At 40.2% G+C, this 57671-nt stretch carries 48 protein-coding genes (2 of these 48 running past the window's edge); 22 read left to right on the forward strand and 26 right to left on the reverse strand.

The window, feature by feature from the left end; genetic code table 11:
- Positions 1 to 671, forward strand: the 3' portion of a protein-coding gene (murA, locus tag QZL88_RS05535) for a UDP-N-acetylglucosamine 1-carboxyvinyltransferase (protein WP_296939037.1). The gene continues 634 nt to the left of window position 1, outside the view; the window shows 671 of its 1305 coding nt (coding positions 635-1305); its start codon lies off the left edge, out of view; the stop codon is at positions 669 to 671.
- Positions 672 to 707: 36 nt separating this feature from the next.
- Positions 708 to 1349, forward strand: coding sequence for a hypothetical protein (locus QZL88_RS05540; RefSeq protein WP_296939039.1), 642 nt, complete (start codon positions 708 to 710; stop codon positions 1347 to 1349).
- 88 nt (positions 1350 to 1437) lie between these two features.
- Here the strand turns inward: QZL88_RS05540 and QZL88_RS05545 are convergent, their stop codons facing one another.
- The 3 genes from QZL88_RS05545 to QZL88_RS05555 all read right to left on the reverse strand — a co-directional run bounded on the left by QZL88_RS05545 (position 1438) and on the right by QZL88_RS05555 (position 5792).
- On the reverse strand, positions 1438 to 3003 hold the full coding sequence (locus tag QZL88_RS05545; protein ID WP_296939040.1) for a sulfatase-like hydrolase/transferase: 1566 nt from the start codon (positions 3001 to 3003) through the stop codon (positions 1438 to 1440).
- A gap of 265 nt (positions 3004 to 3268) precedes the next feature.
- On the reverse strand, positions 3269 to 4432 hold the full coding sequence (pncB, locus tag QZL88_RS05550) for a nicotinate phosphoribosyltransferase (RefSeq protein ID WP_296939041.1): 1164 nt from the start codon (positions 4430 to 4432) through the stop codon (positions 3269 to 3271).
- Positions 4433 to 4547: 115 nt separating this feature from the next.
- Positions 4548 to 5792, reverse strand: coding sequence for a DUF1015 domain-containing protein (locus QZL88_RS05555; protein WP_296939042.1), 1245 nt, complete (start codon positions 5790 to 5792; stop codon positions 4548 to 4550).
- A gap of 380 nt (positions 5793 to 6172) precedes the next feature.
- Here QZL88_RS05555 and serC point away from each other — a divergent pair, with 380 nt between their 5' ends.
- Both serC and QZL88_RS05565 read left to right on the forward strand, forming a co-directional pair.
- Positions 6173 to 7246 (forward strand): 3-phosphoserine/phosphohydroxythreonine transaminase, encoded by a 1074-nt coding sequence (serC, locus tag QZL88_RS05560; protein ID WP_296939043.1) that lies wholly within the window; start codon positions 6173 to 6175, stop codon positions 7244 to 7246.
- 81 nt (positions 7247 to 7327) lie between these two features.
- Complete coding sequence (locus tag QZL88_RS05565; protein ID WP_296939044.1) at positions 7328 to 8251, forward strand: 3-phosphoglycerate dehydrogenase; 924 nt, start codon at positions 7328 to 7330, stop codon at positions 8249 to 8251.
- Positions 8252 to 8366: 115 nt separating this feature from the next.
- On the opposite strand, the gene QZL88_RS05570 is transcribed toward QZL88_RS05565, so the two are convergent.
- The 4 genes from QZL88_RS05570 to QZL88_RS05585 all read right to left on the reverse strand — a co-directional run bounded on the left by QZL88_RS05570 (position 8367) and on the right by QZL88_RS05585 (position 12911).
- Positions 8367 to 9974, reverse strand: coding sequence for an MFS transporter (locus QZL88_RS05570; RefSeq protein ID WP_296939045.1), 1608 nt, complete (start codon positions 9972 to 9974; stop codon positions 8367 to 8369).
- Between the two features lie 100 nt (positions 9975 to 10074).
- On the reverse strand, positions 10075 to 11172 hold the full coding sequence (locus tag QZL88_RS05575; RefSeq protein WP_296939046.1) for an HlyD family secretion protein: 1098 nt from the start codon (positions 11170 to 11172) through the stop codon (positions 10075 to 10077).
- Between the two features lie 2 nt (positions 11173 to 11174).
- Entirely contained in the window at positions 11175 to 12482 is a 1308-nt protein-coding gene (locus QZL88_RS05580; RefSeq protein WP_296939047.1) for a TolC family protein, read from the reverse strand.
- Positions 12483 to 12911: a MarR family transcriptional regulator gene (locus QZL88_RS05585; RefSeq protein WP_296939048.1), complete on the reverse strand. Its 429-nt coding sequence runs from the start codon at positions 12909 to 12911 to the stop codon at positions 12483 to 12485. It lies immediately after the preceding gene.
- 459 nt (positions 12912 to 13370) lie between these two features.
- Between QZL88_RS05585 and QZL88_RS05590 the strand changes: the two genes are divergently transcribed.
- The 4 genes from QZL88_RS05590 (at position 13371) to QZL88_RS05605 (ending at position 18131) form a co-directional block, all read left to right on the forward strand.
- Positions 13371 to 13850, forward strand: a complete 480-nt coding sequence (locus tag QZL88_RS05590; RefSeq protein WP_296939049.1) for a methylglyoxal synthase — start codon at positions 13371 to 13373, stop codon at positions 13848 to 13850.
- Positions 13851 to 13933: 83 nt separating this feature from the next.
- Complete coding sequence (locus QZL88_RS05595) at positions 13934 to 14272, forward strand: translation initiation factor (RefSeq protein ID WP_296939050.1); 339 nt, start codon at positions 13934 to 13936, stop codon at positions 14270 to 14272.
- A complete protein-coding gene (locus QZL88_RS05600; protein ID WP_296939051.1) occupies positions 14250 to 17489 on the forward strand; it encodes a UvrD-helicase domain-containing protein in 3240 nt (1079 codons plus the stop codon). Before QZL88_RS05595 ends, QZL88_RS05600 begins: the two co-directional genes overlap by 23 nt.
- Positions 17490 to 17516: 27 nt before the next feature.
- Entirely contained in the window at positions 17517 to 18131 is a 615-nt protein-coding gene (locus QZL88_RS05605; protein ID WP_296939052.1) for a hypothetical protein, read from the forward strand.
- An 8-nt stretch (positions 18132 to 18139) separates the two neighbouring features.
- On the opposite strand, the gene QZL88_RS05610 is transcribed toward QZL88_RS05605, so the two are convergent.
- From QZL88_RS05610 to gltB, 6 genes are all read right to left on the reverse strand, one after another.
- The gene (locus QZL88_RS05610) at positions 18140 to 18895 is read right to left on the reverse strand and encodes a creatininase family protein (RefSeq protein WP_296939053.1); all 756 of its coding nucleotides are present in this window, start codon (positions 18893 to 18895) and stop codon (positions 18140 to 18142) included.
- A gap of 461 nt (positions 18896 to 19356) precedes the next feature.
- Positions 19357 to 20109, reverse strand: coding sequence for an NlpC/P60 family protein (locus tag QZL88_RS05615; protein ID WP_296939054.1), 753 nt, complete (start codon positions 20107 to 20109; stop codon positions 19357 to 19359).
- A gap of 95 nt (positions 20110 to 20204) precedes the next feature.
- Entirely contained in the window at positions 20205 to 20750 is a 546-nt protein-coding gene (locus QZL88_RS05620) for an NlpC/P60 family protein (protein WP_296939056.1), read from the reverse strand.
- A 106-nt stretch (positions 20751 to 20856) separates the two neighbouring features.
- A complete protein-coding gene (locus tag QZL88_RS05625) occupies positions 20857 to 21576 on the reverse strand; it encodes a calycin-like domain-containing protein (protein ID WP_296939057.1) in 720 nt (239 codons plus the stop codon).
- Positions 21577 to 21722: 146 nt separating this feature from the next.
- Positions 21723 to 23147, reverse strand: a complete 1425-nt coding sequence (locus QZL88_RS05630) for a glutamate synthase subunit beta (protein WP_296939058.1) — start codon at positions 23145 to 23147, stop codon at positions 21723 to 21725.
- Between the two features lie 70 nt (positions 23148 to 23217).
- Positions 23218 to 27735 carry a glutamate synthase large subunit gene (gltB, locus tag QZL88_RS05635; RefSeq protein ID WP_296939059.1) on the reverse strand — a complete coding sequence of 1506 codons (4518 nt, stop codon included), beginning with the start codon at positions 27733 to 27735 and terminating at the stop codon, positions 23218 to 23220.
- Between the two features lie 262 nt (positions 27736 to 27997).
- On the opposite strand from gltB, the gene QZL88_RS05640 reads away from it, so the two are divergent.
- Positions 27998 to 28672 (forward strand): flavin reductase, encoded by a 675-nt coding sequence (locus QZL88_RS05640; RefSeq protein WP_296939060.1) that lies wholly within the window; start codon positions 27998 to 28000, stop codon positions 28670 to 28672.
- Positions 28673 to 28747: 75 nt separating this feature from the next.
- Here the strand turns inward: QZL88_RS05640 and QZL88_RS05645 are convergent, their stop codons facing one another.
- The 3 genes from QZL88_RS05645 to dapF all read right to left on the reverse strand — a co-directional run bounded on the left by QZL88_RS05645 (position 28748) and on the right by dapF (position 33138).
- Positions 28748 to 30925 (reverse strand): glutamine synthetase III, encoded by a 2178-nt coding sequence (locus QZL88_RS05645; protein ID WP_296939061.1) that lies wholly within the window; start codon positions 30923 to 30925, stop codon positions 28748 to 28750.
- A 35-nt stretch (positions 30926 to 30960) separates the two neighbouring features.
- Positions 30961 to 32193, reverse strand: coding sequence for an LL-diaminopimelate aminotransferase (locus tag QZL88_RS05650; RefSeq protein ID WP_296939062.1), 1233 nt, complete (start codon positions 32191 to 32193; stop codon positions 30961 to 30963).
- A gap of 102 nt (positions 32194 to 32295) precedes the next feature.
- Positions 32296 to 33138, reverse strand: a complete 843-nt coding sequence (gene dapF / locus QZL88_RS05655; protein ID WP_296939063.1) for a diaminopimelate epimerase — start codon at positions 33136 to 33138, stop codon at positions 32296 to 32298.
- A 490-nt stretch (positions 33139 to 33628) separates the two neighbouring features.
- Between dapF and QZL88_RS05660 the strand changes: the two genes are divergently transcribed.
- Complete coding sequence (locus tag QZL88_RS05660) at positions 33629 to 34552, forward strand: glycosyltransferase family 87 protein (RefSeq protein WP_296939064.1); 924 nt, start codon at positions 33629 to 33631, stop codon at positions 34550 to 34552.
- 2 nt (positions 34553 to 34554) lie between these two features.
- Positions 34555 to 34836: a hypothetical protein gene (locus tag QZL88_RS05665; RefSeq protein WP_296939065.1), complete on the forward strand. Its 282-nt coding sequence runs from the start codon at positions 34555 to 34557 to the stop codon at positions 34834 to 34836.
- Between the two features lie 57 nt (positions 34837 to 34893).
- On the opposite strand, the gene asnB is transcribed toward QZL88_RS05665, so the two are convergent.
- Entirely contained in the window at positions 34894 to 36561 is a 1668-nt protein-coding gene (asnB, locus tag QZL88_RS05670) for an asparagine synthase B (RefSeq protein ID WP_296939066.1), read from the reverse strand.
- Positions 36562 to 36820: 259 nt separating this feature from the next.
- On the opposite strand from asnB, the gene QZL88_RS05675 reads away from it, so the two are divergent.
- From QZL88_RS05675 to pdxH, 6 genes are all read left to right on the forward strand, one after another.
- Positions 36821 to 37345, forward strand: a complete 525-nt coding sequence (locus tag QZL88_RS05675; protein ID WP_296939067.1) for a hypothetical protein — start codon at positions 36821 to 36823, stop codon at positions 37343 to 37345.
- A 128-nt stretch (positions 37346 to 37473) separates the two neighbouring features.
- Positions 37474 to 37785 carry a 50S ribosomal protein L21 gene (gene rplU / locus QZL88_RS05680; RefSeq protein WP_006798514.1) on the forward strand — a complete coding sequence of 104 codons (312 nt, stop codon included), beginning with the start codon at positions 37474 to 37476 and terminating at the stop codon, positions 37783 to 37785.
- Between the two features lie 19 nt (positions 37786 to 37804).
- A complete protein-coding gene (gene rpmA / locus QZL88_RS05685; protein ID WP_006798515.1) occupies positions 37805 to 38068 on the forward strand; it encodes a 50S ribosomal protein L27 in 264 nt (87 codons plus the stop codon).
- Positions 38069 to 38271: 203 nt separating this feature from the next.
- Positions 38272 to 38772 carry a flavodoxin FldA gene (fldA, locus tag QZL88_RS05690; RefSeq protein ID WP_296939068.1) on the forward strand — a complete coding sequence of 167 codons (501 nt, stop codon included), beginning with the start codon at positions 38272 to 38274 and terminating at the stop codon, positions 38770 to 38772.
- Between the two features lie 15 nt (positions 38773 to 38787).
- Complete coding sequence (locus QZL88_RS05695; RefSeq protein ID WP_006798517.1) at positions 38788 to 39135, forward strand: DUF2023 family protein; 348 nt, start codon at positions 38788 to 38790, stop codon at positions 39133 to 39135.
- A 611-nt stretch (positions 39136 to 39746) separates the two neighbouring features.
- Complete coding sequence (gene pdxH, locus QZL88_RS05700) at positions 39747 to 40385, forward strand: pyridoxamine 5'-phosphate oxidase (RefSeq protein WP_296939069.1); 639 nt, start codon at positions 39747 to 39749, stop codon at positions 40383 to 40385.
- Between the two features lie 49 nt (positions 40386 to 40434).
- Here the strand turns inward: pdxH and QZL88_RS05705 are convergent, their stop codons facing one another.
- Positions 40435 to 41457 carry a DUF4349 domain-containing protein gene (locus QZL88_RS05705; RefSeq protein WP_296939070.1) on the reverse strand — a complete coding sequence of 341 codons (1023 nt, stop codon included), beginning with the start codon at positions 41455 to 41457 and terminating at the stop codon, positions 40435 to 40437.
- Between the two features lie 115 nt (positions 41458 to 41572).
- On the opposite strand from QZL88_RS05705, the gene ybaK reads away from it, so the two are divergent.
- From ybaK to QZL88_RS05730, 5 genes are all read left to right on the forward strand, one after another.
- On the forward strand, positions 41573 to 42061 hold the full coding sequence (gene ybaK / locus QZL88_RS05710; protein WP_296939071.1) for a Cys-tRNA(Pro) deacylase: 489 nt from the start codon (positions 41573 to 41575) through the stop codon (positions 42059 to 42061).
- 187 nt (positions 42062 to 42248) lie between these two features.
- Positions 42249 to 42479, forward strand: a complete 231-nt coding sequence (locus tag QZL88_RS05715) for a 4Fe-4S binding protein (protein ID WP_006798521.1) — start codon at positions 42249 to 42251, stop codon at positions 42477 to 42479.
- A 162-nt stretch (positions 42480 to 42641) separates the two neighbouring features.
- Positions 42642 to 43724 (forward strand): 3-methyl-2-oxobutanoate dehydrogenase subunit VorB, encoded by a 1083-nt coding sequence (locus tag QZL88_RS05720; protein ID WP_296939072.1) that lies wholly within the window; start codon positions 42642 to 42644, stop codon positions 43722 to 43724.
- A gap of 35 nt (positions 43725 to 43759) precedes the next feature.
- The gene (locus QZL88_RS05725) at positions 43760 to 44518 is read left to right on the forward strand and encodes a thiamine pyrophosphate-dependent enzyme (protein ID WP_006798523.1); all 759 of its coding nucleotides are present in this window, start codon (positions 43760 to 43762) and stop codon (positions 44516 to 44518) included.
- A 10-nt stretch (positions 44519 to 44528) separates the two neighbouring features.
- Complete coding sequence (locus QZL88_RS05730; protein WP_296939073.1) at positions 44529 to 45083, forward strand: 2-oxoacid:acceptor oxidoreductase family protein; 555 nt, start codon at positions 44529 to 44531, stop codon at positions 45081 to 45083.
- 128 nt (positions 45084 to 45211) lie between these two features.
- Here the strand turns inward: QZL88_RS05730 and QZL88_RS05735 are convergent, their stop codons facing one another.
- The 8 genes from QZL88_RS05735 to QZL88_RS05770 form a co-directional block, all read right to left on the reverse strand.
- Positions 45212 to 46072 carry a gliding motility protein GldN gene (locus QZL88_RS05735; RefSeq protein ID WP_296939074.1) on the reverse strand — a complete coding sequence of 287 codons (861 nt, stop codon included), beginning with the start codon at positions 46070 to 46072 and terminating at the stop codon, positions 45212 to 45214.
- A gap of 21 nt (positions 46073 to 46093) precedes the next feature.
- Complete coding sequence (gldM, locus tag QZL88_RS05740; protein ID WP_296939075.1) at positions 46094 to 47665, reverse strand: gliding motility protein GldM; 1572 nt, start codon at positions 47663 to 47665, stop codon at positions 46094 to 46096.
- Positions 47666 to 47712: 47 nt separating this feature from the next.
- Complete coding sequence (gene gldL, locus QZL88_RS05745; RefSeq protein ID WP_296939076.1) at positions 47713 to 48657, reverse strand: gliding motility protein GldL; 945 nt, start codon at positions 48655 to 48657, stop codon at positions 47713 to 47715.
- A gap of 55 nt (positions 48658 to 48712) precedes the next feature.
- The gene (locus QZL88_RS05750) at positions 48713 to 50890 is read right to left on the reverse strand and encodes an SUMF1/EgtB/PvdO family nonheme iron enzyme (RefSeq protein ID WP_296939077.1); all 2178 of its coding nucleotides are present in this window, start codon (positions 50888 to 50890) and stop codon (positions 48713 to 48715) included.
- A gap of 201 nt (positions 50891 to 51091) precedes the next feature.
- Complete coding sequence (nifJ, locus tag QZL88_RS05755) at positions 51092 to 54664, reverse strand: pyruvate:ferredoxin (flavodoxin) oxidoreductase (protein ID WP_296939078.1); 3573 nt, start codon at positions 54662 to 54664, stop codon at positions 51092 to 51094.
- Positions 54665 to 54849: 185 nt separating this feature from the next.
- Complete coding sequence (locus tag QZL88_RS05760; RefSeq protein WP_296939079.1) at positions 54850 to 56040, reverse strand: AAA family ATPase; 1191 nt, start codon at positions 56038 to 56040, stop codon at positions 54850 to 54852.
- 218 nt (positions 56041 to 56258) lie between these two features.
- A complete protein-coding gene (locus tag QZL88_RS05765) occupies positions 56259 to 57065 on the reverse strand; it encodes a transporter substrate-binding domain-containing protein (RefSeq protein WP_296939080.1) in 807 nt (268 codons plus the stop codon).
- Positions 57066 to 57072: 7 nt separating this feature from the next.
- On the reverse strand, positions 57073 to 57671 hold the 3' end of the coding sequence (locus QZL88_RS05770; protein WP_296939081.1) for a putative porin. 1489 nt of this gene lie beyond the right edge of the window; 599 of the gene's 2088 nt are visible here — the last part of the coding sequence; its start codon lies off the right edge, out of view; the stop codon is at positions 57073 to 57075.

Below are 57671 nucleotides of genomic sequence, written 5' to 3' on the forward strand. Positions count from 1 at the left end.
TTTCGGGTGTAGGTTCTAATCTGTTAAGAATAGAAGGTGTAGAATCTCTTGGAGGTGTAAAACACCGTATCCTACCCGATATGATCGAAATAGGCAGCTTTATAGGAATGGCTGCAATGACAGGCTCGGAAATTACTATAAAGAATGTAGCATATGACGATTTAGGAATTATCCCCGACACTTTCCGTAGATTGGGTATCCAACTGGAAAGGAAAGGTGATGATATACATATCCCTGTTCAGAAAGAATATGAAATAGATACATTTATCGACGGGTCTATACTCACTATTGCCGATGCACCGTGGCCGGGTCTGACACCCGACCTTATCAGTGTGCTGCTGGTAGTGGCTACACAGGCAAAAGGCAGTGTACTGATTCATCAGAAAATGTTTGAGAGCCGCTTGTTCTTTGTAGATAAACTGATAGATATGGGTGCGCAGATCATATTATGCGACCCTCACCGGGCAACGGTTATCGGTACAGGTAAACGTCCGATGCGCTCCACCACGATGACATCACCCGATATCCGTGCAGGTATCGCGCTACTTATCGCAGCAATGTGTGCCGACGGAAAAAGTACAATACACAATATAGAACAGATTGACCGTGGATATCAGAATATAGACGTCCGGCTTAATCAACTGGGCGCTAACATTATGCGATTAGACTAAGAAATATGATATAATACTATTTTCAATTTTTACACTATGACAGAAAATGAGAAATATCTCTACGATCATTTCCTTATTAGTATAAAATCAGGATTTGAAGCATTAGAAGATATTATTAACGATGCGCTGGAGGCTGTGGAAGATGAAGGCTGGGAAAGCGAAATTTCCGAAGAATGGATTCGTGAAACATTCGAGCGGGAATACAAAAAGAATGAGGACGAGAGCAAAACATGGCAGCATCCGACCGATACGGAAAAACTACGCGTAGTATTCGATACCCTCTGCAAGGAAAAGATAGTTGCTTTGCATAACGCCGGATACACCCAATCTGATGCCATCTATGACGTACAGGATGTATGGAAAGACCTGGAAGACGAAGGTATTAAACCTATCGGCTACTGTTACTATCATGGGCAGGATTTAGAACGTGTGATAGAAACTGGAACGCTCTGTATCGGATTCTATGGCGAAAAAGAAAAGAATGATAAAGAAGCCATCATTATTGGCAATAAAGTAGCCACTGCCCTTAAAGATGCAGGATTTACGATTGACTGGAATGGCTCTGCTTCGAAAAGAATAGAGATACAGGATTTCAAATGGCAAAACGTCTTTACATCCGATGACGATGTGGAAGAGAAATGGGGCTATGACCGCGTTTTGCAATTGATGGAAGAATAAAATCGATTCCAACAAGAAACAGGAGAGAGGCTGATGCAAAATCAGTCTCTCTTTTTATATATCTCACCTATTCAATAACCCAGATAGGTCAATAAAACAAGTAGTTATGTTCATTCCGTTTGAAACGATAGCGTTGACGAGGTATAGGCAAAGGATCCTGAGTAGAAATATCCCATCTGAGTAGAGCCTCAATCATTTCATCTTTTACATTACTGTATTCTTTGTTTCTAAAGAGGTTATTCAGTTCAGAAGGATCATTCTTTAGGTTATAAAGTTGTCCGTTACCATCCATATCATACACCAGCTTCCAGTCTCCTTTGCGAAGCATGCGCATGGTCCCGCTCTGTGTCCATGTATTCAGTTCATCAAAGAACAAGCCTTTTTTACCAACAGCTCCCTCTTCTTTATAATCGGTAGCATCAGCCTTAGTGTAATACATACCGCCAAATCCATCCTGAGCCATTACACTTGCGAATTCCTTCTCAGGGTAATCCTTTCCCTGCAACATCGGCCACAGGCTGCGTCCTTGCACTCCTATCGGAATATCTGCACCGATAACTTCACATACGGTAGGGAATATATCTATCAGGCTGATATGCGATTTCTGTGGCATTGCGGAGGCTTTTATCCCCGGCCCTGTCCATTGCATAGGGATTCGGGTGATAGCATCGTCCAGACCTACACCTTTCTTCATCAATCCATACTCTCCTACATAATCTCCATGATCTGCGACAAAGATAATAATCGTGTTATCATAAACTCCTTTCGCTTTCAGGTTATTCACAAAACGAGCCAGCTGATCATCTATCATACGCAACATTCCATGATAAATAGAACGTAAACGTTGCAGATCCTGCTGATATCCGATGTGCCCCTGCCCCATCATTTCGGCAAGAAGCTGATATTCGGTCCCTTTCGTTTCCTGACCTTTAGCTGAACTTCCCATTTGAGGAAGTGATTCCGGTGGAAACATTGAATAATAAGGTTCACAGACCTGATAAGGATTGTGCGGCTCTGCTATCGAGAACCACATCAGAAAAGGCTTCTCTCCCTGAGAATCTATCCACTGGGAAGCATCATCTACCATACGGTAAGGCAACTGCCCTTCGGGTCCATAGGGCGAAGGAGTCATACTGGCATACATATCCAGTGTTCCCAGAAATTTATCGAATGCTTCACCTATCTTACTTTTATTATTCGACGGCTGCCCTCCATGGTCGTACGGGCTCCAATAATCTACACGTTCAGGGGTCAGATGCGAATGGTTTTTACCAATCATAGCTGTCACATATCCTTTCTCTCTCGCCACATCGAAAAGGTCTTTCGTATAATAAGCATCTTTAATATTATGATTGGATCTGACACGGGTAGAACTAGGGAAACGTCCCGTCAGCATAGATACACGAGCCGGGCCGCTGGCCGGTGCCGATGTATAAGCTCGGTCGAACCAGGCTCCCTCTTTTGCCAGCTTATCGGCAAAAGGCATTGTATTCAGCGGGTATCCTTCCCTCTGCAACAAATCTGCACGCAACTGGTCTGCCATTATAATAATGACATTGGGGTTCTTAGATGTATTTTGTGAAAAAGCAGGAAGTATTATACAGGTAGAAAATGATACACCTGCCAATATTTTTTCACCAATATTATTTATCATATTTTAGATTTCAAGATTCAACACTTATTTACGAATTACGCAAGATTAAAGCCATATAGTACGATCAACACTAACGATATCGGATAAAAAGTAACACTTTTATCATTTACTCGAAATACCTATAATACTTACAATCAATACAATAACACTAAAAAGGTAACAAAAGTAACACCTTTTTTCGTTTTTTTACGCTGTCACTATTTTATCATATAACACACTTGTTTTCTGCATTGTATAGATAAAATAAATTTAGAAATGTAACACTTTATATCAATCCCATAGTACGAAGACTCAGATCAATTTCTCTCTCATCTCCTGTATGCTTCCCGGCAACATCCGATAATTTAACAGCTTTCAGATACTTAGAATCTTTCTTATGCACCTTCACATCGGTAAGCTTTATTACTATATTCAGAGGTTTTACTCCTACATCATTTGAGAAGAATGTACCGATACCGTATGTATCATGCATACGCCCTGCCACATGATTCTTTATAGCCTTCACCGATTCCAGATTCAGGGAATCACTGAATACGAGAGTTTTTGATGTTGGGTCGATACGGTTTTTCTCATAAAACCGGATTGCTTTATCTGCGAACACCAGCGGATCGCTACTATCGTGGCGTACACCGTCAAACAATTTTGCGTGTTTGAGACTGAACGAGTCAAAGAATGCATCAGTCGTATATGTGTCCGTAAGGGCGATACCCAGACTGCCGTCATATACATCCACCCATGCTTCCAGTCCTTTGATATTTGCCGAGCGGTATCCATAGATAGCCCCGTGATACATAAACCATTCATGCGGCATAGTACCAATAGGAGTAGTATTGTATTTCATAGCCAGATATACATTGCTTGTACCTTTGAAATATTCTCCCGAATTAGCTTTCAGTGCTCCTACCACCTTATCCTGTACCTCAAAAGAGAAACGGCGGCGCGTACCGAATTCCGAATAATCAGCTTCTATCCCGCTCAATGCTTTAGCTTTTACCACAGCTTTCTCTTCCACATCTGCGGGCATAGCTCCGGTCATCTGGAAATACAGTTCGGATATGATAGCTAACAATGGGACTTCCCACAGTACAGTACGATACCAATACCCTTCTATAACGACGCTGAGGTCTCCTCCCTCCTGTACGATAGTGACCTCTTCGGGTTTATACGTGAATCCCTCGAGAAAGTCGACAAATACAGGATCGAAAAAGTAACACTTTGTTTTCACAAATTTCTTTTCTTCCTGTGTCAGTTTCAGATCGGCCATTGCTGCCACTTCTTCGCGCATTCTTTCGGCAAAGCCTTCCGGAAATTGTGTCCCTCCCCGGTTGGTAAACGCATACTTAACATACGCCCACGGGTATAGTTTCTGTATGGCAAGCATTACGGAGAATTTATAAAGGTCGTTGTCGGTGAAATGTTTAATTATCATATATCCCGGATTTTTAATGAAATAACAAATATAAGTTTTTTATATAACAAAAAAACAAAAGCCGAAGTTGAATCGAAATCCAAAATCGGCTTTTATTTATATAATTGAACGTTTTCTAATCGAGCTTATGTATCACTAGTCCCGAACGGAGTTTTGGCTCAAACCAGGTTGTTTTCGGCGGCATAATATTTCCGGAATCGGCAATATCCATCAACTGCTTCATAGTCACTGGATATAAAGCAAGCGCCAGTTTCATTTCACCACTGTCGACACGTTTTTTCAATTCGCCTAATCCCCTGATACCTCCGACGAAATCGATACGCTTATCCGAACGCAGGTCTTTGATGCCCAGTATTTCGTCCAGGATATATTTTGACGAAATAGTCACATCCAGTACGCCGATAGGGTCGTTGTCGTCATAAGTACCTTCTTTAGCAGTCAGGCTGTAACATTTACCTTCGAGGTAAATAGAAAAATTATGCAATCCGGTAGGAGCTGTTATATCCGCTCCTTTTTCTTCCACAGTGAAATGATCTTCCAGTTTTTTTAAAAATTCAACTGCCGATAACCCGTTAAGGTCTTTCACCAGACGGTTATAATCTATTATATTTAATTGGGTATCAGGGAAACAAACTGCCATAAAGAAGTTATATTCTTCATCCCCTTTATGATTCGGGTTCTGTTTTGCTTTTTCCGCACCTACCAACGCTGCGGCTGCCGAGCGGTGATGCCCGTCTGCTATGTACAGGTCAGGTATTGCAGCAAATAATTCAGTAATCCGTTGTATATCGTTTTTATCTTTTATTACCCAGAAATGATGGCCCACACCATCGCTTGCTGTGAAATCATATTCTGCTGTACCGGAAATAACCCTCTTTACTATTTCATCCAAGCCGTCATTGTCAGGATATGCAAAGAAAACAGGCTCTATATTGGCATTATTTATCCGTACGTGCTTCATACGATCCTCTTCCTTATCCCTGCGTGTCAATTCATGTTTTTTTATCCTGTCGTTCATGTAATCTTCCACATGCGAACAAACAACAAGTCCATACTGCGTTTTTCCGTTCATTGTCTGGGCATACACATAGTAGTATTCTTCGGGATCTTGTACCAGCCAGCCTTTTTCCTGAAATTTATTAAAGTTCTCTACGGCACGGTTGTAAACGTCCTGATGATGCTCATCAATTATTGTTTCAAAGTCAATCTCTGGCTTAATTATACGATACAGTGATTTCTCATTGCCTTCGGCTTCGAGACGGGCTTCTAGTGAACTCAGTACATCATAAGGACGGGAAACTACTTCCTTTACAATACTCTTGGGAGGTCTTATCCCCCTGAACGGTTTAATTACAGCCATGACACTTTGGTTTTTATAATAAGGTTAAATAATATTTCGAATAAGGCATTGAGTTTTCAACAATGAATACTTTCTTTTTGTCAGTTACAAATATATAAAAACAATGAAAAACAAGAGCAGTTTTATCGAATAATTGATTCCAAATATGCTGTAAAAAACATTTTGACACCACCTTCAAAATAAAGGTAAGAATAATCCTTTTAAAATATGTTGTTTTAAGATATAATTACTAATTTTGAGAGCCTTAAGGCTTCAGGCCTTTTATTGCTCCCGGCTGACAAAATAGCAATAAATCACTTATAATCAGAAAAATATACAATTAAATATTCACTTTTATTTAAATAACGCAGAAGAATACTAATTCCTAATTTTTTATAACAATGAAGAAATATAATTTTAGTGCAGGTCCTTCAATTCTTCCTCAGCAAACTATAGAGGAAACAGCGAAAGCCATACTGGATTTCAACGGGTCATCATTCTCTTTAATGGAAGTGAGCCACCGTGGGAAAGATTTCCAGGGCGTAATGGACGAAACTGTTGAGTTGTTCAAAGAACTATTGGAAGTACCCGCAGGTTATTCAGTAATCTTCCTCGGCGGAGGTGCCAGCCTTCAGTTCTGTATGATACCATACAACCTGCTGGAGAAAAAAGCTGCCTATCTGAATACAGGTACATGGGCCAGCAAAGCATTGAAAGAAGCTAAGTTATTCGGAGAAGTAGTAGAAGTGGCAACATCAAAACCTGCCAACTTTACATATATTCCTAAAGATTATGTTATTCCTACCGACGCGGATTATTTCCATATCACTACCAACAATACAATCTTTGGTACCGAATTGCATAAAGATCTGGATTCTCCTGTACCATTGGTAGCAGATATGTCTTCCGATATATTTTCACGTCCTGTAGATGTTTCTAAATATGCTTTAATATACGGTGGCGCGCAGAAAAACCTGGCTCCTGCCGGACTAACATTTGTAATCGTAAAAGACGAATTGCTGGGGAAAGTAACCCGTCCGATACCAACAATGCTTGACTACCGCACTCATATCGAGAACGGTTCTATGTTCAATACTCCTCCGGTAGTACCTATATATGGAGCTATGCAAACATTGAGATGGCTGAAAGCTAATGGTGGTGTACCGGCTATGTACAAACGTAACCAGGAAAAAGCTGCATTGCTTTACAATGAAATTGACCGCAACCCGGTATTCAAAGGAACTTGCGCTATCGAAGACCGTTCACTGATGAACGTATGTTTCGTTCTTTCTTCGGAATATGAAGGAAATGAAGCTGCATTCCTTGAATTTGCCAAATCGAAAGGTTTGTACGAACTGAAAGGACACCGTTCTGTAGGCGGTTTCCGTGCTTCTATCTACAATGCAATGCCGATTGAAGGCGTACAGGCATTAGTGGATGCAATGAAAGAATTTGAAAAACAAATTGCAAAATAATTATTTAATGCGCCGATATGCCAATGTGCCGATGCTTAAACAGCTAACGGCTGATGGCGGAAGGCTAAAAGCTTTTTTTGAATGAAAGTATTAATAGCAACAGATAAACCTTTTGCAGCGGAAGCAGTAAACGGTATCCGCGATGTAATCGTAAAAGCAGGCTTCGAACTTGTTTTACTTGAAAAATATACAGAGAAGAAACAATTACTGGATGCTGTAGCTAATGCTGATGCGGCAATTATCCGCAGCGACATATTCGATAAAGAAGTACTGGATGCAGCAAAAAATCTGAAAATTGTTGTGCGTGCAGGTGCAGGTTTCGACAATATAGAACTGGATGCTGCAACAGCAAACAATATTTGTGTAATGAACACTCCGGGACAGAATGCGAATGCTGTAGCAGAGTTGGCTCTTGGACTGGCTGTATATGCAGTGCGTAACTTCTATAACGGAACATCAGGCACCGAACTTATGGGTAAAAAACTTGGTATTCACGCGTATGGAAATGTAGGGCGTAATGTGGCACGCGTAGCTAAAGGCTTCGGCATGGAGGTGTATGCATACGACCCCTTCCTGACTGCGGAAGCTATCGAAAAAGAGGGAGTGAAAGCGGTGGCGTCAGCCGAAGACCTATACACTACCTGCCAGTTTGTTTCATTGCATATTCCGGCAACTGCCGAGACTAAGAATTCTATCAATTATGCGCTGTTGAGTAAAATGCCGAAAAATGCATTACTTATCAATACTGCACGTAAGGAAGTTATCAATGAAGCCGAGATCATTAAGCTGATGGAAGACCGTAAAGATTTCAAATATGTCACCGACATTATGCCGGGCAACCATGCTGAAATGGCGGAAAAATTTGCAGGACGGTATTTCTCTACTCCTAAAAAAATGGGAGCGCAGACTGCCGAAGCGAATACCAATGCAGGTATAGCAGCAGCCAACCAGATCGTCGATTTCATTAAGAACGGAAATGAACGTTTCAGAGTGAATAAAAAGTAATTAGCCAATAGACTAATAATATAAAAGACTTCGATAAATCATTATCGGAGTCTTTTTGTTTTTATTTATTAAATTCATCTTTGTATTGGCATATTAACTCATTAGCACATTAATATCACCCTGACATATCGTTACCCATCTTCATCAATCTCACAGGTTTAAACTGAAGAAAATAAAGTACAATGCAAACTAAAAGGAAAATACCCAGAATCAACATCCAGCCTGCGATGGTTTTTATACTTACCGTTACTGCTTGTATCTGTATCTTCTGATACAATGCGTTAGTCGCTATCCGTTGCGCGTCCTCGAGGCTCCAGCCCTGCGACAATGCAGTATTTACTGATGTGGTAAACTGGCTACCGGCCAAAGCATTCTGCATATCCACACCTTCAGAAAGGACACTTACATTTTTTTGTTGCAGACGATACAGCCAGTTTGTGAGGACTGATGCACCTATTGCAGGAGCAAGAGCCGAACGGGCCGATATCATAAAAAATGCATTATATATAAGCTGTTTGGGTGAGAGTCCGTATATGCCATAAATGGCAAATGCCACAAACAGCACCAACATACCCACACCCCTGAGAAACATCAGTAGATAAAGATCTTCGTACAAGCCTGCAGGCGTTATCATAAAATACAGGAGCGCCAGTGAAATTGTAAAACAGGCAAAACCCATAAAGATAAGCCAAGCCATGCGTATTTCTTTTACAAACCAGTAATAACATATAACCCCTCCTACCAGAAAGCCCGGAATCATATACAAATACAGTTCATTCATATGCGTACTATCCAGCCTCAGCACATTGGTAGTATAAGAAGATATCAGTATACTGAATGATGCATAGAACATCAGTACAAAAGAAAGGAGATATACCGTTACCGAATTACGGTTTTTCAGCACACTCATATCCAGAAAAGGCGTATCGGAAAACTGACGGCGAAGAAAAAGCCAACCTGTAAGCGGAATCAGTATTGTTGCTATTATGATACTGGTTGAAGAAAACCAGTCTTCCGTTTTTCCATATGTTGCCACATATACAATAGCCATAAAGCAAACCGACACAAGGAAAAAGCTCAGCCAGTCTATATCCCTGAAAGGAATACGCACCAGCCTGCGGGCAAACGACATGCATACAACCACTGCAATAATGGCGACCAACAACATCAATATCATAAAATAATACATATACTGCCAGTTATACAGATAAGCCAGCTCTGCTGTGAGGACTAAAGACAATTGTCCGCATATCAATGTAATAGGATAAAACTTTGCGTAAAATTCGTTACGTGTTCCGCTCGGGCTTAATGCCGGCATCAATATGTTGATAGTCTCAATCATCGAAAAAGCCTTGAAATAACCGATAAAGAAGCTGCAAACGATGATTACTTCTATGTAGTCTGTTTCGGCACATATCAGGCTGAGTAATACCTGGAATAAGAGGACCACAAGAATGATCGTTTTGGCTGTAGCCAAAGGTTTTATTTTCGGTATAACCAGATATGCAACGGCCATACCGACCGATGATGCATAATAAGCCATGTTGATATCCTCGGATATAACGCCAAGATAACTGGATATGTCTATATTACTGCCTGTGTATGCACCGTTGACCAGTAATACAGGAATAAGTATAGTAAGAGCAACAACCACCTTGAGCCAGTTCGGGACCCAGCTTCTGAAAGGACTGATTGTCGTTGTGCGTATTACCGGAATTATCATTTTTATATTAGTTACGAGTTACTTTTCCCTTCGGGCAATTACTAGTTACAAGTCGCTTGCGCCATTATTAATTATTAATTTTTCATTCTTAATTAATTCCTCATTCTTTTATCGCCTCGGTAACCACCATCATTCCCGCACGCAATTTCTGCATATCTTCGGCCGATATACCTTCAAAATCGATACGGACAGGGATACGTTGCTGTATTTTCACAAAGTTTCCTGCGGAGTTATCGGTCGGCAGCATTGAGTATTTGGCTCCCGTAGCTTCTGATATCGCTGTTATCGTTCCTGTAAATGTCTTACCGCTTATAGCGTCGACCTTTATATTTACTTTCTGCCCGATGTAAATATTTTCAATCTGTTTTTCGCGGTAGTTGGCTATAATCCATTTATTGTCGTTTTTAATCAGGTTGGTTATTGTCTGTCCGGCTTGCACCAACTGTCCGGATTCAAGGGTGCGGCGACCTACATAACCGCTATACGGAGCAATAATAGAGGTATAAGATAAATTTAGTTTAGCCATTGCCAGATCAGCTTCGCGGCGGAGTATTGTAGCCTCCGCATTTCCCTGTTTTCTTGTAGTTTCGGTAGATGTCGATTTTAATGATTCTTTTTGTCGCAGTAAAGCATTATAGTGAGCACTTTGTGCATCATATTCACTTTTTATCTGGTCGTATTGTTGCCGGGAAACCGACTCTGCATCCAACAGATTTTTATAGCGCTTCAGATCTTGCTCGGCTTTCCACAGGCGCGCTTTGGCCTCCTCTATATTTGCTTCCGAAACAGTAACATTTGCAGATGTCGTCACTATACTTGAAGATAGCACGGAAGAAGAACTCTTGGCATCCATCAGTGCGGCTTCGGCATCCATCTCTTTTATTTTAAACTCCCTGTCGTCTACTATCAATAGGGTATCTCCTGCATTTACCCACTGGTGTTCGGTAAAACGCACCTCTTTTATATAACCGGATACACGTGAGTTGATAGGTGTTATATATTGCTCTATTGTTGCATCGTTTGTTATTTCGTAGCGGTAGTAACGGATGAAAAAAGTCACTCCCCATGCTATACCGCCCAATGCCAGCAATATACTGATGATGTTGAGTATAATATTACGTGTACGCTTTTTTTTCAGTTTACGATAAGCTTCTTTTTCCTCTTTTCTGTCAGCCAGGTTTGATTTATCTGTATCCATAATTATAAGTTTCCGCTAACTTTTTGTAATTGATAGTATGTATATATAGCGTTTGTTTTTGCAGCAGTAAGCTGTAACTCCGAATTCAACTGTACTGTATTTGCATCCAGCAAGTCGGTCAGTATAGCCAGCTGGTTGAAGTACCTGTTTTTTACTATCCGGTAGTTTTCATTCGATTGCTCTACAGATTTTTCCAACGCTTTTATTCTGTCCAGTGCTTCCTGATGTTTTACGAATGCCGATTTCACACCCGTACGGATATTTTGTCGTTGCTGTTCCTGTGCAAGTTCCTGCAGATGTATCTGACTTTTTGCCGCATTGGTAGCATGCTTCCTGTCAAATAATGAAGAAATATGATACGACAGATTCAGTGTCACTCCCCATGCATTCAGATACAAATCTTGTGCAGGTGAGACATTTGGAATGGGGCGGGCCAGAGTATTGCTTGCCTGCAACGACAATGTAGGCAGGTAATCGGCCTTTGTCAATTTCAGGTTGTTTTGGGCTAAAACAATATTCTTTTCCATAATTCTCATATCCGGATATTGTGCGTAGGCCTGATATATATAGTCGTTTTCCGGCTCTATATCGAATTGGGATAACAGCAGATCCTGATCGGGTTCAAGAATTGTATTTTCGTCCATTCCCAATACAATATCCAATTGTTGCGAAGTAAGAGAAATATTATTCTCTGTCTCTTTATATGACAATTCATAATTTGTAAGAACCAATTGGCTGCGTAAGACATCATTTGTGGTAATCATCCCCTCCTCTTTCATTTTACCTATATCCCGCAAGCGGGTTTTAGCCTCCTCGATATTCTTGGCATATACATCACGTTCTTTATACAGATTGAACAAATCGAGATATTTACCTATCAACCAGAGTTTCAGTTCCGACTTATCCTTTTGTAATGACAATTGAGCAATATCCTTTTCCAATTCCGCTTTCTCTATGCTGTTCTTTATCCGCCCGCCCTGATATATGGGCTGAGTTGCCGCCACCTGATAATTCTGCTTCCAGTCGGGAGAGTCGGAGTGTTTCAGGAATGATAAGTCTTTATCGAGGATGGTCGGCGTACCCACATAGCCGAACAGGCCGCTGACCGAAATATCGGGTAATCGTTTATTCTTTGCCAAGCCTACCTTATCTTCCGATATCTGTGTCTTTATCACAGATGATTGTATTGCTATGCTGTTTTGCAATCCATGTTCAAACAGTTCGTTTACCGTAAGCTTGTATGTATTCTGTGCCGTAAGCGATGATGTGTATATTGATGTAGCCAATAATATGTATAGTGTTGTTTTCACTTATCTTTCCTTATTAATATCCGTAAATTCCTTCATATATTCTATGCATAGTTGTATATGTTCCGGATTAACATTTTCTTCCAGTTTTACATATACATCGTCTATTATCTTCCTTATTTCGGCATGTAGCTTTTCTCCTTTAGCCGTTAATAGGACAAGTTTGTTGCGCTTATCGGACGAATCTTCTTCTCGCGTAACCAGTCCCCTTTTTTCCATATTCTTTATCAGATAGGAAAGACTTGATTTGTCCTTATACGTCAGATTTGCCAGTTCCTGTTGATTGACTTTACTATCGACTTTGTCCAAACACCTCAATATATGCAACATTTCGAATGTTACATATATATTATGTTCGCGCATTTCTCTATGGATTATCTGACGGTAGAAAGACTGAGTCTGCAATATTGTTTGTACAAAAGTTTGCATCATATCTCTTCAGTTTTTTCGTATGCAAAGATATAACAAAATAATTAGTTGAATGTTTAACTAATATACATTTTTATGCTTATTATAAAATAATATTGCGGCAGATGTTGGTGATATTTACCGATACAATATTGAGTTTTAATGTTGGATTGTTTTCTACTACGCGCAATCAAAGATTGCTTGTGCTCCTTTTGGGCAATGCAAAAAGTGAGGACAAGCCCGGCAAGGCCCGACAGTAATGAACTAAAATTTTTGAAAATAGATTAAGTGAAGAGTTATGCATAGAAAAAAGAACATAAAAAACAACGGATAATAAATATAAAGTAATTCATCAGATTCTTCTTTACATGAAGATTAACCGTTACGTCATCGAAAAGACACAGAAATGTCTTATCTTTGGAATAATTAATAATAAAACTTTGTGACAGAATAATCACTTCGCAATCTAAAGAAATAATGAATATGAAGAAAAGACTTACAATAGCTTTGGTGGCACATGATCACCGCAAAGCGGATATGGTAGAATGGTGTTATTACAACTCTGATTTTCTGGCAAAACATCACTTGGTATGTACAGGAACCACCGGAACCCTGATAAAAGAGGCGTTCGAGGAAAAGGGGATACATGCGGAGATCACCCGTATGAATTCAGGGCCTATGGGGGGAGATGCGGAGATAGCCGCTATGGTCGTGCGACACGAAGTAGACATGGCTATTTTCCTTATCGACGACCTGAACCCGCAACCGCACGAGGCAGACATCATGATGTTGCTGCGCCAGTGCCGTGTACACAATGTGCCTATCGCATGTAACCGTTACAGTGCCGACCTGATGCTAACAAGTACTTTGTGGGACAATGACGATTACAAGCCTACAAGTCCGAGATACGAAAATTTCGACAGGGCTAATTTTGATGCCAGTTTCAGAAGATTAAAAGAGTAAAAATAATTAATAATGAAGAATTAATAATTAAGAATGCTTATCAATTCATAGTTCTTCATTTTTAATTCTTAATTATTTAGATTATGAGCGACTGGAAAGACCGTCTGAATGTGGTATATTCTACCAATCCGGACTTTAAATATGAAAAAGAAGGCGAAGAAGAGCAGGATACTTTGCCAAAAGAGAAACAGGCTTTGCGTATCTCTCTGGATAAACGAAACCGGAAGGGAAAAGCCGTTACCCTGATCACGGGATTTATCGGCACCACCGAAGATATGGAAGTGCTTGGTAAGCTATTGAAAGTAAAATGTGGCGTAGGAGGTTCTGCCAAAGACGGTGAAATCATCATACAAGGCGATTTCAGAAACAAAATACTGGAACTCCTGCAAAAGGAAGGATATGCCAAAGCACGCATTATTTGACGATGAAATAAATCTGCATGTATATAAAGCGTCGGCAGGCTCGGGTAAAACACACCGCCTGACCGCCGAGTATCTGTGCCTGTTATTTTCATCACCTTTTGCCTACCGGCACATATTGGCTGTGACCTTCACCAATAAGGCTACGGACGAAATGAAAAGGCGTATCATCGCCGAACTGGCAAATCTGGCACTAGGCCGCAACTCTGACTACATCGTACTATTGACCGATGAATACAGCTTCAGCGAAGAGCAACTGAGAAAAGAAGCATATGATGTACTTGTACGCATCCTGCACGATTATTCAGCCTTTTCGGTAAGCACCATCGACAAATTTTTCCAGCAAACCATGCGAGCCTTTACACGCGAAATAGGGTTAGGCGGAGGATACAACGTGGAGTTGGATACCGACAAAATATTGGGTGAAGCCATCGACTCCATGCTTTACGATCTGGAAAGCAAAGATAATAAACTGCTACTGGACTGGCTCATTCGTTTTTCGGAAGAAAAAGTAGAGAATGGCGAAACGTGGAATATCCGCAATGACATACAATCACTGTCGAAAGAGATATTTAAAGAAAGTTTTAAAACATACAGCAATCAGGTACAGGAAAATATTTCCGACAAGCAGCTAATGGCTGATTACAAGGAGATGCTTTTCGCCATCATCCAAACCTTTGAAAAGACTTCACAAGAGACAGGCGAAAAAGCACTGAATATAATGACCCGTTACGGACTGAAACCGGAAGATTTTAAAGGAGGGTCGCGTTCTCCCTTCTTCTCATTCCTGAAATGGGCAAACGGCGCGATAGACGAGCCTACCGCTACATTCCGCGCAATGGCCGATGAAGTATCCGGCTGGTACACGGCAAAAACCGGAGCGGAGATCAGAAACAAAATAGAAGACGCATACCCGGAACTGAACGTTTGCGTCTACGATATAATAAACCATTACGACAATTCACGTACCTATCAGACGGCATATGAAATAAACCGCTATTTTTTCACACTTGGGATACTGGGCGATGTGGATAAAAAAATACGGGAGTACGCTGCGGAAAACAATGTCATGCTGATTTCGGATACTACCGAATTACTTAACCGTATCATAGAGGGAAATGAATCACCGTTTATCTACGAAAAGGTGGGATTGCGCGTCAATAACTATATGATAGACGAGTTTCAGGATACATCAGGCATGCAATGGCAAAACTTCCTGCCACTTGTACGTGACAGCCTGAGCGGAGGTAATAAGAATTTCATTGTAGGGGATGTAAAACAGAGCATTTACCGCTGGCGGAACTCGGACTGGAAACTGCTGGATGAACAACTCGACAAGGATTTCATCAATGAAGGCATTAATCACGAAACACTCGGTACCAACTGGCGTAGTTCGTACAATGTAATCGCATTCAATAATGCCATTTTTACTATCGGTGCAAGTTTGTTGCAGGATACATACAACAAGCCTCTACAAGACACGGATGATGAGCGATTACAACCTTTTTTCTCCCGTATAACCAAGGCATATAACGAATTATACCAGGAAATCCCGGAGAGCCACAAAAGCAATAAAGGGCGTGTCAAAGTAGAGTTTATAGATACCGATGAACATGTGTGGCAAGATTATGCCCTACAACAGTTACCGGAACAAATAGAAGAGCTGCAGGACAGGGGCTATAAGCTGAAAGACATCGCGATCCTCGTTCGCACGAAAAAGGAGGGTGCAGATGTAGCCAACCGCCTGCTGGAATATAAAAGCGAACACAGAGATACAAAATACCGGTACGATATCATTTCCGATGAAGCATTGTTTGTTGGCAACTCGAAAAGCATAAAGCTGATTATCGCCTTGCTGAAATACCTACATAACCCTCTGGATTCTTCACTAAAGGCTCTGGCTGTCTATGAATATTTCAAGTACAGCAACCAGCTAAGTGCAGAAGAAGCCCTGTTGAAATATTTTTCGACAAAAGATGATTTGCCCGAAGAGGTTAAGAACAAACTGAACCGTATCAGGGAACTTCCTCTATATGAGATGACGGAAGAGATGTTTGAATTGTTCCGCAGCGCAATGGAAGACAACGAACAGATTTACATACAATCATTCCTCGATATGGTGCTCGATTTCACCATCCGCAACTCGTCAGACCTCGATGCATTCCTTAAATGGTGGGACGAAACAGGTGTAAGCAAGACTATATTTACTCCCGACGGGCAGGACGCTATCCGTATCATGACCATACACAAATCGAAAGGGCTGGAATTTAAAGTAGTACTCATCCCTTTTTGCAATTGGGAGATAGACCATAAGCTGACAACTATACTGTGGTGCCATCCGCAAGCCGAACCATTCGACAGATTGCACCTCGTACCCGTAAAGTATTCGCAGAAACTGAAAAATACAATCTTCGACTATGAATATTTCGATGAACGCCTGCATGCGTTTATAGATAATATAAATGTGTTGTATGTGGCTTTCACCCGTGCTGAAAATGAACTGATCGTTTTTGCACCACGCCCGAAAAAAGATGAGGTAAGTAACATTTCCTCCTTACTATGGGCTTGCGTAAACACCACTCCTACCCTGTTATCTGATAAGCCGACATACATTGACTTGTCTCAATATCTGGATGAAGAAAAAGGTATATTTGAAATAAATAAAATGTATTCTCCCGTAAAAAAGGAGAAAAAGTCGCCTGTCGAGGAAATAAATATAGATAGCTTGTCGGGTACACCATATGATGAACGGGTAAAGCTACTCTTAAAAAATAAATACTATTTCTCAGATTCAGGACAGCGCGACTATGGTACCCTGATGCATGAAATAGTAAGTAAGGTACAAACTGTAGAGGATATCGAAAATGCAGTGGAAGAATATCATATTTCGGGCGATATAACTCTGGAACAAAAAAAATCAGTAATTGAATTACTTCACAATTACTTGTCTGATCCAATAGTTTCTGTCTGGTATTCCGGTGAATATAAAGTGCTGAACGAAGTCCAGATATTACAACCAAAAGGTACATTCAGCCGCCCCGACCGTGTAATGATAAAAGAGGATGAAGTCATTGTCATAGATTATAAGTTTGGTGAAAAAGAGGATAGAAAATATATCCGTCAGGTAAAATATTATGTAGAACAGATAAAAAAAATGGGATATACGGATGTAAAAGGCTATATTTGTTATCTTACACTGAAGAAGACAGTAGAAATCTAACGCTAATAAAAATCGAATACAATATATATGAAGTTATTTAAATTTACTTTTATTATATCTATATCTCTGGCCATCGGCTTAATATCGTGTAACAATAAGAATAAACAAACTAGTGAGCCTACACCCTCAGATAAGGGCTTCAATGATGAAGAAATCGCCAACAATTTCGATCTGAATAAAGGCTTGCTAATAGACCTGATGATGGACATTCCCTCGGCAGTCTACACAGTAGAAGGTAAAGGCCAATACTCTATACTGTATGTTCCAAAAACAGATGAAGGTATACTAAAATATAAAGACTTCGAGAAAAAGAATAATATACAACTGATCAAAGATTCGCTCGGAAATCTCTTCTATGATGATGAAACAGCGAAAAATATAGATGAGATACTACGAAAAGATTTAGACATTAAAGACTTCTGTCTGTTTGGCCGTTATATACCTGCTCAATATCTGATCGCCGACACGTTATCAGCCAAAGGCGACTATAGTGTAACCATACCGTACGAAATGCTTATATACAAACGTGAAGGCCAAAAATGGAGCCAGTTGAAGCAGGTAGTTGTATCGGACATTATGAATTACGATTATTACGAGACACTAAGTACTTATCAGAAATTGATGGAGAACAAAGAGGACTAGTACTACACTCAATATATTTCTCCTTTTACTAAATCGACAAAAAGTTCTGACAATTTCTGACTGACAGCTCCGGCATACACCTTGCCTTTTTCTGCGGTAGACTTCTTCGGATTCCCTATACCCGTATCATATGACACCTGCGCCCAATTTCGCGGAGTCCATCCCGTACCATCACGTAATGTTTCGGGTTTGAACGGAGTATAAGCCCCGTCTCCCGCCAGAGATAAGTTCACAAGTTCGGGATAGTAATGCATCATTACCGAAGTTTCCATCTCTCCGGCATGGTCGTCTCTTTCTTCAAAATATCCGGCCTGAGGCAAGATTGCAAACCAATCACTTACTACAATCAGAAAATGAGGATAATCGACAGCAAGATCACGGATCATATTTTTAAAACTATTGCCACCGTGGCCATTCACTATAACCAACGTATATATCCCCTGACAATCGAGAGAAGCGACAATATCGGTCAGTATACCCTTTTGCGTTTCGTACCGGCCATGCAGGCAAAAAGGAAGCTCGCGCTGCCCCGGATTCTGTGAGCCCAGCGTAATCGGAGGCAACACCATACCTTTTATCTTTTGCGAATCATATGCCTTTATTACAGCGTCTACTGATATACCATGTGCCAGATAACAATCGGTGATATATGGTAAATGATAGTTGTGTGGTTCGGTTGCTCCCCATGGAAGAACAGCAAAATCATATGTCTGCCCTTTGGTATCATTATATATAGCAGTAAGGATATCGAACGAAGGATTCATGTATTTCAGTTTTTAGGATAAATAAGAATAGCAAAGCTAATAAATGATAATGAATTTCAAATGATTTTATCTATAGAAAGGAGTGTCGTAACCCAGAGTTCTTTGACATATTAATTTGGCATACCATTTTCGAGATGGTAAAGAGGAACAATCTATAAATTATGTAACATGTGTTACCTTTTTGTTGAAAGCTGATAATGGAAAGTGACAGGGAATAGGGATAAGGTGTTTTCTTGTTTACTGCAAAAGTTGTTACTTTTGTTACCTTTTAACAAGTAATGAGTTTTAAATAATAAGTAATAAGTTGAAGAACTGTATTTTTGTTGACTGCTAACTGTAAATAGTGTTACCTTTGTTACCTTTTTTCAAAAAATAAAACGAGGAAAGCATATCTGGATTTTTGATAAAAAGAAAAAGAGATACCTTTCGATATCTCCCCGTATTTCAATATTAACTAAATATTAATTCCTTCCGCCTTTACGCCAGGTCCTGCTGTAATAACCTTCGGCCAAAGAGCTTACTATAACACCATATTTTATAGATGCGTGGATAAATTTACCTTCTCCCAGATACACTCCTACATGATTGATATATTTCTTGTTGAAAGTGGAAAAGAATACCATATCACCGGGGATAAGATCTTCTTTATCAAGGATAGACTCCTTCACATTTTTAGCAATAGTGGTACTCACCCTGTCCAGCTGTTGCCCAAATACGTTCTTATACATAATATTGGTGAACCCCGAACAATCAACCGCCTTACGGCTCATTCCACCTCTTCGGTATCGTGTACCCAGCCAGTCGGCTGCTTCACGGTACAAAGGCAGAAAAGATGCATCCTTTACAGAAACCCCTAACTGAGATGACAATTCCTGCATCTCTTTAATTTCTATCATATGTTTCTGGAGTGCATCCATCGTCCTTGATAAACTGGCATCAGCCATCAAATTATCTGACGAAGGGAATAGGGATGAATGGTCTTCTAAAGTCTGCTTCACCTGAGGCAACGCAATTATATTACCATCGGTAGTTTCAACTTCTATATTATGGGCTGATTGTTCTACTTTTACCTTTTTTGTAGTAACTGCACTTGTTTTTGATTTTTTCTTACCTGTTTTTGAATGCTTTGGTGTTATCGCTGCTATTGGCATAAATCCCATTGAAAACACTAATAGCATAGTGGATATTCTCAAAAATTTCTTCTGTGCAAGCATAGGTGTTAAATTTTAAATCGGATAAAAGTAGAAAAATCAACTTAATATATAGCTAAGTATCTGTGTTTTTTATAATTATTTAAGGAGTATTTTAACTATTTTATCCGACCTCCCTTTTTCCATGTACGGCTATAATAACCTTCGTCAAGGTGGCTTACGATGACACCTTTTGAGGTTGATGCATGAATAAAACTTCCATTCTTCAGGTAAATCCCTACATGGTTGATCCGGTTTGAATTCTTAGATGTGGCAAAGAAAACAAGATCACCTGTTTTCAGATTATTTTTAGATACTTTGTGCATCTTCATATCCGACAGGTCTGATGTCGACCTTGGAATTCTCATTCTATATACTTTCTGATACATCAGAAACGCAAATCCTGAGCAATCGAGGCCTCTCCGTGACAATCCCGCATGGCGATAGGGCACTCCAAGCCACTGGGAAACTTCTGCATACAACGGCATATTCTTATCATCATCCTTATCTGTATTACTAAGAGGTATACTTAGTTTTTTGGAAAGCTCCGCTACTTCTTTAGGATCATATAATTGTCCTCCCGGAGTTTTTTGTGTCCCACAGGAAGTAATAAAGAATATCAATATGATAAATAAGAAGGAATATGAAATTGTATATCTACGCATAATGCTTAGTTTAAGTGTTAAAGATAAGGATTATATAAAAGAAAAGCGATTCTTGTTTCCAAAAACCGCTTTTCTATATATTAAATAAAGAGATTAATTTGCTTTTTTATTTTTTGATTCCTTCAAATGAAACTGCAAGATCACCAATAAATGGCACTTCAGCAACTTTAATATCTAAAACTAATTTACCATTTTCAAGGGTACCTTTTACAGTAACAGGTACTGGTATTGAATCGTCAGTACCAACGATCTTTACTTCGATATTTTCTGTTGTTTCAGTCAATGTATATTTATCTCCGGATTTAGTAACAGGCACAGATTTCACTGCAATTCCGGTAACACCTATTGACGCGTCAGGTCCCATCGGTATAGTCAGGGTTTCGATAGATAACTTTAGATTATTATTGTCTCCTCTCGACAAAACAATCTCATTCGGCAAATCGCTTACTCCCATCCCAGGTATATCTAAAGTTCCTTCGTAAGTAGCAGCGATCTGTTCAGCATAACCTACAACCGTAGCTTTAAGGGTAGCTGTTTTCTTATCCTTATCGGTAACTGTTATAGTAGTCTCGCCCGCAGCTACACCTGTTATAGTAATTACATCGCCACTTACCGAAGCGGTTGCAGTCGTTTCACTTGCAGAGCTTACTTTGTAGTCTCCATTACCCTGAGTTATTTTTACTGTCACAGTAGCTCCCTGATCAACGCTGGTTTCGCTTTTTTCCAATGTCAGGTTCACCGGATCATCATCGTCACTACTACATGCTGTAAAAGTCAGTCCTAATGAAAAGACAAACATTAATAAACATAAAAGTTTCTTGTTCATAATGAATTTATTTGGTTAATAAAATTAGTGTCCTAGATATATTGATGCATTTTACAAAGCCAAAGTTGCATAAAGATATGCAACTTCGCAAAAGTTATAACACCATAACTATATCTGGCAGCACAAAAGTTAACTAAAATTAACTTTTATTTACTCAAATAATCATCGATATGCTGTGCGGTCTTTCTTCCCGATGCAATACTCGTTACAACTAATGATTGCCCACTTACACAGTCGCCGGCACCGAATACTTTGGCTACGTTTGTTGCTCTTTTAGAGTCGGTTGCAACATTGTAACGAATATCATCAGTCTTTATATCAAGCTCTTTCAATAAGCCTTCCTGTATAGGATGGATGAAACCAAGAGCAAGGAAAACAAGGTCTACTTTATGGATTTCAGGCTTTCCTACCTCTTTCATTATATGCTTGCCTGTTTCGTCTTGTTCCCATGCTACTTCAACAAGCTCTACTGCGGTGAGCTTACCATCTTCACCTATGAATCGCTTGGTATTCAGCGACCAGCGACGTTCACAGCCTTCAAGGTGTGACGAAGATGTTTTCAGTACAACAGGAAACGGTATCGGCCACGGATTGTCTATATCTTCCAATTTTGGTGGCTTAGGCAAAATTTCAATCTGCATAACATTAGTCGCTCCCTGGCGATTTGCAGTGCCAATACAGTCTGAGCCCGTATCTCCTCCTCCAATAACAAGAACATTCTTACCTTTAGCATCAATAATCTGGTCGGCAGGAATTTCTTCTTTTGCAATCATCTTATTCTGGGCAGTGAGGTATTCCATAGCATAGTGGACACCTTTCAGTTCACGCCCTTCGACAGGAAGGTTGCGTGGTACCTGTGAACCGATAGCAACACAGACTGCATCATATTCCTTCAGAATATCTTTGCCCTTTACATCTTTCCCTATTTCAGTATTTACTACAAACTTCACACCTTCGGCTTCCATCAACTTCAAGCGACGGTCGATAATATTCTTATTCAGTTTGAAGTCGGGAATACCGAAACGGAGCAAGCCTCCTATATTGGAATTTTTCTCATAAACAGTCACATCATGCCCTTTCTGATTCAGCTGATTAGCTACTGCCAGTCCCGATGGTCCCGAACCTATCACGGCCACTTTCTTTCCGGTACGGTGTGCAGGTATTTTAGGCTGAATGAAACCTTCGTTGAAAGCGTGTTCCAGTGCAGATGCCTCATTCTCGCGAATTGTTACAGGAGCACGGTGTATCGACAATACACATGATTTTTCACAAGGTGCGGGACAAATACGTCCTGTAAACTCAGGAAAGTCGTTTGTCTGCATCAGTACTTCTGCCGCCAGTTTCCAGTTACCTCTGTATATATACTCCTGAAATTCGGGCATCTTATTGCCTAGCGGGCATCCCCAATGACAAAACGGGATACCACAATCCATACAACGTGATGCCTGTTCGCGGCGGTCTTCTGTATTTAGGGTTTGTTCTACTTCACCAAAATCGAGGATACGCTCCTGTGCCGGACGGTATCCTGCGTCTTTTCTCTTTACTGTTAAAAATGCTTTTGGATTTCCCATTTTTTATAGCTGTTAGCTTCTAGCTTTTAGCCACTAGCTTTCGACTAATGGCTGATGGCTAATAGCTGATTTAGTAATCGAATTCTACTTGTGCTATTTTTTTCTTTATAGCTTCCAGTTTTTCATCCTGTAACACTTTCTTGTATTCAATAGGGGTTACTTTCATGAATTTCTCTACCTCTGTATTCCAGTTATCAAGAATGTGTTTTGCCAGAGGACTGTTTGTATATTCATAATGATTGGTGATCAGCTGACGCAGTTCCTTACTATCGTAAGTATCTTCTATCAATGTAAGCTCCACCATCTGCATATTGCAATAGTAGTCAAAGTCACCATCTACATTATATACATAAGCAACTCCGCCGCTCATACCTGCCGCGAAATTTCGTCCTGTCTTTCCAAGCACTACCGTACGGCCACCGGTCATATATTCGCAACAATGGTCTCCGGCTCCTTCCACAACGGCAGTTGCACCGCTATTGCGCACACAAAAACGCTCTCCTACCCGTCCGTTGATATATATTTCGCCAGAAGTAGCACCATACAGTAAGGTATTACCGGCAATGATATTTTCTTCGGGTTTGAAAGTCGATACAGCCGGCGGAACAATGATAATCTTACCACCCGACAAGCCTTTACCTACATAGTCATTGGCATCTCCTTCGAGTTTGAAGGTAACACCATGAGCAAGGAATGCTCCAAAGCTCTGCCCGGCCGCCCCCTGGAATGTACATTGAATAGTATCTGCAGGAAGTCCCGCATTACCGTACTTCTTCGCTATTTCGCCTGAAAGCATAGCGCCTACCGTACGATTCGTATTTCGTATTGTATGGGTAATAACAACAGGCATAGCCTTATCGATAGCCAGACGTGATGTTGTAATCAATTTCAAATCCAATACATCATCCAGCTTATGCTCCTGATTCTTTATACGGTGTATTGCATTTTCCTTCGCCTCGGCAGGAAAATAGATAAGACGGGACAAATCCAATTTCTCTACTTTCGCATTTGCTTCGCTTTTCACATATTTCAGCAAATCAGCACGGCCTACTATCTCATCCAACGACTTCACACCTAATGATGCCAGATGCTCACGCACTTCTTCGGCCAGAAAGTTGAAGTAGTTAATCAGATATTCGCTACGCCCGATAAATTTCTTCCTCAACTCTTCATTCTGGGTAGCCACACCGACAGGACAAGTATTTAGGTGACACTTACGCATCATAATACATCCTAATACTATCAGTGCGCTGGTTGCGAAACCAAATTCCTCAGCACCTAACATAGCAGCTACTATAATATCGTGTCCGGTCTTCAACTGACCGTCTGTCTGCAAATATACCTGTCCGCGCAGATTGTTCAGTACCAAAGTCTGTTGCACCTCAGCCAAACCGATTTCCAGCGGAAGTCCGGCATGCTTGATCGAACTTGCGGGACTTGCACCTGTACCTCCTTCGCAACCACTGATGACAATGCGGTCAGCTTTGGCTTTGGCCACCCCGGCAGCCACAGTTCCCACTCCGCTTTCAGATACCAATTTCACACTTATCTGTGCTGCCGGATTTACGCTCTTCAGATCGAAAATAAGCTGCGCCAAATCTTCGATAGAATATATATCGTGGTGCGGTGGTGGTGATATCAGCGAGATACCCGGAATCGAGTGACGAGTCTTCGCTATAATCTGATCTACCTTAAAGCCCGGAAGTTGTCCTCCCTCACCCGGTTTTGCTCCCTGTGCTATCTTGATCTGAAGTTCATCGGCATTCACCAGATATTCGGTAGTTACTCCGAAGCGGCCGGATGCCACTTGTTTGATAGATGAACGGGCATTTGTTGCAAAACGCTCGGGCAGTTCACCTCCCTCTCCGGTATTGCTTTTACCTCCGATAGCATTCATTGCCACAGCCATAGCTTCATGTGCTTCGCGGCTGATGGAACCGAACGACATGGCACCTGTTACAAAACGCTTGGTAATAGCCGATACCGGTTCTACCTCCGAAATATCGATTGGTTTCTTTGCCAAATCAAAATCAAGGAAGTCGCGCAGGAAAATCTTCTCCGGCTTTTTGTCGATCGAATTTGTATATTCCCTGAATTTCTTATAACTGCCCAAACGTGTAGACATCTGGAGATTCATTATCGTTTCGGGATTCCAGGCATGATATTCGCCATTGCGACGCCATGCATAAATACCCTGACTTACTAATGAAGGATCTACAAAATCTTCCTCGAATGCTTCGTAATATGCTTCGATAGTATCGCTTGCAATATCGTTCAGGTCAACACCTTCTATTTTGGATGTTGTTCCTTTGAAGTATTTATCTATCACTGCCGAACTGATACCGACAGCTTCAAATATCTGTGCGCCAATATAGCTTTTCAATGTAGAAATACCCATCTTCGACATAGTTTTCAGCAAACCTTTGTTGATGGCCTTCACGTAATTCTTCATGGCGGTATGGAAATCGAGGTGTATATCTCCTTTCTTCACCAATTCTTCGATTACAGCCAATGCCAAATAAGGATTCACCGCATTTGCCCCGTAACCGAACAGCAATGCGAAATGCATTACCTCACGCGGTTCGGCAGATTCTACCACAATATCTATCTGCATGCGTTTGCGGCGCTCGACCAAATAATGATGAACAGCAGACACAGCCAGCAGACACGGGATAGCGGCACTATCAGGGTTGACCCCCCTGTCGCTGAGAATGATATAGTTGTTACCGTTATCAACGGCCTTTTCAGCTTTCTTACACAGTTCATCTATAGCTTTTTCCAGACCTGCACCACCCTGCTTAGGATCGAAAAGCATTGGAAGTACCTCACATTTAAAGCCTTTGTATTGCAGGTGGATCAACAAGTCGAGTTCCCTGTTGGAAAGGAATGGATTTGACAGGCCAACCATCTTTGTATGCTCCGGCATCGGCTCCAATATATTCTTGTGAAGCGAACCTATATATCCGGCCAATGACATCACTAACTCTTCACGAATAGGGTCGATAGGCGGATTCGTTACCTGAGCAAACAACTGACGGAAATATGTAAACAGGCGTTGCGGCTTATTCGACAAAACAGCCACCGGCGCATCGTTACCCATCGAGGCGGTAGGTTCTTTTCCTTCCGCTGCCATAGGTGTCAGTATCTTTTCAATATCTTCTTTATAATAGCCGAATACTTTCAGCATCTTGGTGTAGTCTTCCACATTATATTTAGGAGTCCTACCCGAAGAAATATCATCGAGTGAAATACGGTTCTTTGCCAACCAATCGCGATAAGGATATGCTTTTGCAAGTTTCTCTTTCAGCTCGGCATCATATTGTATAGTACCCTCTTCGGTATCTACCATCAACATCTTACCCGGACGAAGACGTCCTTTTTCCTTTATCTCGGACGGTTCGAACGGAAGCACTCCCATCTCTGAAGCCACTACCATAATACCACTGTGAGTCATCAGGTAACGTGCAGGACGCAGGCCGTTGCGGTCAAGCAATCCTCCTGCATATCGTCCGTCAGAAAACAGCAATGTAGCAGGACCATCCCACGGCTCCATAAATATACTATGATATTCATAGAAGGCTTTCAGGTCATTCGAAATCGGATTTTTATCGTTCCATGATTCCGGTACCATCATTGCCATAGCATGCGGAAGCGATTTTCCGGACATCACAAGAAATTCAAGTACATTATCGAATGAAGCGCTATCACTCATATGTGGTTGTACAATCGGCCACAAATCGCTGATATTACCCAACAATTCCGATTTCAGCACACTTTCGCGGGCTTCCATCCACAGACGGTTACCTTTTATTGTATTGATCTCCCCATTGTGCGCCACCATACGGAAAGGGTGCGCCAGATCCCATGTAGGAAATGTATTGGTACTAAAACGTGAGTGTACAAGCGCAATAGCACTTGTAAGGTGCGGGTTCAGCAAATCGGGGAAATAATGGCGGAGCTGCTCCGACGACAACATCCCTTTATATATGATGCGCTTTGTGGACAGACTAACTATATAGAAAGCTTTCTTTGTCTCTAAAGAGAATACCTTCGAATTGAAGATCTCCTTCTCTATCTTCTTACGAAGGATATAAAGCCGATGTTCCAGCTCATCCTGGGACATCCCCTCTTCTCCAACTACAAATATCTGTTTTATATTCGGTTCATTCGAAAGAGCCATTTCACCCAATATATCACTATTGACAGGTACATCACGTACTGCCAGAAGCCTTAATCCTTCCTTGTCGATATATTGTGTAAGGGTAATCATACAAGACTCCATTTCCTTTTCACCCTTAGGCAAAAAGACGAGCCCTGTTCCATAATGTCCTTTTTCAGGGACGGGAATCCCTTGTAGTAGTATAAACTCGTGTGGTATCTGCAACATAATACCGGCACCGTCTCCGGTTTTGTTGTCTGCATTTTCTGCCCCACGATGAGTCATGTTCTCCAATACACGGAGACCATTCTCAACGATGGCGTGGGATTTAGCACCCTTCATATGAAGCACCATCCCTACCCCGCATGCGTCATGCTCATAGGCCGGGTCATATAATCCGTGCTGTACTGCTGATTTTAAATCCTGCATAGTTATTAGTTGATATATAATTGATAGAAAATTCGATTCCTGCCCCAAACTAAGACAGATGACAAATATACAAATTTTCAACACATAAAATCTCCTTTTGTTCGAAAAAATGATTTTTTACATAAAAAGAGCAGATTAAACCTCTTTTATTTAACAAAAATCTATTTAAAATTATTTTTATATTGAATATCTGATAATATAATTGTTAATTACTACTTTTGATGTTTCACTCATTAAATTAAAAAATTAAAACATAAGAATTATGAAGAAATTCCTATCAGCGATCCTCATTACAACATTCTTGTTTTCGTGCGGAGGGGCGCAAAAAGACACCACACCAACTGAAACGTCAACTACAGATTCAACTGATGTTATAACCTACTCAAATGTAAAAGACAAATCTTTCGACGATTTATTCATAAAAATAGAACCTACCGAATTGACTGAAAATGTATTCAAACTAGTAGGAAAAGATTATTCGGTGATTACTGCCGGCACTGATTCTCTCTACAACTCAATGACTGCGAGCTGGGGCGGCTGGGGACAACTTTTTGAAGTACCCGTTACATGGTGCTTCCTGAATGCGAGCCGTTATACACTCGAGTTCATAAAGAAAGAGCAAAGTTATACTATGACCTACTTCCCCGATCAGTTCAAAGATCAGGTAATAGCATTCGGCAGCAAAAGCGGAAGAAAATCCGACAAGATGAAAGAAACAACATTGACCTATGTGAAAACGCCGTCAGGCAACATCACATACAAAGAAGCCAAGCTAATAATAGAATGTAAATTGGTGGAAATTACAGAAACCAATCCTAAAGATTTCTACTCTGAAGAAGGAAAAGCATTTGTAGAAAAAGGAAAGAAAGACGGGAACGGTAAAGAATACCACAAACTCGTATTCGGTAACATAACTGCAGTATGGAAAAGAAAATAAAAACCGAATAGACATAACACAAAAAAAATGCCGACTCCTTTGGTAGTCGGCATTTTTCATTATAAATAAAAGTGATTAGCGAATAAAAAGTAACTCTCTATATTTAGCCAATGGCCACATTTCGTTATCTACGATCAGCTCCAGCTTATCGACATGATAACGGATCTCGTCCAGATAAGGTGCCACATTATCGTGGTATGCGATAGCTTTTTCGCGTTCACTCTCGATATTGTTTGCAATCTTACGAGCATCTATCATTTCGTGTACCTTAGCATTTATTGCATTCACATGAGTAGAGACTTTTTCGATCAATCTCAATTGTTCTGCTCCCAGTGTTTTATAATCGTCAGAAACTTCTTTCAGCTTCGATACATTTGTCAGTAAAATAGACTGATAAGAAATAGCCACAGGAATAATGTGATTCAAAGCCAAATCTCCGAGCACACGTGACTCTATCTGAATTTTCTTAGTATAAGTTTCCCATTTCACTTCGTTACGGGCATGCAGTTCTACCTCCGAAAGGATACCTGTAAATGTTTTGATACTTTGTTTCGATGTATACGCATCATAGATCACGGGAACACTGGTTTCGCAATCCAACTTACGTTTCTTAGCTTCAGCCTTCCACTCATCACTATAACCATTTCCATTGAAACGGATAGGGCGTGATTCTTTGATGTATTTCTTCAACACTTCATACAAAGCTTCTTCTTTCGACTTACCTTTAGCTATAAGACCGTCCACTTCTTCTTTAAACAGTCGGAGTTGTTCAGCAACAGATGCATTCAAAGCTGTCATAGCAGAAGCACAGTTTGCAGATGAACCTACCGCACGGAATTCGAAACGGTTACCTGTAAAGGCAAACGGAGATGTACGGTTACGGTCGGTATTATCAAGAAGGATTTCAGGTATCTGACCTACACCAAGACTGATCTGCTTCTTACTATCAACTACAATCGCGTCTTTTACTGCGCTCTTCTCAAATTTATCAAGTATATCGCTTACCTGTGAGCCAAGGAAAACAGATATGATAGCCGGAGGTGCTTCGTTAGCTCCCAAACGGTGAGCATTTGTAGCAGAAGATATAGATGCTTTGAGCAATCCGTTATTCTTATGCACTGCCGCAAGAATATTCGCTACAAAAGTGATGAAGCGCAGGTTTTCCACCTGATCTTTACCTGGAGAAAGCAGATTGATACCTGTATCGGTACTTAGCGACCAGTTATTATGCTTACCCGAACCATTGATTCCCTTGAACGGTTTTTCGTGGAACAATATACGGAAGGCATGTTTGCGAGCCACTTTGTCCATTACGGACATCACCAGCAAGTTATGATCTACAGCCAAATTACATTCTTCATATATAGGAGCCAACTCAAACTGGTTAGGTGCAACCTCGTTGTGGCGAGTCTTTACAGGAATACCCAAAGCATAAGCCTCATACTCCAACTCCTCCATAAAGCGTTGTACACGCTCAGGTATAGAACCGAAATAGTGGTCTTCCAGCTGTTGGTTCTTAGCACTCTCGTGACTCATCAATGTTCTTCCTGTCAGAGCCAGGTCAGGGCGAGCCATGAAAAGGTCTTCATCTACAAGGAAGTATTCTTGTTCCCAACCCAGATTGGATTGTATTTTCTTTACGTCTTTATTAAAATAGTGAACTACTTCGGTCGCAGCCTTATCTACTGCCGCCAGCGCTTTCAACAACGGAGTTTTATAGTCGAGAGCCTCACCTGTATAAGAGATAAATATAGTAGGGATACACAATGTATTGCCAACAATAAATGCAGGAGAAGACGGATCCCATGCAGAGTATCCTCGAGCTTCGAATGTATTGCGAAGACCTCCCGACGGGAAGCTGGATGCATCCGGTTCCTGCTGCGCAAGAAGTTTACCTTCAAATTCTTCGATCAAACCACCCTGTCCGTCATGCTCTACGAAAGCATCATGCTTTTCGGCAGTTCCGTCTGTCAACGGATGAAACCAGTGAGTATAGTGAGTCACACCGTTTTCCAAAGCCCACATACGCATACCTGCAGCTACGTGCTCAGCAAGGTTACGATTTACAGATCCTCCTTTATCGATAGCATTATTCAGCGCTTTGAAAGTTTCTTTCGAAAGGTATTTGGTCATAGCTTTACGATTGAAAACTTTCTCTCCATAATATTCCGATGTCTTCTTTCCGGGCTTTTCCACTTCTACCGGTTTTCTTTCCGAGGCCATCGCTACTGCTCTAAAACGTAACTTTGTCATAAACTTATTTTTATTGAGTTATATATGATTTGATTTTAAATAGAAATCTTTTTGAGACGGCTCACCGCCTCTTTCGTATTCTCTAATGTACCGAATGCCGTCAATCGCAGATAACCCTCTCCACTTGGGCCGAAACCAACACCGGGAGTACCTACTACATTCAACTCATTGAGCAGATAGTCGAAAAATCCCCAGGACGTAATACCGTTCGGGGTTTTCACCCATATGTAAGGAGAATTTACTCCTCCATAAACTTTCAACCCTTGCTCGCTAAGCCCTTCGCGAATTATCTTAGCATTATTCAGGTAATAATCGATCGTCTCCTTCACCTGCTTTTTACCCTCTACGGAATAACAGGCTTCGGCAGCACGTTGTATAATATATGGCACACCATTAAACTTAGTAGTATGCCGTCTGTTCCACAATTTATTCAATGACACCTTTTCACCTGTTTTAGTATACCCCATCAGCGCTTTAGGCACGACAGTGTATGCACAGCGCGTACCTGTAAATCCGGCAGTTTTGGAAAAGCTGCGAAACTCGATAGCCACTTCCTTAGCACCTTCTATTTCGTAAATACTGTGAGGTACGTCACTTTCGGTTATGAAAGCTTCATAAGCACTATCGAATAGGATAAGCGCTTTATTGTTTAAAGCATAATCTACCCACACTTTCAGTTGATCCTTTGTCAGTGTAGTACCTGTCGGATTATTAGGATAGCATAGATATATAATGTCTACTTTTTCGGTTGGTAGAGAAGGTACAAAATCATTTTCTGCAGTGCAAGGAAGATATACAACCTTGCTCCATTTTCCATTCTCCTGCAAATCACCCGCACGACCAGCCATCACATTGGTATCCACATAAACCGGATATACAGGATCGGTAATGGCTACAATATTATCAAGTCCGAGAATATCTCCTATATTACCTGTATCACTTTTAGAACCATCACTGACAAATACTTCGTCTACAGAAATATCCAGTCCGCGCGCCTTATAATCATTTTCTACAATTGTATTTACAAGGAAGTCATAACCCTGCTCCGGCCCATATCCCCTGAATGTCGCGGCATCGGACATCTCGTCCACAGCTTTATGCATTGCTTCTATCGAAGCCTGCGGTAGAGGTTTTGTTACATCTCCGATACCTAGACGGATAATAGTTGCGTCGGGGTGTGCAGTTTTAAATTCGTTTACTTTGCGTGCAATATCCGAGAACAGGTAGCTTCCCGGGAGCTTTGTATAATTTTCGTTTACTAAAATCATCTTTCTAATTTGATAATGAGATAATATGCCAATGCAGGGCATACAATCAATCCGTTCCTTTTTTAATTTATTAATCAATTTCCATATTGGCAAATTGGCACATCAGCCAATTAATTCACCTTCGAATACAGTAACAGCTTCACCTGTCATATACACATGGTTATTAAGGGCATCCCACTCTATTTTGAGATCACCACCCAGTAAATGTATCGTTATATCCCTATCGCAATGATTATTCAATACAGCAGCCACAGCAGCTGCACATGCTCCGGTTCCGCAAGCTAAAGTCTCCCCGGCTCCACGCTCCCACACACGCATATTTAATGTATTGCGATCTACCACTTCGATAAATTCCGTATTTGTCTTGCGCGGGAAGATAGGATTCTTCTCGAATTTAGGGCCTAATACAGGTAAGTCCAAATCTTTAATTCCTTTCATAAATATCACTGCGTGTGGATTCCCCATCGACACACACGATATTTTCCATATCTTACCGTCTATATCCAGAGGGTATTCCAACACAGGTTCTTCTGCTACCTGTACAGGAATTAAAGTAGGAGCAAGTATAGGTTCACCCATATCCACTGTCACTTTACGTGCAATAGCATCCCCATCTTTTAATGTAATATATTTCACACCGGCTTTGGTCTCCAGCGTTATTTCTTTTTTATCGGTCAGTCCATTGTCATACACATATTTACCTACACAGCGCGAAGCATTACCGCACATTTCAGCTTCCGAACCATCGGAATTGAACATCTGCATTCTAAAGTCGCATGTATCTGAGGGCAATATCAGCACTAATCCATCGGAACCAATACCAAAGTGACGGTTACTCAAGCGGACTGCCAACTCAGAAGGATTCTCTATTTGCTGAGTAAATCCATTCATATAAATATAGTCATTGCCGGCACCCTGCATTTTGGTAAATTTCAATTTCTTCATCCTCTATTCCGTCCTCTTTTTGAGTGTTATATTATTTCTATTTTCAAGACGCAAATTTCGTACAAATTATTCGATTTCGCAAGAATTTTGTATCATTTTTTCATTTTTAATAAAATAAAAAATCTTTTTGACTTGTTAATTTTCAAAATAACAATCATAAAGACAGAACGCAAGACCAAATGATTTACAAATGTCACACCTTTCTTCAATTAGACACCTTTAATCCATATTTTCACTATTTATTTGAGCAAAATATTTCTTTTAAACACCTTATAATATCCAACATCGAAAACCCCTTACACAAACTCCATGTTTCAGGGCGAAATATCAAGAAAAGATTTCCTATTCCATATAAAATACCCATCTTTGTGTTTTCAAAGTCCAGATTGTAGATTTTGAAAAAATAATAACCTAAAACAACGTGTAGCCTGCACCTTTTACAGAACGCTCAGACTACCACATTAATTATCGGATAATAGCGGATAGACTCATGAGCTCTATTGTTAAATTTTTCAGAAAGCCTGTGTTTTCTGACAAGAGATTTCTCCTATTCATATGGATACTCTTACCTGTTATCGGCGCACTAAAAGCAAGCCGAATCCACAATAACTATCGGATATTCAAGGGGGTATTCTACCACACCATAGAGCAAACCAACCTCTACACATCATACCCTGCCGAGCATCATGATGTAAATCATTACGGCCCTCTTTTCAGCATGGTCATAGCTCCTTTTGCCCTCCTACCGGATAGACTCGGTATATTATTCTGGGATATAGCGATGAGCCTTTGCCTATTCGTAGCAATCTACTATCTGAATATACCCTGGAAAAAGAAATATTTATTCTATTACATCATTGCAATCCAACTATATGTTTGCGTAATGAACAGCCAGACCAACGGACTGATAGCCGCACTCATCATCGGGAGTCTTATATGCATACGCAAAGAAAAAGACATATGGGCGGCATGCTTTATCGTATTCGGAACATTTATAAAACTTTACGGGATCGTAGGGCTCAGTTTCTTCTTTTTTTCGAAACACAAAGGAAAACTTATAGGATACATGATTATGTGGGCCGCTATATTCTTCGTTCTGCCAATGACTATTTCATCTCCTGAATTTATTGTACAAAGCTATCAGGACTGGTACCTCTGCCTTGTAGATAAAAACATTGAGAATATCACCAATTTTTCTCAAGATATTTCAGCAATCGGGCTGATAAGACGGGTTTTCAATATCCTTGATGCATCCGCATTATACATCATAGCTCCGGGACTCATGCTATTTGCCATACAATACATCAAGCCGGAACGCTACAGACAATCAACATACCAGTTAGGGATATTAGCATCTACATTATTTTTGTCCTGCTTTTCAGTACCGGCTCCGAGTCGGAAACATACATCATAGCCATGACCGCGCTTGCCATCTGGTACAGTATACAGAAGTACCCGAACAGCAAATGGGTCATCGGATTATTATTATTCACCATATTCTGGACATGGATAACCTCGTCTCATATATTCCCTAAAAGCATACACACCGGAGTTTTCAAACGATACTCCCTAAAAGTTATACCAAATTTAGCCGTATGGCTTATACTCGTATATCAATTAGTCACATCACGGGGCATAATAAAACAATTCGATCCGAACGATTACACCAAAGAAGAAAGAATAAAAGAAAGTATATAAAAGAAAAGCAGAGAAATGTATGTTTCTCTGCTTTTATATTTTTATGTACCGCAATATTTACTCATAAGCCTCGGAATGCACAGCTTTTACTGCGCGACCAGACGGGTCTACCCTATTCTTAAACGAAGCATCCCACTCCAAAGCCGTAGCCGTGCTACATGCTACAGATGGCACCGACGGTACTGTATGAGCTGCAGACGCCGAAGGAAAATGCTCTTCGAACATTGTACGATACCAATACTCCTCTTTCGACATTGGCGGATTGATAGGAAAACGCTCTGCAGCATGTTCCATTTGACGATCACTTACTTTTTTGTCCGCAACCTCGCGCAATGTATCTATCCAGTTATACCCTACACCATCGGAAAATTGCTCTTTTTGCCGCCATGCAACACTGGCTGGCAAATAATCTTCAAAAGCCTTCCGGAGTATATGCTTTTCTATTTTTCCATTACCACACATTTTATCCTGAGGGTTCAGGCGCATAGCCACATCCATAAATTCCTTATCCAAAAAAGGCACACGCCCTTCTACCCCCCATGCCGCCAATGATTTGTTTGCACGCAAACAATCGTATAAATGAAGCCTGTCCAGCTTACGAACCGTCTCTTCATGCAATGCCTTTGCATCCGGCGCCTTATGAAAATAAAGGTAACCACCGAAAAGCTCATCCGAACCTTCGCCTGATAACACCATTTTCACTCCCATAGACTTTATAAAACGAGCCAATAAATACATCGGAGTAGATGCCCGTACCGTTGTCACATCATATGTCTCGATATGATAAATCACATCACTCAGCGCATCTATAGCCTCCTCTACCGTAAAATTAATTTCATGATGAACTGTACCTATATACTCCGCCACCTTACGGGCAGCAATCAAATCCGGAGCATCCTTAAGCCCTACAGCAAAAGAATGAAGCTGTGGCCACCATGCCTCCGTTTTATTATCATCCTCTATACGTCGTGCCGCATAACGCTTTGCCACTGCCGATATAATAGACGAATCCAGTCCACCGGAAAGCAAGACCCCATAAGGAACATCGGACATCAACTGGCGATGCACAGCCGCCTCCAAAGATATTCTCAATTCTTCAACATCCGATTTATTATCTTTCACGTTATCATACTCCATCCAGTCGCGCTTATACCACTGCTTAAGAGCGGTACCATCTCCACTAAAGATATAATGCCCGGGCAAAAATTCCTGAATATTAGGACAAACGCCCTCCAGCGCTTTCAACTCACTGGCTACATAAAATTGCCCGTAATCATCATACCCCATATATAAAGGGATAATACCCATATGATCGCGACCGATCAATATAAGATCTTTTTCGACATCATAGAGGGCAAATGCAAATATACCGTTCAGATCCTCGAACAAATCCGCTCCTTTATCTTTATACAGAGCAAGGATTACTTCACAATCGGAATGAGTAAGAAACTCATAATCAGAATACCGGTTTCTTATCTCTTTATGATTATATATTTCGCCATTAACAGCTAATACCAGTTTTTTATCTTTACTATACAGGGGTTGCTTCCCCGAATCAACACCCACAATGGAAAGCCTTTCATGAGCGAGGATAGATTTACTACCACAATACACCCCCGACCAATCGGGACCACGATGACGAATCTTCTTTGCCATGCGAAGCACCTGGCCACGAAGCACATCTATATTTTGGGTTAAATCAAATACACCTACAAATCCACACATATATTTATAATTATTTTTTTAGTTAGTTTTATATTTTGCCACAGTTCGGCAAATTTATATCATTTTATTCTCAATTCAAAATATAAAACATAATTATAACACATTTTGTTTATATTTTATTTCAAATTGTCAATACGCAATAAAAATATAACAAATTCGTTACAATCACTCATACACACCATTTAACTATGATAAATTCATTCAAGAAAAAATTATATATATCTTTGCAGAAACATTTTACAAAACAAACCTTTGACAGATGAACAAAAATAACATCTACCTCACACTGCTCATCATTATCACCAGCATCTGCTTTTATTCATGCGGTGATGATTACGAACCCAAACCTTCTGCATCGTTAGACGGCGAATGGCTCAATGAGAAACGCGTACTAAAATCCAACGACCCTACTGTGGATGAACGCGTTAACAGTATGTTTGTAAGAGATGCAGAACTACTGGAGATAAGAAGAGTTTTCGATGTAGATGAAAATAATCCGAACATGGGGGCTATATCCACATTAGCCATAAACCCACAAAACGGCACCTATGCAAGAAATAGGAAAAGCTCATACACAGCAAAAGGCGACAGTATATTTATCGTAGACGGGATATTAGGTTACATGTCGGGTACGAATATGATAACAGGCCGAAAACTTACCACCATATCCAAAGTAGACAAACAGGCAATCAAAGCCATTATAACCGAAATAGGCGGTGATATAAACATACCGATGCTGGACGACATAGAAGGCACCCTCACGATTATAGATAATAAGGAATAATATCGCATAAAAAAATTTGAATATTTCACAATATTTCATTACTTTTGTCACCCGATTGCTAATAGGCTAACAAGAAACCTGTGTAAACCGGTTCGCCTCAGGCATATAACCTGTAAATATAAAAACAGATGTACGTTATCGTAGATATTCAGGGACAACAAATGAAGGTTGAAGTAGACCAAAAGTTGTTCGTTCACAGAATCAACGCAGAAAATGGCTCTAAAGTAGAGTTCGAAAAAGTATTATTAGTTGACAAAGATGGTGCTGTAACTGTAGGTGCTCCTACTGTAGAAGGCGCTAAAGTGGTAGTAGAAGTAATATCTCAGGCAAAAGGAGACAAAGTGCTTATATTCCACAAGAAAAGAAGAAAAGGATACCGTAAATTGAACGGTCACCGTCAACAATTTTCAGAAGTTGTAGTTAAAGAAATTATTGCTTAATCAGTAAAAACAGAAGAAAATGGCACACAAGAAAGGTGTAGGTAGTTCGAAAAACGGCCGTGAATCGGAAAGTAAACGATTAGGCGTTAAAGCATTCGGCGGAGAAATAGTAAAAGCCGGAAACATTATAGTTCGTCAGAGAGGTACAACTCATCACCCTGGTGAAAATGTAGGTATCGGAAAAGATCATACTTTGTTTGCATTAACAGACGGAGTAGTATCATTCCGTAAAAAGAAAAACGATAGATCTTATGTTTCTGTACTTCCTAAGGCAGAAGCTTAAAATATAGTTTAAACGGTATAAAGAGAGCAGATTGATTATTCAGTCTGCTTTTTTTATTTAGAGTATCGTGCATAAATGCAAAGAATTACCATCTTCTACTCATAAGTAAGTAGTTTTGCCTATAAATTTCATTATTTTTCGGTATTGCCCCACTCCGATATATCCTGTTTCTTTGCATTACTAAATTATAATTCATTTACAATATGTCTAAGATTGGAATATATTACGGCTCTACAACCGGAAACACACAAGATGTTGCAGAAGAAATTGCAAAAAAACTAAATGTAGATAAAGCTGATTTACACGACGTATCTAAAGCGGATACGAACTATGCGGCTTATGACGTTCTTTTGTTCGGATCACCTACATTAGGTCTTGGAGATTTGCAAGACGACTGGGAATACTATATCGACAAGGTGAAAGCCACTGACCTGAGTGGTAAGAAAGTTGCTCTTTTTGGTTGCGGTGATTCTTCATCATATAGCGATACATTCGGAGATGCAGTAGGTAAAATATATGAAGCGATAAAAGACAAAGGCTGCGAATTTATCGGGCAGGTAAGCACAGAAGGTTACACTTACGACAGTTCGGAAGCTGTAGTAAACGGCCAGTTTGTAGGCCTATTAATAGACAATGATAACGAATCGAGCCTGACAGACCAACGTATTGCGCTCTGGACTGAAGATTTGAAAAAGGTAATTTAATAAACCAACCGATTTATGCGTGTTTTCTACCATCTCATTTACGAATACAAGAAAGGTGTCCGCGACCTGATGCTATGCACCCTGACCGCAGATACAGAAGAAAAAGTAATCTGGAAATTGGAGAAAAACGGAATCAGTTACAAAATACAACGATTAAAAAATGGCAATATAAATGTGTTCTTCGGAAAAGACGAATGTTTGAATGTGGCAAACAGGATTTGTGGCGATAAGCCGTTGAACCTGCTGACTCCCGAAGAAGATTTTATACTTGGCATATTACTCGGATACAGTATCAGCGAACAATGTAACCGATACTGTAAAAAGCAAAAAGAAAAGGAAAAGAACATACTTTGTTTAGCATAACTTTTCTATTGATAGTTTTTTTAGTTGATCTTAGGTTCCCGCAGACGAGATGTCAGCGGGAATTTTTTTTATCTTATTTCTAATATTTTATCTATAGGCAGGAGCTACTAACCTTTAGCTTATAGCTATTAGTTCTTTGAATTATTGATGGCCCCCTCCATTGACTACACTTCGTTCTGTCGAACGTTGTTTCTCCCCAAAGGGAGACTACAGAGAGGGTAAAAAGTAATAGGTAGAAAAGTGTTACCTTTGTTACCTTTTTAATTGGAAAGCTAACAATGAAAAACATTGCAAAAGTGTCAACGTTGTCAGGTTTTTGAAAAAGTAACAAAAACACAGTTCTTAATTATTCATTCTTAATTTTTAATTGTCTCCGTTACTTTTTAACCATACATAGTTAATGGATACAAAATACGCAAGATAAAAATAATGGAAAAGCTGTCAGATGTGTCAGGTTTTAACTAAATTTAGTCAATAAATGTAAACATGGCAATGGATTAGACTTTGTGTCTTCGCATCTTTACGAGAGAATTATTGTTGACTGTTTCCTGTAAAAAGTGTCACCTTTGTCAACTTTTAAGTATTTTTGATGATCAATAAATACCGATAGAATGACTGATTTATTCAATATACGCAGAGACTTTACCCTAAAAACACTGGAAGAAAAGGAAGTTACACTCGACCCGATTAGCATGTTCGAACGCTGGTTTAATGAGGCCGTAGCTGCCGAAGCATTAGAACCTAACGCCATGAATCTTGCTACAGCAACAAATGACGGCAAGCCATCTTCCCGTATTGTTTTGCTAAAGCAAATAAAACCGGAAGGCTTTGTATTTTTTACCAATTACGATAGTAAGAAGGCAATACAAATAGCTGAGAATAACCATTGCGCCCTTAACTTTGTATGGCATGAACTGGAAAGACAAGTGAGGATTGAAGGTATTGTAGAAAAAATACCGGAAGCTGATTCCGACTCATATTTCGAAGTGCGCCCTGCCAAAAGTAAATTGGGGGCATGGGCATCGCCTCAAAGCCGGGTAATACCTGACAGACAACATCTGGAGCAACTTATGGTTGACTTCGAAGCCCGTTTTGCAGGGAAAGAGATAAGCCGTCCCGAAAACTGGGGAGGATACATCGTTAAGCCAAATCTCATTGAATTCTGGCAGGGACGCAAAAGCCGCCTGCACGACCGGATACAATATACAAGGGTAGACGGGGATTGGAAGATCGAGCGTTTAGCTCCATAAAGCATAAAGGAGACAAATACAGAAATTATTTATCTCCTTCATACTATAATTATTTCTGCTTATTCCTTTTCCTTATCTTCAGAAAGATAAATACACCAATAGCAGAAACAATGATGAGTGGCCAGACATATACCAGCATAAGAAATATAGCGCTGATAATAGACCAACCGCCAGCCAATGCATCTAACAATTTGGATCCAAAACCCTGGGTGTACTCCTTAACTGCGGTTTTGCGAAGTATCTTCTCAGAATACTCTATTCTGTCCTGATACATGCTTATACTTATAGTGCTGTATGCAATCTGCTCATTAGTCATATATTCGGAGATCACTTTCCTGTCAGCATCTTCGAGGCTTGCATCCAAAGCATCTTCGGCAACCATTACATCATCGAGTTTACGTCCGGTTGTACTGATCGCATTAGATATACGCTTTTGCCTCTTAGCCAGGCGAATCTGCGCTAATTGATCGGACATCAGCTTAACAGTAACGTCCTGTGCATCTACCGTGCGGTAATCTACTAAAACGGCCAAAGGAGCTATCTGACGCAATACTGAATCGAGCAATAATGCAGGAACTTTCAATTCGATGGTCGCAATAAGATTACACGAATAGTTGACTATTGAGGAATCCTTTGAAATATTGACAGTCTCCGAATACAAGTTATCGTTATTAATGGCAGATTTAATAATAAAGCCTCTGTTTTTTAGTGCTATATCCTCTATCTTCTGCGTAGCAGAAACAACTTCTCTCACTTTGAATTTTGTAGAGGCAGTACGAACAAACTTATGTATACCATCATCGTAGGTAGCAACGGCAGCCGAAGAGGTAATAAAGTTAGGAATAATCTGTGGCGGAGTGAATTTGAGTGTAGTAGCAGGAGCTTTCTCTTTCTTTACCACTTCATATGCTTCGTCGAGAGCTTGATCTGCACTGCTTTTTTCATCTTCTACAGCAGTCATTGACATCTCATAAGATTGTTCAGACAGATTACTCTTATTACTGTTGCCACAGGACAACATGCCAGAAAATCCTATGATAGCTATTATAAAAAGATTAGTTATGTTTTTCATGATATAAATGTTTAAATTCGTGTTTTAGTTAATAGATGACTATAAATGGTTAATTCCATAAACATCTTGATAAATTATTTGTTTTAAACAGCGAAAAAAGTAAGATATGCCAGCTATGAAAATAGAGAAAACAAACGCGGTTAGATTACTGGACAAAGAAAAAATAGAGTATAAACTTATTCCTTACGAAGTCGACGAATCGGATCTGAGCGCCATACATGTAGCCGAACAATTGAACGAACCGGTAGAACAATTATTCAAAACTCTGGTATTGAAAGGAGACAAATCGGGTTATTTTGTCTGCATTATTCCGGGAAACGGAGAACTGGACCTGAAAATAGCAGCAAAGGTATCCGGTAACAAGAGTTGTGATATGATACCGATGAAAGATCTGCTGAATGTTACAGGATATATAAGAGGCGCATGCTCCCCGATAGGAATGAAAAAGAAATTTCCTACATATATAGATATTTCATGCAAAGAGCATAACTTTATCTATATAAGTGCAGGAAAAAGAGGTCTGCAGATCCAGATAAGACCGGACGATTTAATCCAAGTAGTTGACATAAAGACAGAAAAAATAGCCGAATGCAATATTGCATAGACAACCAACTGAAATTCAAGCACTCATATTCTCCTAAAAAATAATAATATGTTTAGTGACATGATTTTTTTTAACATCTTTATCATCCAAAAAGGGGAATATAAAAATAAATACGCATACCTTTGCGTTAGGATCTTATGAAAATTCCCTAGCGGAAAAGTAATGCTAAAATAATTATTATAAGGAAATGGCCAAAATCAAAGGAACAGTCGTAGTTAATGAAGAACGCTGCAAAGGCTGTAATCTATGTGTAGTTTCATGCCCTTGCGATGTTTTGGAACTTCAGCCCCGAAACGTAAATCAGAAAGGATACCACTACGTTTTCATGAAAAATCCCGAAGCTTGTATCGGTTGTGCCAATTGTGGTTATGTATGTCCTGATGGATGTCTCACTATTTACAAGAAAAAATTTGAGTAGTATAACGAATTACCTGTCTGTCCTGTAAGGGCAGCCATTTGTAAGTAACAGATAATATATAATGATACATTTTCAAAACGTAACTTACTATTGCCTTTTTACTTACCAAAATAACAAATAGGTCTGTGACCTTAATTCGTTTTTTTAATCAATCAAAAGCTTATGTCAGAAGAAATATTTTTAATGAAAGGTAACGAAGCCATAGCTCATGCTGCAATCAGATACGGTGCTGATGGCTACTTCGGATACCCAATAACTCCTCAATCGGAAATAATGGAAACATTAATGGCCGAGGCTCCCTGGAAAACGACAGGAATGGTTGTACTTCAGGCTGAAAGTGAAACAGCATCTATCAATATGGTATACGGTGGTGCAGGCTGTGGAAAAGCAGTTATGACCTCGTCTTCCAGTCCCGGAATGAGCCTTATGCTCGAAGGGGTGTCATATATCGCCGCAGGCGAACTGCCTTGCTTGCTGGTAAACGTAATGCGCGGAGGACCGGGATTAGGTACCATACAGCCGTCGCAGGCCGATTACTTTCAGGCTGTAAAAGGAGGAGGACACGGAGATTATAAATTAATCACACTCGCTCCCAGTTCGGTACAAGAAATGGCAGATTTTGTCACCTTGGGATTCGATCTCGCTTTTAAATATCAAACTCCGGCAATGATACTTACCGATGGAGTTATCGGTCAAATGATGGAAAAAGTCAAACTTCCTGCATACACGCGCAGGAGAACAGATGCCGAAATCAGAGAACAATGTCCATGGGCAACATTGGGCAGGCTACCGGGAAAGAAACCTACGATAATAACCACTCTCGAACTGGATTCGAATAAGATGGAGGTAAACAATCTCCGCCTTCAGGCAAAGTATCGGAAAATTGAAAAAGAACTATCTCTGCACCAGGAAATCAATTGTGAAGATGCCGACTACATATTGGTAGCATTCGGTTCTGCAGCACGTATATGCCAAAAAGCAATGGATCTGGCACGTGCACAGGGTATAAAAGTAGGACTTATCCGCCCTATCACGCTTTGGCCGTTCCCTTCAAAAGAAATAGACAAATACGCATCCAAAATAAAAGGAATACTTACAGTAGAGATGAATGCCGGCCAAATGGTAGAAGACGTTCGTCTGGCTGTAAGCGGAAAAGTAAAAGTAGAACATTATGGTCGTCTGGGAGGTATTGTACCTACTCCAAGCGAAGTGGTAGATGCTCTGCAACGTAAGTTTGACTGCTAAAAACAGTGATTTTGTATAATTAAAGTTTTAAGATTATGAGTACAAATATTATAGATCCGGCTAATCTCGTATATGCAAAACCTGCATTAATGAACGATGTCGAGATGCATTATTGCCCCGGCTGTTCACACGGGGTTGTACATAAATTGATTGCCGAAGTGGTGGAAGAAATGGGAATTATGGATAAGACCATCGCTATTGCACCTGTAGGCTGTGCCGTCTTTGCATACAACTATTTGGATGTAGACTGGCAGGAAGCTGCTCATGGACGTGCTCCGGCAGTTGCTACCGCAGTCAAACGCCTTAATCCTGAAAAAATGGTATTCACATATCAGGGAGACGGTGACCTTGCGGCCATTGGTACAGCTGAAACGATACATGCTGCGAACAGGGGCGAGAATATTGCCATCATCTTCATTAACAATGGCATATACGGCATGACAGGAGGACAGATGGCTCCAACTACCCTTCTGGATATGAAAACTGCCACGACTCCTAACGGACGTGATGTGTATGAAAATGGTTACCCTCTCAAGATAACCGATTTGTTGGCACAATTGCCGGGCGTATGCCTTGCAACCCGCCAGAGCGTACATACAGCAGCAACCGTAAAAAAGGCAAAGCGCATGATTCGCAAAGCGTTTGAGAATTCTATGGAGAATAAAGGGACATCTATTGTCGAAATAGTATCAACTTGTAGTTCTGGATGGAAAATGACACCCCAGGCTTCAAATGACTGGATGGTAGAAAATATGTTCCCGGTTTACCCAATGGGAGACTTAAAAAATATCTAAAAGAGAAAGCATGACACAAGAAGTAATAATAGCAGGTTTCGGAGGACAGGGAGTACTGTCGATGGGTAAAATATTGGCTTATTCGGGTCTGATGGAAGACAAGGAAGTTTCATGGTTTCCATCATATGGGCCGGAACAACGTGGTGGTACTGCTAACGTAACAGTTATACTAAGCGATAATGCCATCAGTTCGCCTATTGTAAATGAATATGATATAGCAATTATACTCAACCAGCCTTCACTCGATAAGTTCGAGCCTAATGTAAAACCAGGAGGAATATTGATATATGACCCTAGCGGATTTCAACATCCGCCAACAAGGAAAGATATATATATTTACAAAATAGAGGCAATAGATACAGCTACATTGATGCAGAATACAAAGGCATTTAATATGATAGTGCTGGGTGGCCTTCTTAAAGTATCTCCGATGGTGCAACTCGATAATGTGATGCTGGGATTGAAAAAATCACTGCCTGAACGTCATCATAAGCTATTACCGATGAATGAACAAGCTATTTTGAAAGGAATGGAAATAATACAAGAAGTGCAGAAACCTAGTTGATAGGGTGCGAAAATAAAGAATACATAATCAATCCCCTGAGCTAATTCTCAGGGGATTTTCACTTTTATATAAAAAGAAGAAGCCTTATAGATATTTCTACAAGGCTTCTTATATAATACTAATTCCTCTTATCGTCTTCTTTCCGCAGCATAAAATTTAGACTGGATATAATCCAATTCATTCTCTATACGCTTACGCTCATTTATCAGGTCCTTCATTTCAGGAAAGTGAGCAGACAATTGTCTCATTCCCACCTGATATATACAACCTCTATACCATCTGTTACGGATAATATCAAACATAGAAGCATTCGTCAGAACAGGAGTTACATTAGCTACTCCTACCGGTGATACCGCTCTTGCCAAATATACACTCACATCATCGAAGCGAACCCAGAATAATGGGAAATATTTGCCTTTTTCGAACAGTACCGGACAAATATGTGTCACTCGCACATCGCCTTTGGATGTCTTGGCATCGAAATACCATCTCTCTTTTACCAGATAGTGAGTTATCTTATCCGACGGAATATCTTCCCTTTTCACATTTAAAGTCTTATCACTAGCCTCAGTGAATGGAACAGCAGCTTCCTCCAGAGTTTCTTTTCCAGTGAGCATCGCACCCAATTCCGGTTGAGCTTCGTATTTATATCCGTTTATTGTATTTGTACTCAAAAGGTTTACTAACAATGAGAACAGGTTGGTTCTCTGCTCTGTAGATGTCTGAGGATAAAAGAATGTTTCATTGCCTTCCACATCACTAATCTGACGGTAAATCTCACGCGACCAGATTGAGGAAGAATAATCATTCATTGAATTTTCCATAACTGCTAATTCTCTTGTAGAGATATCAGTAGCCATATCCTCTGATGTAGAAGTTACAACTGATACTTCATCTAAGATCCTAGGTCTGTTATTTGCGCAGTTTTGTGCGAAAAGCGAACCTGTTATCAGTAATCCGCCAAACATTAATGAAATGATAGATTTCATAATATGCTATTTTTGTGTTAATTAATTGATCGTTACTTGCATTGGGTTTGTTTCCTGTTCAACCCCATCAGGACCTTTTACCTTGATGTCGCCGATGAAGAAACGTGTCCCTCTATTCATTTTTCTTATTTGTTCTATCTGACGTTGAGAGAAATTAGCACCATTCGATAATTCCGGTGTAGTATTTCCCATTGCATCAAACGAATATGTTCTGAAACTTAATACTGTAAATTGAATATCAAGAATACCATCATCTATTGAAGCCTTAATCCCCGGGGAATTTAGTATCAAGGCTCTGGACAGAGCACCTTTTCTAAACTTCCTCTGGTTACCATTAGCATCTTTATAATCAATATATGCCAACGCCGGTGGTAATGGACGTATCCTGAATTCTTTTCTTGCTACAGTTTGAGTCGCTCCATTCACTCTCGCTGATACGGTAATTACAAATTTTTGCCCTATTTTAGATGGAGAAGGCGAAGCTACCCAAATTCCATTGCCTAATGCACTCAAAGTTCCGCCATCTACAGCTGTCGCCGAAACTTCACTTATAGGGACACCGGGAACAGATATACTAATCTGATTAGGAATACCTGAATAAAGTACATCCATCAGCAAAGGTGCAACTGTAGCCATCGGCTCCATAACAGTATATTCCTGAGTAAATTCCCGTTTCAATGGGAATCCGCTCCGGTCCAGCATTTCTATGAATCCATTGAAAGTCTGCTTTCCTGTACCTGTAGCGGCAAATTCATATAAACCGTTTTTATCTTCCGGCAACTCTTTGCCATTGACAACGATACGCGGACGCTGGGTTGTATCGACCGCGGCCATGATAATCTGTGCCGAATATGTTGTCCCGCGCATTACCATGCTAGATTGAGGAACGACAAAAGCACTCAATTGATTGACCCGCATGTCTTTTATATCAATATCCTGAATCAAATTATTCAGAACTTCTCCTTCCGCCTGCTTCACATTCACCTGCAACTCTGATAAAAAAGTTATAGCGGCAATACTTGGCATTCTATCGAAAGAAGCCTGTAACCAGCTTTTCCCGTCTTTCTTAGCCCTTTCATTTGGCTGAGTAGAAAGGGTCTTACTGACCACATCTTTTTTTGTATTATCAGATATCAGGGTTAATATGCTTTCTCTGTATTCATCCAACGCTTTCTTCAGTTTATTTCCCTGTCCGCCGACGGGAGAAATCATTACTTCGGATGAGGCATCAAGATTGTCTTTCGATTTCAGGTTATTAATATCGGCATTTGCCCCGTCACTCTTCTTTGCTATTTCCTGTTTTAGATATTGGATATAATTGAAAAGTGAATCGGTTTTGCGCCTTACATCTCGTGATATATCAAATCCTACCTGCGTTTTTTCCCTATTATTAGCATATGCCTGATCTATATCTGCATAAATTTGTTTATTCCGTGCAGCTGTAACCTCTATATTTTCCTGAAGATTATCATTTACCAATACGAATCCATCGAGTACTTCTGTCGATACATTTAAAGCGAGCATAGCAATAAAAACCAGATACATCAGATTTATCATCTTCTGCCGCGTCATTTGCCCTCTACTTAATGCCATCAGTTATCTTCTTTTTAATTTTCAAATTTAAGCCTAACGACCTTTACTTAAAAATTAGTTGGGTTCATATTGTTATTATTTGTTGTCATAGCCTGTAATAAACGAGCATATACGTTATTCAACGCTTCTATATGCTTAGTCATTTTTGCAGATTCTTCCCTGAACATATAACTATCGCCAATAGCTCCGTCATATAAACCTTTCATACGGATCAAGCTATCGTTTATATATCTGATGGCCGACATTTGCTCTGTTATAGTCTGTAGCTGTGTATTGAATACATCATTCAGTCCACTTACATTTTGATTTAATGTCGCTAAGTTATCTACAAAACCTTGAGTTTCGGTAACGTGCTTATAAGCTCCCAACAGTTTCTGAGATGCTTCATTCAACGATTGTATAGTAGTAGAAAATTCTTCCAGATTTTGAGCAGTATCATTCAAACTCTGAGCATATTCAGGTGTTATATTTTTTGCTGAAGCATTCGTACCACCTGACGCACCCGAAGAATATGTTCCCGTTGACGCTGTCTGATTTACTCCGGCATTAGCACCACCTCCGGTACTACCGGCAGATATCGCCCCTGAGCCTGAAAAACTTCCTCCGGAGATACTTCCACCTCCACCACCTGCAACAACAACTACCGAACCAGAACCTTCGACTTTACCTTTACCTGATTCTGTCCTTACAGCAGCTGCTGCCTGAGGAGTTACAACTGTACCGCTCGTAACACTACTGCCAATAATCACTCCTGCATTAGATACAGTTTCTGTTGCCGGAGTGGGGGAGATATAATCGAATGCTGAGATAAAGAAAACTACGGCCTCGGTAATCATCCCCGCCATTAATATATAATCGGCAAAAGGAAGATGAATTATCTTAAACATAGCTCCAATAATAACTACTGCAGCACCCCAGCTATATAAATAGTTGAATATTATCTGACCTTTTCGGCTGGATATAAAATGTTTAACGCTTTCCTTCTTCGTCATTTTGCTTAACTATATGTAATGTTATATAAGTATAAACTTATATTTAACGGATTTATTATCTAAATCTTCCCTTTTCATCAACACCCCACGATCTCACACACCTGAAACCGATGAATGAACGACCCTTATCCTGGAACTCAACGGATCTGTCTCCCGAACGTACTGTTGCATCTTTCCACGAGCCACCTTTTACGATTTTACGTTTAAGGATAGCAGGATCAGCCAATACTGCTCTATAGCTGAAATCAGGATTAGCCTCATCAGCCATACGGTCTACAGACTCAGTAAATGTTGTAGTGGTCCACTCTGCTACATTTCCGGCCATATCATACAAACCGAAACGGTTAGGCAAGAACGTTGCCACAGGAGACACCAAATCTTTTAAGTCTTTAGATGCCCTGAAATTAGCATGAGCCAAACCATCTGTTGTATGGGTTTGGTCCGAATACCATGGATATTCCAGTTCGGAACGTCCGTTTCTGGCAGCAAACTCCCACTCTGCTTCTGTAGGCAATCTATAACCTTCAAAACCTGTCTGACTACACTTACCGTCTGCAATATAACGATCGGTGCGCCATGCGCAGTATGCATCGGCAGCTTCCCAGGATACACCAACCACAGGGAAATTATCATAGGCCTTAGTTGTAAAATAGCTTTCTACATAACGCTCGCTTTTTGCATTTGCGAAGTCCGTCATCCAGCTCATTACATCAGGGTATATATTTACGATATAAGTATTCGTAAAATCGATCCGGTCACCGTGAGACATCCTTGACAATGTTTCGCGAACAATATCCCCTCTCGAATTCACATATGCAGTATCTTTAGTAATAGCGATAGCAGTAGCTTCACCTGCACGCATTTTACCGAGGAAAGCATAATAACTCTTTGAGTCGAACCAATCATATTTATAATTCATTGCCGAAACAAGCAATCCACCTTTATCTGCACCAAAAGGATTCCCTCCTACTACACTGTTAATAGCAGCAGCTTCCCTGCTTGTCGGGTTTTTCCACGGAATTGGTTTAGTCCAGTTCAAACGTTGTCCTACGGAAGTGAAAGAATTATCACTTGGTCGCACCAATACTTTATATGTAGGATCTCCTGCATAAGCCGGATCAGCCAAACGCTCTCTGATAATGGAATCACGTACCCAGTAAACAAATTCACGATATTGTTTGTTCGTCACTTCTGTTTCATCCATCCAGAAAGGACTTACAGCAACCAATTTGCGTGGAACCGAGTCGCCCCAAAGCGGGTCTACACCGGTACCCATCTCTATGTTACCACCGGGTACAAGTACCATCTTATCACAACCCCGTGCTATATTATATGGCATAACTAAACGCGTTTCAATGGCCGGATCAATATATTTCGGCTCTCCGAATTTATATGTTACCCCCATTGTAGCCTGAGCAATACCATTATTACTCATATCACCTTGTTGTCCATCAAATTTATCACTAATAATAACTCCTCTACCTTCAGCAAAGATTTGAAACTTTCTGGTTAAGTTAAAACCTAAATTCAGACCTAAGCTACCGCCAAAGAATGTATTATTGAGTGTACCCATATGCGCAAAACGTTGATACCAACCCACACCGGCAAATGGTGACACTTCAAATCTACGATTTGGCTGATATCCTTTTAATAGATTCAACAAATTCAACGAGATATCTCCCGTTGCACTAAAATAACGCATATGCTGCATATAGTAATTTTGGTTTTCGGCACCAAATTTACCTCCTCTTGCCGGATGATATACAGGCACTCCTGTACCATCTACAGCACTATATTCATAATCAACGCCTTCTACCCAACCCATATAATCCCATTGCGGGTCTTTAGATAGGCGCATAAAATCCTCCCCATTAGCTCCATCTTTCCACCAGCGGGTGTAAGTCCCGTTCCAACCGTCATTGAAACCATGAAGACTACCGCCCGAAAGCTGCAAGCGTAGGGTTATTATATTACTCATTCGTCGCCCGATTGTCAATGTAGGCGCGAAAGTTACTCTCTTATCCAGGCCTATACGATTGCCCGGTACTCCATTATCATCTTCTCCGAAATAAACCTGCCCTCCGGCTCCTATGGAAATAAACCAAACAGGGTCTTTCTGTAAATATTCATTCCGCGTCGGGACGGAATATTGCTCAGATTGGTTTGTCTGTGCGAAGGAAACTATTGATACACAAATCAATAGTAGTGAAGTTAGTAAAGTCTTTTTGTTCATATGTTTTGTATCAGTTATAATAACTATATATCAGGTTTGGCAAAGATAATACATATTTTTTAATTTAGAATTCTTTTATATATTAAATTGATATTCTTTATTTTTAATAAACATGTATATATAAGGCTTTTAACGAAAAAAGAGGGCCAGTCATAATGACTGGCCCTCCAAATGTTATTATATATTAATGGCTAATAAGCATTAATTTTGAAGCTCAGATGTTTCATCGAATTTTTCAAATGTTGCAGCAGCAAGACGTTGATAACCTTTGTAACGCCACATCGCATTATCCTGAGCAGCTTTATAAAGATCTGATGCTTCTGTCGGATTTGATTTCTGAAGAGAAGTATAACGAACCTCACTACCCAGATATTCCTGGAACTTAGACCAATCCGGCTCTTTACTATCCATAGTAAACGGATTTTTTCCTTCTTCTTCCAACAGTGGATTGTAACGCCACAAGTGCCAGTATCCGCAAGCAACCGCTGCTTTTTCTTCATCTTGTGCATGTCCCATCCCTTTACGCAATCCGTGGCTGATACAAGGTGAATATGCGATAACCAATGATGGACCTTTGTATTCTTCAGCTTCTTTAATTGCTTTCAGACATTGTCCCTGATTAGCACCCATTGCTACCTGAGCAACATATACATATCCATAGGTAGTTGCAATCATACCAAGGTCTTTCTTACGGATTTTCTTGCCTGCAGCAGCAAATTTAGCAACAGCAGCTACCGGAGTAGATTTTGAAGACTGACCTCCTGTATTAGAGTAAACCTCTGTATCGAGCACAAGAATATTTACATCTTCACCCGAAGCAATCACATGGTCAAGGCCACCGAAACCTATATCATAAGCCCAACCGTCACCTCCAAAGATCCAGATAGAGCGTTTGATTATGTATTGTTTCAATGAATAGATTTCTTTACAAATATCACAACCGGCAGCCATGCCTGCTTCAACGACTTTCAATATTTGTGGTTGAAGTTCTTTGGTCTTCTCTGCCTCCAGCTTATTATCGATCCAAGACTGGAACAGGTCTTTTGTTTCCTGTTTTGTGTCTGCTTTGTCGATAGCCTGTTGCATCAACTTTTCTATTCTATCGCGCATGGTAATATTAGCCAAAGCATAACCCAATCCAAACTCTGCATTATCTTCGAACAATGAATTAGCCCATGCCGGACCTTTACCCTCTTCATTCTTACGATAAGGAGTTGAAGGAGCCGAACCACCATAGATAGAAGTACAACCTGTGGCATTGGCAATCAACATACGGTCTCCAAACAATTGAGTAACAAGTTTGATATATGGAGTTTCACCACAACCGGAACATGCTCCGGAGAACTCGAATAATGGAGTTGCAAACTGAGAGTTTTTCACATTCAGTTTAGTATCCACAAGGTGAGCCTTGCTGGTTACATTCTTTATCATGAAATCCCAGTTATTTTGTTCAGGGAATTGTGTACCTATTTCAACCATCTTAAGGGCTGAGTTACCTTTTTTGCCCGGACAGATATCTGCACAGTTTCCACAACCCAGACAGTCTAACACGTCTACCTGAATACGGAATCCCATTCCATCAAATTGTTTACCTTGTGCCTTAAGTAATTCTACTCCTTCCGGAACTCTAGACTGCTCTGTTGCATCTAGTACAAATGGACGGATAGTAGCATGAGGACACACATAAGCACACTGGTTACACTGTATACAGTTCTCAGCTTCCCAAACAGGAACGAAAGCTGCCACTCCGCGTTTTTCGTATTCGGTTGTACCATGATCCCATGTACCATCTTCACGGCCTACGAATACAGATACAGGAAGATCATAACCACGCTGAGCATTCACAGGACGTACCACTTTTTTGATAAATTCAGGTGCATCATCCTCTACAGGTTTACCAACTACTATATTAGCCCATTCAGCAGGCACTTCTACTTTTTCTACTTCAATACCACGGTCTACCGCAGCATAGTTCTTCTTAATTACATCTTCTCCTTTACGTCCGTATGACTTAACGATGAATTTCTTCATCTGCTCTACAGCTAAATCGTAAGGAATCACATTCGAAATTTTGAAGAATGCAGATTGAAGGATTGTATTTGTACGACCACCAAGACCAATTTCTGTCGCAATCTTAGTTGCATTAATAATATAGAAATTGATATTATTTACAGCCAGATATTTCTTCACATTATCAGGAAGATAGTTTCCTACATCTTCTTTATCCCATACTGAGTTAAGAAGGAATGTACCGTTTTTCTTCAAACCTTTGGTTACATCATAAAGATGAAGGTAAGCAGGAACGTGACATGCTACAAAGTTTGGTGTATTAACCAAATATGTGGAACGGATAGGATTGTCACCGAAACGAAGGTGAGAAGCTGTAAAACCTCCCGACTTCTTAGAGTCATATGCAAAATATGCCTGACAATATTTATCTGTATTATCACCAATAATTTTTACCGTATTCTTATTTGCACCCACTGTACCATCAGAACCTAGTCCGTAGAATTTAGCTTCGTATGCAGACTCATCTACCGAAACTTCTTCTTTCATCGGAAGAGATTTAAATGTCACGTCGTCCACAATACCGATTGTGAAATCGTTCTTCGGCATAGCCATTGCCAGATTTTCATAAACTGACATTATCTGAGCCGGAGTAGTATCTTTAGACGAAAGGCCATAGATACCGCCAACGATAGTCGGAGCATCTTCTTTTCCGTAGAAACAATCTTTTGTATCCATATACAATGGTTGACCCGGAGCTCCCGGTTCTTTTGTACGGTCAAGCACAGCAATCCTTGTAGCTGTTTTTGGTATAGCTGCCAAAAATGCTTCAGCCTTGAACGGACGATACAAGTGAACAGCAACAAGGCCTACTTTTTCACCTTTAGCATTCAGATAGTCTACAGTTTCTTTGATAGCTTCGGTTACTGATCCCATTGCTATAATTACGCGATCTGCATCTTCTGCTCCGTAATAATCAAACAAGCCATACTTGCGGCCTGTTATCTTTGTTATTTCAGCAAGATACTTTTCTACTATCGCAGGTACTGCATCATAAAATTTATTAGCAGCTTCACGGGATTGGAAATAAATATCATCGTTCTGAGCTGTACCACGGGTTACAGGGTTTTCAGGATTCAACGCTCTTTCACGGAATTCTTTCAATGCTTTCTGGTCAATCAGAGGAATCAGATCGTTCTGATCCATCTCTTCTACTTTCTGTATTTCGTGAGAAGTACGGAAACCATCGAAAATATTCATAAATGGGATACGTGCTTCAAGCGTTGCCAGATGAGGAACTGCTGAAAGGTCCATAACTTCCTGCACCGAACCTGAGAAGAACATCGCAAAGCCTGTCTGACGTGCAGCCATAACATCCTGATGGTCTCCAAAGATAGAAAGAGCCTGAGCTGCTAATGCACGTGCCGAAACGTGGAATACGCTCGGAAGAAGCTCTCCTGCAATCTTATACATATTAGGGATCATCAACAACAAACCTTGTGAGGCGGTATATGTAGTTGTCAATGCACCTGCTTGTAGTGAACCGTGCAATGCACCTGCTGCACCAGCCTCAGATTGCATTTCTTGTACTTTTAGTATTTCGCCGAAGATATTTTTGCGTCCGGCAGCCGCCCATTCATCAACATACTCTGCCATTGTTGACGATGGTGTGATAGGATAGATCGAAGCTACTTCGCTGAACATATATGAAATATGCGCTGCAGCCTGATTACCATCACAAGTCAGGAATTTTTTTTGTTTAGCCATACCTTTTGTAATAGTTGATTATCTTATTTAGTTTACTTTATAATTCGCCGATTTGATTTAAGGCCTCAGGCCTTTTTATTGCTCATATTTCTATAAAAACGATTGTTTGCCTTAATAGAACAGCGTCATATCAGACCCTCATCATTCCTTATAAAAACCTATATTCGATCAAACCGTTATCATTTTCAATATAAAAAGCCGAAGAGCCAAAGAGGAATGATATTCTTGTCACCGGCATCGAGATTGCCTATAGCATAGAATATATCGGACTTATTCTTACCTCTGCTTTTTTGTCCTTCTATCTTAAATTTATATACCTTCCCTTCACTTTCCACTACAAACATTCCGCTTTTTGCACCTTTCTTGAGTTTACTATCGCTGTGATGTATCTGATTATAGAAAAAGGTTTCCCGCAGGGCCTGATCCTGTATTTGGGACATCTTAAGAGGAAATATAAGGTTGGTATTGTGCATATATACCAAATCCGGTTTCTTTGGAAACTCTTCCCCTTCTCTGTACAGCATATTAATAAGACGCGCGCTACGCAAATACTCCATGTAGTTGGTAACTGTCGCTCTTGAAATTTCACAATCCAAACTCAACTGGCTTATATTCGGTTTATCGGGTGCCGACTGAGCTAATAAGTATAATAATTTCCTCAATTTAGGGAGATAACTCAATTCTATCTGCTTAATAGACATTACATCTACCTCGAGCATCATATTTACTGTTTTCAGCAAATTTTCTGAAAAGTTCCTTTTCTCAAGATAAAACGGATAATAGCCATGATGCATATAAGACCAGAAATTGTCGAGAGGTCTTATCCTTGTACAGATTTCCTCTGCTATCCTTTCATGATCTGTCAGAATCTCATCGAGAGTGTATGCTGAGAAATCTTTTTCGAACTGAATATTAAGGAATTCTCTATACGAAAATCCTCGCAGATTATATACATTTACAATAGGTGAAAGTCCTTCATCTTCGTGAAGTTTCATTACAGTAGAACCGGTGAACACAATCTTCAACTGGGGATAAAGTTCGTAGCATTCTTTGAGTTCCCTTGCCCAATCAGGATATTTATAAACCTGATCCAGTAATAAGGTTTTACCTCCACGTTCTACAAACTCACGTGCAAAACTGGTTATAGACCTAATAGTAAAATAAAACTGGTTGAGATTTATGTAGAGGCAATCTCTCCTGTTTATGTCGAAAAACTCTTTTGCATATTGAAGTAAGAATGTAGTTTTCCCGACCCCTCTGGTACCTTTTATCCCGATCAATCGCTGAGACCAGTCAATCTGCTTCATCAACAATCTGGGGATAACACTGTCAAGGTGTTCTACTAAATATCTATGTGTACGAAAGAATGATTCCACTCTGTAATCTTAATAATCTAAATTAAAATCTGACGAAGGTACTTTTTTTTTGCGTCATTGCAAAGTCTACATAGCAATTTTAATCATTTTTTATCAAAAAACAATGGAGGTCTGCTAAAAAACAGTCGTAACTAACAATAAGCGAGTACAAAGGTAATATTATAAAGATAATTTATCAAACATAGAAGACATGTATAGCAAATAGCAGACTTAGAATCCTATTTGTAATACTTTTGGTAGATATTACGGTACTCTTTAGAATCTTTGATTTGCTTTATCCATGTATTGAGTGAATCCAAGAGCACAGGGGATTTTTCACTTACAGCCCACGCTTCAATATGCGTAAAACCTATTAATGTGGAATAGTCTATCTCGGGCAAAGACTGGGCTACTTTTTCTGCACTTTTCTCATCACAAACTGCATAATCTATATCCTTAGATGCTACCAGCATAGCTAATTGTTCGGCCCCATAAACAGGGTCTTCCTCTATATAGATCGTATCTCCTATCTCGTGCGACAAATTTCTTATACGCAGTATGGCAGGCGAATTGAGAGGAACATACAGGGTCTTTTTAGCCAGAGCAAGGTGGCTCCGCAAAGGCTCCACACCTTCATTAAATTCTTGCTTCCGCTGTATCAGCACCTGTCTGTTTTGCGCAACAGGTTCAGTAAACACAAGAGTACCCCGCAACTCGGAGGTAACCGGAATATTGCGAGCCATAACATCATATTTTCCCTGTTTAAGTCCTTCAATACTTTTATCAAGGCTAGCTTCTAATAAGATCTCTATTTTCAAGGGAATACGCTCTTTCATCAGCTGAATCAAGTCATAATTAAACCCTGAAATAGTATCTCCGGAAACAAAGTATCCGACAGAGTTATAATCTGTAACAATATGCAATACTCCGCCCTTTTTTATCTGAGCAAAGTCCTTGGGCTGCCCACTCTTCCTGAATACAAAAAACGAAATGATTATTAGCACTATAAATAATACAACAGATACAAGGATTTTCTTCTTTGCCATGGTGTAATCAATTATTGAACCGCCACGAAATACCTAGTTTTAACATCCGGGGATTTACCGGATAACGATAGAGTGTAAATGATTCTCCATTCCCCATTCCATTGGTCAGATTATACATCATAATATAGAAACGGGTAAATTTCAAGTGTAAGTTTATATATGCCGTTGTTATCGGAAAATTACCAATCTTCTCCTCCCGTTGATTATAAAACTGCATGGTGAGCGGCTCATAACCGGGAGCATAATATTCTGTAAAGAAATGTCCATCAACACCCATTTGTAGGGTCAATACCTTTGCTATCTTAGTCATCAGGTAAATATTAGAATATATACTGAGCTGGGGCAGAGGGATCACATTCTCATTTCCGGACTTCTGGTATACAATCTGATTATCCCAATGAAAGATTCCGGCTTTCAGCTCCTGATCTAACCGTAAAGAAACAACCTGAACACTACCGGATTCTTGTGCCGTTATTTTTTTTTCATTATAGTATATGTAATTCTTTATATTTTCCACCCCCCCGCTAATACGTGTTTTGGAAAAAGATAATTCCGGAAAGTTAATTTCCCCTCCGACATATACCCTGTTGGTATTACTAAAGTTGG

The organism is uncultured Dysgonomonas sp. (assembly GCF_900079725.1).
GTDB lineage: Bacteria > Bacteroidota > Bacteroidia > Bacteroidales > Dysgonomonadaceae > Dysgonomonas.

Excerpts from the sequence above, each read along its gene's own strand:
- QZL88_RS05675 (WP_296939067.1), top strand. The coding sequence starts at position 36,821 with ATGAACAAAAATAACATCTACCTCACACTGCTCATCATTATCACCAGC.
- QZL88_RS05615 (WP_296939054.1), bottom strand. The coding sequence starts at position 20,109 with ATGCTTGCACAGAAGAAATTTTTGAGAATATCCACTATGCTATTAGTG.
- QZL88_RS05715 (WP_006798521.1), top strand. The coding sequence starts at position 42,249 with ATGGCCAAAATCAAAGGAACAGTCGTAGTTAATGAAGAACGCTGCAAA.
- pdxH (WP_296939069.1), top strand. The coding sequence starts at position 39,747 with ATGACTGATTTATTCAATATACGCAGAGACTTTACCCTAAAAACACTG.
- dapF (WP_296939063.1), bottom strand. The coding sequence starts at position 33,138 with ATGAAGAAATTGAAATTTACCAAAATGCAGGGTGCCGGCAATGACTAT.
- QZL88_RS05730 (WP_296939073.1), top strand. The coding sequence starts at position 44,529 with ATGACACAAGAAGTAATAATAGCAGGTTTCGGAGGACAGGGAGTACTG.
- QZL88_RS05620 (WP_296939056.1), bottom strand. The coding sequence starts at position 20,750 with ATGCGTAGATATACAATTTCATATTCCTTCTTATTTATCATATTGATA.
- QZL88_RS05660 (WP_296939064.1), top strand. The coding sequence starts at position 33,629 with ATGAGCTCTATTGTTAAATTTTTCAGAAAGCCTGTGTTTTCTGACAAG.
- QZL88_RS05665 (WP_296939065.1), top strand. The coding sequence starts at position 34,555 with ATGACCGCGCTTGCCATCTGGTACAGTATACAGAAGTACCCGAACAGC.
- asnB (WP_296939066.1), bottom strand. The coding sequence starts at position 36,561 with ATGTGTGGATTTGTAGGTGTATTTGATTTAACCCAAAATATAGATGTG.
- nifJ (WP_296939078.1), bottom strand. The coding sequence starts at position 54,664 with ATGGCTAAACAAAAAAAATTCCTGACTTGTGATGGTAATCAGGCTGCA.
- fldA (WP_296939068.1), top strand. The coding sequence starts at position 38,272 with ATGTCTAAGATTGGAATATATTACGGCTCTACAACCGGAAACACACAA.
- QZL88_RS05540 (WP_296939039.1), top strand. The coding sequence starts at position 708 with ATGACAGAAAATGAGAAATATCTCTACGATCATTTCCTTATTAGTATA.
- QZL88_RS05565 (WP_296939044.1), top strand. The coding sequence starts at position 7,328 with ATGAAAGTATTAATAGCAACAGATAAACCTTTTGCAGCGGAAGCAGTA.
- QZL88_RS05735 (WP_296939074.1), bottom strand. The coding sequence starts at position 46,072 with ATGAAATCTATCATTTCATTAATGTTTGGCGGATTACTGATAACAGGT.
- QZL88_RS05695 (WP_006798517.1), top strand. The coding sequence starts at position 38,788 with ATGCGTGTTTTCTACCATCTCATTTACGAATACAAGAAAGGTGTCCGC.
- QZL88_RS05645 (WP_296939061.1), bottom strand. The coding sequence starts at position 30,925 with ATGACAAAGTTACGTTTTAGAGCAGTAGCGATGGCCTCGGAAAGAAAA.
- rplU (WP_006798514.1), top strand. The coding sequence starts at position 37,474 with ATGTACGTTATCGTAGATATTCAGGGACAACAAATGAAGGTTGAAGTA.
- QZL88_RS05640 (WP_296939060.1), top strand. The coding sequence starts at position 27,998 with ATGAAGAAATTCCTATCAGCGATCCTCATTACAACATTCTTGTTTTCG.
- QZL88_RS05555 (WP_296939042.1), bottom strand. The coding sequence starts at position 5,792 with ATGGCTGTAATTAAACCGTTCAGGGGGATAAGACCTCCCAAGAGTATT.
- pncB (WP_296939041.1), bottom strand. The coding sequence starts at position 4,432 with ATGATAATTAAACATTTCACCGACAACGACCTTTATAAATTCTCCGTA.
- QZL88_RS05725 (WP_006798523.1), top strand. The coding sequence starts at position 43,760 with ATGAGTACAAATATTATAGATCCGGCTAATCTCGTATATGCAAAACCT.
- QZL88_RS05545 (WP_296939040.1), bottom strand. The coding sequence starts at position 3,003 with ATGATAAATAATATTGGTGAAAAAATATTGGCAGGTGTATCATTTTCT.
- QZL88_RS05600 (WP_296939051.1), top strand. The coding sequence starts at position 14,250 with ATGCCAAAGCACGCATTATTTGACGATGAAATAAATCTGCATGTATAT.
- serC (WP_296939043.1), top strand. The coding sequence starts at position 6,173 with ATGAAGAAATATAATTTTAGTGCAGGTCCTTCAATTCTTCCTCAGCAA.
- QZL88_RS05610 (WP_296939053.1), bottom strand. The coding sequence starts at position 18,895 with ATGAATCCTTCGTTCGATATCCTTACTGCTATATATAATGATACCAAA.
- gltB (WP_296939059.1), bottom strand. The coding sequence starts at position 27,735 with ATGCAGGATTTAAAATCAGCAGTACAGCACGGATTATATGACCCGGCC.
- QZL88_RS05650 (WP_296939062.1), bottom strand. The coding sequence starts at position 32,193 with ATGATTTTAGTAAACGAAAATTATACAAAGCTCCCGGGAAGCTACCTG.
- QZL88_RS05605 (WP_296939052.1), top strand. The coding sequence starts at position 17,517 with ATGAAGTTATTTAAATTTACTTTTATTATATCTATATCTCTGGCCATC.
- QZL88_RS05570 (WP_296939045.1), bottom strand. The coding sequence starts at position 9,974 with ATGATAATTCCGGTAATACGCACAACGACAATCAGTCCTTTCAGAAGC.
- QZL88_RS05765 (WP_296939080.1), bottom strand. The coding sequence starts at position 57,065 with ATGGCAAAGAAGAAAATCCTTGTATCTGTTGTATTATTTATAGTGCTA.
- rpmA (WP_006798515.1), top strand. The coding sequence starts at position 37,805 with ATGGCACACAAGAAAGGTGTAGGTAGTTCGAAAAACGGCCGTGAATCG.
- gldL (WP_296939076.1), bottom strand. The coding sequence starts at position 48,657 with ATGACGAAGAAGGAAAGCGTTAAACATTTTATATCCAGCCGAAAAGGT.
- QZL88_RS05720 (WP_296939072.1), top strand. The coding sequence starts at position 42,642 with ATGTCAGAAGAAATATTTTTAATGAAAGGTAACGAAGCCATAGCTCAT.
- ybaK (WP_296939071.1), top strand. The coding sequence starts at position 41,573 with ATGAAAATAGAGAAAACAAACGCGGTTAGATTACTGGACAAAGAAAAA.
- QZL88_RS05595 (WP_296939050.1), top strand. The coding sequence starts at position 13,934 with ATGAGCGACTGGAAAGACCGTCTGAATGTGGTATATTCTACCAATCCG.
- gldM (WP_296939075.1), bottom strand. The coding sequence starts at position 47,665 with ATGGCATTAAGTAGAGGGCAAATGACGCGGCAGAAGATGATAAATCTG.
- QZL88_RS05585 (WP_296939048.1), bottom strand. The coding sequence starts at position 12,911 with ATGATGCAAACTTTTGTACAAACAATATTGCAGACTCAGTCTTTCTAC.
- QZL88_RS05705 (WP_296939070.1), bottom strand. The coding sequence starts at position 41,457 with ATGAAAAACATAACTAATCTTTTTATAATAGCTATCATAGGATTTTCT.
- QZL88_RS05750 (WP_296939077.1), bottom strand. The coding sequence starts at position 50,890 with ATGAACAAAAAGACTTTACTAACTTCACTACTATTGATTTGTGTATCA.
- QZL88_RS05590 (WP_296939049.1), top strand. The coding sequence starts at position 13,371 with ATGAAGAAAAGACTTACAATAGCTTTGGTGGCACATGATCACCGCAAA.
- QZL88_RS05575 (WP_296939046.1), bottom strand. The coding sequence starts at position 11,172 with ATGGATACAGATAAATCAAACCTGGCTGACAGAAAAGAGGAAAAAGAA.
- QZL88_RS05630 (WP_296939058.1), bottom strand. The coding sequence starts at position 23,147 with ATGGGAAATCCAAAAGCATTTTTAACAGTAAAGAGAAAAGACGCAGGA.
- QZL88_RS05625 (WP_296939057.1), bottom strand. The coding sequence starts at position 21,576 with ATGAACAAGAAACTTTTATGTTTATTAATGTTTGTCTTTTCATTAGGA.